This is a genomic window from Bacteroides sp. 2201st1_D9_2201SCRN_220225, from assembly GCF_040928965.1.
Taxonomy (GTDB): Bacteria; Bacteroidota; Bacteroidia; order Bacteroidales; family Bacteroidaceae; genus Bacteroides; species Bacteroides stercoris.
Map to the genome: position 1 here is coordinate 15,511 of NZ_JBCODG010000008.1, position 57,671 is coordinate 73,181.

Below are 57,671 nucleotides of genomic sequence, written 5' to 3' on the forward strand. Positions count from 1 at the left end.
GCTACATCCATTTATGGTGCGCGCGGAGCAAATGGTGTTGTATTGGTAACTACGAAGCAGGGTAAGAGCGGTAAGCCGAAAGTTTCTATTGGTGCAAAGTTTACTTTGCAACAAGTGACAAAGAAGATGGATATGTTGAACTCTGTTCAACTGGCGGAATTAGTAAATGAGGTAGCCGATAACGATGGAGTAGAACGTAATCCTGTTTTTGCCGGTTTGAATAATCTGTCGAAAATCAATACAGATTGGCAAGATGAAATATTCCGTACAGCTCCGATGCAGAATTATGATATTTCAGTTTCGGGCGGTAATGATAAAACGACTTATTTTATTTCTGGTAATTTGTTGTTGCAAGATGGTATTATCATAGGATCGGATTTCGGTAAGGGAAGTTTCCGTGTGAATTTGAACCAACAAATCAATAAATGGTTAAAAGCCGGTATATCAACCAACTTGAGTTATAGTCGTTCGAACGGTGTAGTTACTAATGCAGAAGGAGGCTTTGCTTCTAGCGTAACCTCTTGGGCGCTTGAAATGAATCCGGGACTTCCTGTAAGAGATTCTGAGGGAAATTATACGTATGAAAATAACATGAAATCTCCCAATGTAGGTAATCCGGTCCAAGATGCTTTAGAGGCAAAAAATAGAAATACATCTTTCCGTACATTGGCAAACGCATTCTTGGAATATATGCCGATTAAGGATCTAACATTCAAGACTAGTATCGGTGTAGATTATTTTTATATCAAGGACCAATCTTTTGGAGCCGGAGAACTGAAGCGCGCAGAATCGAATGGTGGCTATGCGAATATAGGAAATCGTGATGGCTACAATTGGGTGTGGGAAAATACGATTAACTATAATCAGACTTTTGGTGATCACACACTAGGCGTATTGGGTGGTATGACGGCCCAAGCATTCGTTTCCGAAAATTCGTCTGTTTCAACAGCTGATTTTGAAGATGGGTTTTTAGGGTTCAATTCTATCCAATCAGGTGCATTGCGCCAAGCGGCAAATTCAGGAATTGCAGAATGGCAAATGCTTTCTTACTTGGCCCGTATCAACTATGGTTATAAAGGACGTTACTTGTTAACTTTGACCGGACGTGTTGACGGTTCTTCCAAATTTGGTAAAGGCAATAAGTATGGCTTTTTCCCCTCCGTTGCTGGCGCATGGAGAATTTCAGAGGAGAACTTTATGAAAGAAATGAAAGCTGTTTCTAATTTAAAATTAAGAGCAAGTTATGGTATTGTAGGTAATGAAGGTATCCCCCCTTATAGCTCGCAAGGTTTGATGTATAATGCAGAGGCTTATTTTGGCAATACTGAAATAGTAAAGGGGCTTACTCCTTTTACATTAAGCAATCAAGATTTGAAATGGGAAACGACTTCTCAAGTTAATGTGGGTATTGATTTGGGGTTATTTAAAAACCGACTGACATTTACTGCAGACTACTATTATAAAAAAACTCGTGATTTGTTGCTGACCATGCCGGTTGCTTTTAATACCGGTTATGATTCTGTAGTGAGCAATGTAGGTAATTTAATGAATCAAGGTTTTGAAGTGACATTGGGTGCAGTTCCGTTTGCTGGTAAGTTCAGTTGGAATATGGATTTTACACTTGGATACAATAAAAATGAAATCACCAATTTAGCGGGAAGTCAGGAAAATCTTAGAGGTAATTCCATTTTGGGTATCACTTATTGGACTGAAATAACCGAAGGCCAACCTATTGGAACTATTTACGGTTATAAAACCGATGGCATTGCTCAATTAGGCGAGGATTTATCCGGAATCCCATTTTTTGCAGGAAAAACATTACGTCATGGTGATCGTAAGTATGTAAATAAAAATGATGACAATGTTATTAATGAGGAAGATTTGTTCATTCTGGGAAATGCCAATCCTGACTTTACTTTTGGCTTTAATAATACATTCAATTTTAAATTGAGAAATAACTCTTCATTAGGATTGACTGTCTATTTGCAAGGAGCTGTGGGGAATGAGATTGTTAACTTCAATAAGTTTTCTTTGGAGAGTTTCGATGGATACAAGAATAACTCTACTGCAGCTTTGAATCGTTGGACCCCTGATAATCCGACAAACTTATATCCTCGTGCAACAACCAAAACTGCGGGGAATATTTTGTCAGATCATTATGTAGAGGATGGTTCCTATCTAAGAATAAAGGATATTACGTTGAGTTATACTTTCCCGGCAAATATCATAAAGAAATTCTATTGTGAGGGATTGACTATTTTTGCAGGACTAAAAAATATACATACATTCACTGACTATTCAGGATATGATCCTGAGGTGAGCCGTTTTGCGAACAATAATCTTTCAATGGGTGCAGACTATGGTTCTTATCCGATGTCTAAATCTTATGAATTTGGTTTAAGAATGAATTTTTAACTGAAATTTTATTATGAAAAAATATATATTAGCAGTTTTATTTTGTGGAACTTTTACATTCTGTTCATGCTCAGGATTTTTGGATGAAGTTCCCAAAGGACAAATTACGACTGAAAGTTATTATCGGACAGAACAGCATGCTATTTCTGCTACCAATGCGATTTATAATTATTTGATTATGGGGTATTCTCCAGGTGGTTTGTGGGACAAAAACTATGGTGGAGTCTTTTATAATGATTATTGGGTTCTTCAGGATTTGTTTTCTGATAATGCAAACAGCCAGCAGGCAAATATTCAATACACGTCTGTTGACAACATGCAGATAGACCAATACAATGAACCGGTTGAGTTGCTTTGGCGAGATTTCTATCAGACCATTAAATGTTGTAATGTGGTGATAGATAAAGTTCCGGCTATTGATATGGACGATATTTTGAAGAAGCATTTGATAGCAGAGGCAAAATTCTTTAGAGGAATGATGTATTTCGATTTGATTCGTATGTTCGGTGATGTTCCTCTACGAGAACATAACTTGGAGAGTGCGGACGAAGGATCGATGGTCCGGGTATCCAAAGACGAGATTTATAAATTGATCTTTGAGGATTTGATAACAGCTGAAACTGATTTGAAGTATTCACCAAGATATGGCGGTGGAAGACCTTATCCGGAGTCTGCGTCGGCATTATTGGCACGAGTCTATTTGACTTATGCAGCTGAGCACAATGATACTGAGTATTATGAACTTGCCGTTAAAAAAGCAGATGCTGTAATACCCAAATTCCCAATGTTGGAAAATTATGCAGATCTGTTCAAGATTAGTAATCGTTTTAATAGTGAAATTATATGGGGAGCAAATTTTAGCGCTTCATTGAGTGATGGTTGGGCTGGAGCTCAATTCTTGGTTCGATTGCTTCCTAATATGGATGGAGTGGATAATGCACAAGGTTGGGAAAGTGCAACGGAAAATTTATATAGCAGCTTTAATGCTAATGATGCACGTTTGCCTGTAGTCTTAAAACGTAGTGTTACTTATCAAGATGGGACCATTAAACAGTTTGCAGAACCTTATGTATTTAAGTACTGGGATCAAGAGGCTGAGCCTAAAGGAAATAGTACAGATGCAATTTTCCCAGCTATCCGTACAGCAGAGATGTATCTGATTAAGGCTGAGGCACTGAATGCGATTAATCAAGGGCCAACGCCGGATGCAGTGAAAGCTATAAAGAAAGTGAGAGACAGGGCTGGATTGGCTTCTGACAATTTACCGACAGATTACGAGGGGTTCAAAAAAATAGTGCTTGAAGAATATCGTCATGAGTTTGTAATGGAAGGACATCGTTGGTTCGACTTGACAAGAATGTGTACACCACAGGAGTTTGTGGATATCATCAAAGCTGCCAAACCGGATGCAACCCCGCAACTTTATCATGTAAAGTTCCCTATTCCGCAGCGTGAGAGAGATTTGTTACAAGGACAAATAACTCAAAATGAGGGATATAATCAATAGTATTAATTAGAATTATAAGTCGGAGATTATTTTCAATCTCCGACTTGTCCAAAAGAAGTACCATGAAAAAGATAATGATTTTTTCTTTGCTGTTTTCATTAGCGGCTTGCCGGGGAAATTTCGAACAGAAAGTTGTGGATCCGGTCGTTGAGTTTGATTCTGCTTTTTGTGAGAGGTTAATGCCCGGATTAGGTGGGGGAATCACAGGAGGGGACGGAAGTATATCAATCGACTTGAAAGACGGGCGTAGTTTGTTTATGTGGGGGGATTCTTTCTTTGGTGATGTTATAAACGACAAGCGGGCAAAAGACACAAAATTTGTAATAGGCAATACATTTACAATTATTGAAAAGAATGGACAACTGAAAACTTTATATAGTGGAACAAAAGAAAATCCATTGGCATTCATTGAGGCAGATCAAGATGGGAAGAGTCCGGTTTGGTACTGGCCCGGTCATGGATTTGTAGAAAACGGAATTCTTCATTTATTTATGTCTAAGTTCCATAAAGTCGGAGAAGGGTCTTTCGGCTTCGAATATCTGTGCTGTGATTATTTCCGTTTGGATGTGGAAACGATGAAGATTATTGATAAGGAAAACTTCAAGGCTGCCAATGAAAACAATGTACATTACGGGCATGCAGTACTTCCATATAGAGGAGAAATATATGTATATGGAACAAGGGCTGATGCTATGGGGATGGCAGAAGTACACGTATCAAAAGCAAAGCTGATAAATGATAAATTGGTGGACTTTTCTTATTGGGACGGAGCCGAATGGCAGACTGATGCCCGAAAATCACAAAGAATAGCAGGGATTACGAAAAGTGTTTCCGAGCAGTTTAATGTTGTAGAACTGGAAGAAAAGATAGCACTGGTATCACAAGACCGTTCGGGGAATGTGAAAGATATCTATTCCTTTATTGCAGACAAGCCGGAAGGACCATTTAGTAATGAAAAACTGCTTTATAAGGTGGAGGAGAGTGGCTTTGAGGTAGACAGTATGATGACCTATAATGCAATGGTACATCCTCAATATAGAAAAGACGGTAAGGTTTTAATGTGTTATAATGTAAATACATATAGCATGACGAAATTGTTTGAGAAGGCTTCTTTGTATCAGCCTCGTTTTATATGGGTGCCGGTTGAGAAAATTGTAAAATAAAAGAGATAATAGGTATGACAAAAATAGCTTTAAGAAAGATAGTGACCTCATTGATAGGGAGCATAATACCCTTGGCAATGTTTGCTGGTCAAGATAATGTAGCTCCTCAGGCAAAAGTTTCAGTTTCGGATATATTGGGAATCGGATTCGAAGCGCGTAATTTGGTGGATGGTAAGGTTATGTATGCTAATGAGGGAGAGTGGGCATGCAAAGGAAGTGTGACCTCATGGGGAGTTATGCACTTACCATGGGCTCAATTGGACTGGGATAATGAAATAGATGTTGACCGGATAGTACTATATGACAGAGTATCGGAGTTGGAGTATCTTGCCGGGGGAACATTGCACTTTAGTGATGGATCAAAAGTTAGTGTTACGGCAATCCCTAATGATGGAAGTCCTAAAGAAGTTTGTTTTCCATCTAAGAAAATAAAATGGGTTCGTTTTGAGGCAACTGATGGCGCAGGAAAAAATATAGGTTTATCCGAAATAGAAGTATTCCGAACTCGTGGCGAGAATACAGAATATGTAGAATGGGTAGATCCTTATATTGAAACGACAAGAGGGCGCTGGTTCTATTGCACTCCGGCAGCTCGTCCTTTTGGAATGGTGGCAGCGCATGCTTTTACCCGCAACAAAAACCAAGGTGGCGGCGGATATAATTATAACTTTAATGAGGTCTTAGGTTTCTCTCAAGTTAATGAGTGGATGGTGTCCGGACCGAATATAATGCCGGTATCCGGTGGAGTAAATCCGACTCAAGGAATGGATGGATGGAAATCGGAATTCAAGCATGAAAGTGAAATTATTCAGCCGGGGTATCATCGTCTGTTTCTTGACAGATATAAGACGTGGGTGGAATATACGGCAACTGATAGGGTGACATTTTATCGTTTGAATTATACATCTGACAAGAATGCCAAACTACTGGTAGATATAGGTAGTGTATTAGGTAATTGTTCTATGGATAAAGGGGCGTTATTGCGTATTAGTGATAAGCGTATTGTAGGTGAATTTATGACGACCGAACGTTTTTGGGGAGGGCCAGACAGCCTTAAACTTTGTTTTGTCCTTGATTGTAGTGTTCCGATAAAGAAAATAGATGGATGGAGTGAGAAAGGAATCAATCCGGATGTAGAGGCTATTTCCGGTAATAATGCAGGTATGGTCCTTGATTTTGGAGAATTGGAAGGAAGTGAGGTGTTGTTCAAAATAGCACTTTCATATACGACTGTGGATAATGCCATTGAGAACTTGAATACAGAATTATCGCATTGGGATTTTGAAAAAATACGCAAAGATACGCGTGATATATGGAATGAAATGTTTGGCCGTATTGCGGTAGAAGGTGGAAGTCAAGCACAGCACATAAAATTCTATACAGATTTGTGGCATGCCCTTTTGGGACGTCATAAAATTACTGATGTTAATGGTTATTATCCTGATTATACGGCAGGTCCGTATGTAAACAAACGTACTGTAGCACCGATGAAAATACGTCGTGTTCCAATGGATAAGACCGGAAGGCCAACGTTCAATATGTACGGCTTTGATGGTCTGTGGCTGACACAATGGAATTTGAATATATTATGGGGATTGGCTTGGCCGGAGGTTCTGGATGATTTGAGTGCTTGCTTGATACAATATGCGGACAATGGAGTCTTGTTGCCTCGTGGAGCCTGTTCAGGGGGATATTCATTCATTATGACAGGATGTCCGGCTACAAACATGCTGGTAAGTACATATATGAAAGACCTGATGAAGAAAACCAAGCCTTCTCATGCATATGAAGCAATTAAACGTAACCATGCTCCGGGAGGAATGATGAGTTATGAAAGCGCAGATGACTTGAAATTTTATGTTAAAAAAGGATATTGTCCCGGCAATGCGGGTAAAACATTGGAATGGGCTTTCCAAGATTGGGGATTAAGCCGTATGGCATTGCGTATGGGAAAGAAATCTGATGCGGCATTATATGAGAAACGTTCTCATGCCTGGACTCCGTTATTTAATAAAAATATAGGATTGATTCTTCCCAAAAAGGAAAATGGAGAATGGTTGCATACCGATCCATTGAACGGGCAAGGATGGGTTGAAGCTAACGCATGGCAGGCCACGTGGTCGGTTTCCCATGATTTACCCAAACTGGTTGAATTAATGGGAGGTGGAGACGCGTTTTGCAAAAAACTAAATTATGCGTTTGAACAAGCGCGTCCGACTGATTTTGTACATGCTTATAGTGGAGGATATGTAAGCTATGCTAACCAACCGGGGTGCTCTAATGCGCATTTGTTTACTTATGGCGGACAGCCATGGTTGACCCAATATTGGGTACGTCAGGTTAAGGAACATGCCTATGGTGGCATCACTCCGGATAAAGGATATGGAGGGCATGATGAAGATGAAGGACAGATGGGAGCTGTAAGTGCATTAATGTCATTGGGGTTGTTTAGTGTTACTGGGACAGAGTACGATATTCCCTATTATGATATAACTTCCCCTATATTTGACAAGATTACGATGAAGCTGAATAAAGATTATTATTCAGGTGATGAGTTTGTAATTAATGTACATAATAATTCTGCCGATAATTGTTATATCCAGAAAGCTGAGTTGAATGGTACGGACTGGATTTATGCACAACTTGACCATGTGGACTTTGCAAAAGGAGGGACTCTGGATTTGTGGTTAGGAAATATGCCCAATAAGTCATGGGGTAAACTTAAATACTTGGGTTTTAAAACTAATAAATGATCAGTTATGAGTAAGAAGTTTTATCTGATTTCTTTGCTTTTCTATTTCTGTGCGCTCTTTATGAGTGCGCAGAACTCGTTAAGGCTGTCTCCGATATTTGCTTCAGGTATGGTATTACAGCAAAATGCAGATGTTATATTTTGGGGGTGGGGCGAACCAAACAAAAAAGTGAAGATTTTTTTCGGTTGGGATAATAAAATGCTTGAAAGTAAGGTGAATGAGAAAGGACGTTGGGAAGTAAAAGTGAAAACCCCGTCAGCCGGTTATACGCCTTATACCGTATCTATCTGCTCTGCCCAAGATTCGGTTTTGCTTTCTGATATTCTTATTGGTGATGTCTGGTTTGTTGGTGGGCAAAGTAATATGCAGATGAATTTCCATGGGAATCCGGACCAGCCGGTGCAAGATGCCCAGAAAATACTGTTGCGCTGTAAGCATAAGGGGATACGCTTGTTTAGAGTTAATAACGGATATGCTATTTCTGCTTCTGATACTTTGACGATTGATGGAAAATGGACTTCTGCAAGTCCAGACAATGTGAAAGAATTTAGTGTAGTAGGTTATATATTTGGGGAAAAATTGCATGAGTTGACTGATATACCTATTGGATTGGTACAATCTGCACATGGAGGATCGTCTGCGGAAGCTTGGCTGGACTACGAGACATTGAAAAGGTTTGGTGGATTTGATTTGAATCTGGAGCGGAAGAAAATAGATCCTATATGGTATGCATTTGAACCGACGGTTCTTTATAATAAGATGTTGGCCCCCATGTTGCCGCTGACGGTGAAAGGAGTGATTTGGTATCAAGGAGAATCGAATGTAGAGCGCCCGGAGCAGTATCGAATGTTATTCCCGGAGTTGGTACGTACATGGCGCAGATATTTTGCAGATGATAATCTACCTTTTTATTATGTTCAAATAGCTCCCTATAATCATCAAAAAGTTAATTCTGCTATATTTAGAGAAGTCCAATTGGATTGTATGAGGATAATTCCCAATGTGGGCATGGTAGTGACTTTGGATGTCGGGGAGGCGGATATTATTCATCCGGCGCGTAAAGAAGTGGTTGGAGAAAGGCTTGCTTATTGGGCATTGAACAAGGTTTATGGTTATTCGGCTTTTGGATGTAGGGGACCGGAGTTTCGTTCGATGGAAATACGCGACGGCCATGCTTTTTTAAAGTTTGATTTTGCTCCGAACGGTCTGTCTTTTATGGGAAAACAACCATTGGGGTTTGAGGTTGCAGGTGAAGATAAAGTTTTTTATCCAGCTAAAGTCAGGATTACTCCGGCTTTTTGGGGAAACGAAGGACTTGAGGTTTGGAGTACTGAAGTTGCCAAGCCGGTGGCAGTACGTTATGGCTTTTCAAATTATGTGGATGGGGCATTATATAATACAGAAGGTTTGCCCGCCTCTTCGTTCCGTACAGATAATTGGTAATAAGGTTTTAATTATATATGGCTTCAAATTCTAAAAAGAAAATAATCCCTGTTTTAGCTGCATTTTTTGTAATGGGCTTTTGTGACATAGTGGGCATATCTTCTGATTATATGCAAACTAGTTTTGGCTGGTCTTCTACGATGACTGGATTTGTACCTTCTATGGTATTTATTTGGTTTCTCTTTTTGGGAATTCCGATTGGAAATAAGATGAACCAGTGGGGACGTAAGAATACGGTGCTGTTGAGTATGGCAGTGACAATAGCCGGAATGTTTCTGCCGCTTGTGATATACAGTAGCGCGACTTGTATCGTTGCTTATATTCTGTTAGGTATAGGAAATGCTATCCTGCAAATATCCTTGAATCCTTTGCTTGGCAATGTTATAACCGATCAACGTATGCTGACAAGTAGCTTGACTGCAGGGCAGGTTATAAAAGCAATTTCTTCGTTGGTCGGCCCTGAAATAGTATTGTTTGCTACATTACATTTTGGTAATGAACATTGGTATTATTGCTTTCCTATGTTGGGTGGAATAACTTTATTCTTTGGATTATGGCTGGCAGCGACGCCCATTCAACGTGAAACATCCTCAGGCGAATCAGTATCATTGGGTAAATCTTTTGCGCTATTGAAAAACAAAACACTTTTGGTATTGTTTTTAGGTATTTTTTTCATGGTAGGGGTGGATGTTGCAACCAATTATATTAGCTCGAAGTTGATGACTTTGCGTTACGAATGGACTCCTGATGAAGTAAAGTTCGCACCGCAAGTTTATTTTCTAAGCAGGACGATCGGTGCATTTTTGGGAGTTTTTCTCTTAACAAAGATTTCGGCTTTACGTTATTTTCGGATGAACATTCTGGCATGTGCTTTAGTTTTGTTATTACTCATGTTTATAGATGGACACGCAATATTGAATTTGATTTGTATTGGAGGTGTCGGACTTTTTTCAGCATCTGTTTTCTCCATAATCTATTCATTGTCTTTTCAAGAGTTTCCTACTAAAATGAATCAGATTTCCGGTTTGATGATAACGGCTGTTGCCGGTGGCGGAGTTGTGACTCCTCTTCTTGGAATGGCGTTGGATTTTGCTGGGGTTACTGCAGGTTTATCGGTAATTCTACTTTGTGTGTTGTATCTGATATATTGTGCTTTTGGTGTAAAAATACAATCTTAATGATGTTATATATTGTATTTCTGCCCAGACTAAATTCTCCCAGTAATATGAGGAAATAGTGAAGGCAGATTTCATTTGAAAGAAAAAATGCTACTCAGTAAATCCTTATATTGGGAATATACCGGGTAGCAATTTTTTATGTTCAGTAGCGACTGTTTACTTCACCTGAATAATATCATAATTCAAATCGCTTACAGCCTCTTGCAGGCTATCGTTTACCAGTCTTAATGTCGTATCGTTTACAACCACGAAATACACGGGGGAGTCACCGTTGTCGGGAGTCAGCTTATAGGCGGTTTTCTTATTATTGTTAACGTCTTTCTGAATAATCTGACGTTTCCCTTTGGAGGTAAAGGAGGTGTTTTTTCCCTGTCCTTCCGCATCCAGATAAGTTGTGACCAATGTATAGCCGCTTTCACCGTTAGGGCCTACACTGTCTACACTCAGCACATACTGGATACCCGGACCGTCGGCAGCTGGAAGTATGCCTTCATAAACGGCTACTGCGGAAGAATCGTTGCCGGCAACAGTCATTACGCCTTCGTCCATGGTGTTGTTGTTTTGATTTCCTTTTGATTGGCAGGATACCAATGCAGCGGCAATCGCTGCAATCATCATTACTTTTTTCATTGCTTTAATGGTTTAAATTAATATAAAGAGACGCCGGTGGCGTTATTCTTCATCATTCCGTTTAATAACGAGCAGTTTGTCTACTCTGCCGCGGTCCATATCCATTATTTCAAACTCCAGGTTTCTGTAGCTGAAAATGTCACCGGCTTTCGGGATGCGTCCTATAAGGAACATGGCGAGTCCGCTTAAAGTGGTAAAGTCCTCTTCCTTCAGGTCATCATAATTCAATATCCCCATTGCTTCCATAAAGTCATCTATATTCATCGAAGCTTCTACCAGCATGGAACCGTCGGCTCTGGTCACTATTTCCTCTTCTTCCGTTTCGTTCTCTTCCAGAATATCACCGAAGATACTTTCCGTCAAATCGTGCAGAGTGATAATGCCTTCTGTATTGCCATACTCGTCTACAACAACTCCGAACTTGTTTTTGTTCTTCTTAAATAGCTCTAAAACCTTTTTAGCATACAAACTTTCGGGAATAAACAAGGGCGGACGTGCAATTGTGCGAAGATTGAACGGTTGCTCACCACCCAGCATCAGGATAATATCTTTTACAGAAACAACACCTATGATTTCGTCCTTGCCGTTTTCCACCAACAGATATTTGCTGAAGTGCTCTTCCTGGATAATCCGAAGCACTTCTTCTTGCGTGTCGGAGGGGTGCAACACGATTACATCGCGGCGGTGCGTCATCAGGTCGTTGGCACGTTTGTCCGAGAAGCGGAAAACATCACGCAGCATTTCAGTCTCTTCTTTGTCGATAACGCCCTGCTCGGAACTTTGATGCAAAATCATTTTCAGTTCTTCCTGTGTCATCTGCCGTTCTTCCCCGTCTTTCATGCCGATAAGCTTGTTTGTCAGTTTGGTTGAAGCACTGAGGAGGCAGACAAACGGATAGGATACTTTTGTCAGGATAATCATAAAAGGACTGAGCAGGGTAGCATAGCGTTCCGGATTGTTCAGCGCCATTGATTTTGGAACCAGCTCTCCGATAATGAGCGACAAATAGGTGATAACGGCTACTGTAGTAACCATTGCCAGGTCTTTGGCATACAATTCCAGGCCGGGAATCATGGCAAATAGCGGAGTTACATCATCGGCTATGGCTACGCCGCCATATGCACCTGATATGATACCAATCAGCGTAATGCCAATTTGAATGGTAGATAGAAATTTTTCGGGCTCTTCCAGTTGTTTCAAAACCCCTTTTGCACTTTTGTTTCCTTTGCTTACAAGAGTCTCTAAGCGTGCTTTACTTGAAGATACTAATGCAATTTCGTACATGGCAAAGATGCCGTTCAGGATAAGTAGAAATAGAATAATGATAAATTCCATGTTTGGGTTACAAATTGTTTGTGTACAAAGATAATGTTTTTCGGATATTTATTATTAATATTGCCGTTCCTTAAGAAGATTAAACAAAATAGCATGAAAAACAAACTTTATCTGTTCGTATTCTTATTGCAAGTGCTGGCTTTAAGTGTACATGCCGCACGTGTAGATACTGTGTTTGTAAAAAGTCCTTCGATGAACAGGGAGGTAAAGGTGGTTTATATTCTTCCGGATAAGGCTGTTGCCGGAAATCCGCAAGCTTGTCCGGTAATCTATCTGTTGCATGGTTATGGAGGCAACGCACGTACGTGGATTGGCGTCAAGCCGGAGCTGCCTCGGATTGCCGATGAAAAAGGCGTAATATTCGCATGTCCCGATGGTAAGAACAGTTGGTATTGGGACAGTCCCCGGAATTCCGCTTATCGTTATGAAACTTTCATCTCTTCGGAACTGGTGAAGTATACGGATGAGCATTATGCTACGATTCCCAAGAAGAGTGCGCGTGCCATCAGCGGTTTGAGTATGGGTGGACACGGTGCGTTGTGGAATGCCATCCGCCACAGCGACATATTCGGTGCGGCGGGAAGTATGAGTGGCGGAGTGGATATCCGTCCGTTTCCTGATAACTGGGAAATGAAGAAGCAGTTGGGCGAGCTTGCCGCCAATGAAGCGGTATGGGATAGTCATACGGTAATCAATCAGGTTGATGAACTGAAGAACGGTGATTTGGCTCTGATTGTCGATTGCGGTGAAAGCGATTTCTTCCTTGATGTGAACAGGAATCTGCACAAAAGGTTGCTGGAGTGCAAGATAGACCACGATTTTATAACACGTCCCGGCGGTCATACCGGTACGTATTGGAATAATTCCATAGATTATCACATTCTGTTTTTCTGCAAATTCTTTAGCAGATGATTATTCAATTACATAGCTTACGGTACGGGTATAATCCGTGCCGTAACTGTTTATGACTTCTTTGCAGGAAGTCATGAGATTGCGTTTGTCAAAAGAGAAGATATAATTGGTGACCTCTTTATTTCCATCGGGGATAATCCGGTCTATTAAAATAGGAAACGGCTCTCCCAGGAATTTCCCGTATAGAGCGGCTGTATGTAGCGAAAGCGGATATAATTCGGCGAGAAACAGGCAGGGAACTCCTGACAGATTATTTATTCCGTCATTTGCCGGAGTGGTAGCCGTATATGCCTGCCCGTAAGCATCTGTCTTTTGCAGGATGCGCAATGCCTGATAGTTGCCGTAGTCTATGTCGATGGATGCGTATACGCCGTCATTGATGCTTTCGGTTATGTTTTTCAGGTAATATTTACCTTCCGGAGCGGTGAAATACGAGAAAGTATAAGTGCGGATCGTACCGTTTTCCTGCCGTGTACATGAGGTGGCGTATCCTTTGTCGTCCAGGGTATAGACTGACACATTGCCGAAATTATCCGTTACTACAGCCTGATGTTCACTATAAGTTACTGATGCTGCGTTTTCAATGCACATCGGTTCGCCTTGAACCGAATAACTTTGTACGATAGTGAATCCGGTCAATTGTCCCTGACTGTATGAGTAGGTTTGAGTGGTGGTTACTGTAGGTACTCCCGCTTCATAGGCACTTTTTTCCGATAATTGAATTTTGGAAAAGGGTACGGCAGAGCGGTTTCCGTTGACGGTAGAGTCATTATTGTCTTCACAAGCTGTCATTACTGTGAGTACAACCGACAATGCAAAGACTATTTTTCTCATTATTTCCGTTGTTTAATTCATTGTTTCTGCTATTTGACAATCAACCCCTTGCGCAGGTTCTTTTGAGTGGTGAAACTCCGGACTATGGCAGTGCCTGTTTTTGGGGTCGGCAACTCGACAATTCCAGCTATGACTTGCAGGGCTGTATGGAGCAAAATTTCGTCAGGCTCGCCTAAGGGCAGATAGTATTGCAGGTAGGATGTTTCGTTGATAGCGATATCCGGCTTAAAGCCTGCGCTATAGTCCGCTTCTCCGTTGGAGTTGAATACTTCGCATACGACCGGACGTACCGCCCAGGGGTATTTGGGATTGATGAAAGTTTCCGTAGCCACGTATTCTCCTTTGGTTGTCTGTCCGATGAGCACTACCTTCATATAGGGTTTCAGGCAGTTAATAAGCATTTCCGCTGCACCGGCAGTGGTTCCGCTTGTGATGATATAAACGGTGGGCAGATTCAGATTGACTCCGCCTTGCAAGAGTTGGGAGTCCAATATCAGGTTACGGTTTTGGGCGCTTTGCTTATCATTATATTGCAAGAAAGCAAAAGGGCTTTCCAATTTATCGGCAGGTACAAGGATATCTGCGAGAAGTTGCACGCATTCCATTTCTCCACCGGAATTATAGCGGAAGTCGAGTACAAGATTATTAATGCCGCGTTGCTTGCATTCTTGGGAGAAAGCACGTAACTCATTGTTGTACTTCTCACTCTGTTCCGCAGTGCCGGCAGTGAAAGAGTTGTATGCCAGATAGGCTATCTTGTAATCAGTGCCTTTCAGTTGTATAAAATTTGTGTCATAGATGGCGCTCTCCGTTACCGGACGGACTGCCGGGAGTGCAACATCTCCTGTTTCCTGTATGATTCCTACCTCTTTATCTTCTTCTTCTTCTTCGTTCTCTCCGTTTTCCGTATCCCCCTCTGTGCCGCCGTTGTTCTCCTTTTTTACTATCACATACTTTCCGATGCGCAATGTTCGTGCACCGCCATCTATAAGCCTTTCTTCCGTCTTTTTGGTGATGGAGTCGCCGTCGACAAGCATTATCCAGTTGCCGCGTTCCAGTCCGGCATCCTCGGCGGGAGAGTTCTTTGCCACGTATGATACGAGGGCAGTATAGGTTGTGTCGCTGGTAGCCACTTTATATAATGTGTAGTCAAAACCATAACTTGGCAACGGAGTATCCATTATTGAATCGACGGTGGAAAAGCCTTTATCGTTTTTTGATAAGATACTTTTTAAGAAAGCGTCCGGAGCCTGAAAATAGTTCAGACTGTTGGCAGCCGGAATATCCTCGTACCATAAGTAGACTTCCCGCATCAGGCTGTCCATCCACAGGTCACGCCCTGTCAGCGGATAGTATTCTTTCCAGCGGTCTTCTCCGCAGGAAAACAGGCTTGTCAGTGCAAGGAGTCCCAGTAAGGGAAAATATAACAGCTTCCTTATCTTCATCAGTCTCTATATCATTTGGTTTTCGTCCGCAAAAATAGCGAATACTTCTTGTATCTACCACAAATATGGTATAAAATTCCCTATTGTATGTCATAGCTTGCTTGGTTTTATCCCTCTATCTTTGCAACATCCGAGTATAAATCGGGGAGGATTGGAAACAGGCTTCTATCCTCTCATAAATACAACTGACAATGGACACAAAGAATTTACATTTTGAGACACTGCAACTTCATGCAGGACAAGAACAGCCCGATCCCGCTACAGATGCGCGTGCCGTACCTATTTATCAGACTACTTCGTATGTATTCCGCAACTCGGCACATGCAGCCGCCCGCTTTGCGTTGCAAGAGCCGGGGAACATCTACGGCAGACTAACGAATCCCACACAAGGAGTATTCGAGCAACGTGTTGCCGCCCTTGAAGGCGGTGTTGCAGGGCTGGCGGTTGCTTCCGGTGCAGCGGCTGTGACCTATGCTTTCGAGAATATTACGCGTGCAGGTGACCACATCGTAGCCGCCAAAACCATTTATGGCGGAACATACAATCTGCTGGCGCATACATTACCGGCTTACGGTGTCACGACCATCTTTGTTGATCCGAGCGACTTATCCAACTTCGAGAAAGCTATTCAGGAGAATACAAAGGCCGTGTTTATCGAGACATTGGGAAATCCTAACTCCAATGTTATTGATATTGGTGCTGTTGCCGAAATCGCTCATCGTCATAAAATCCCTTTGATTATCGACAACACCTTCGGTACTCCTTATCTGATTCGCCCTATCGAACATGGTGCTGATATTGTGATACATTCCGCCACAAAATTTATTGGCGGGCATGGTACTTCTTTAGGCGGTGTTATTGTAGATGGCGGCAAGTTCGATTGGGTGGCTTCCGGTAAATTTCCGCAACTGACCGAACCCGATCCGAGCTATCATGGCGTGCGCTTTACCGATGCGGCAGGTGCGGCTGCATATGCTGTCCGTATCCGTGCCGTTTTGTTGCGCGATACCGGAGCTGCCATCAGTCCTTTCAATGCCTTTGTTCTTTTGCAGGGTTTGGAAACACTCTCTTTGCGTGTGGAACGCCATGTGGAGAATGCGCTGAGAGTGGTGGAGTTTTTGAAGAATCATCCTAAAGTGGCGGCTGTGAACCACCCGTCTTTACCAAATCATCCGGACCATGCGTTATACCGGAAGTATTTCCCGAAAGGAGCAGGTTCCATCTTTACCTTTGAGGTAAGGGGTGGAGAGAAGGAAGCTCAGACATTTATTGACAACTTGCAGATATTCTCATTATTGGCAAATGTGGCAGATGTAAAGTCGCTTGTCATACATCCCGCTACTACCACCCATTCGCAATTGAATGAACAGGAATTGGCAGAGCAGGGCATCAAGCCGGGAACGGTACGCCTTTCAGTAGGGACGGAGCATATAGATGACTTGTTGGATGATTTGTCCCAAGCGTTGGAGAAAATTTAAGTCCGGAACAAAAGAGCATTTCGTCCGATGAAACCATTTGTTCGTCGGATGAAATGTTAGATACATTATTAATATGAATATTGCCGTTTTATTATCCGGGGGTGTTGACAGTTCGGTTGTCGTACATCTCCTTTGTGAGCAAGGTCACCGTCCCTCTCTGTTTTATATAAAGATAGGAAAGGATGATGCCGAGTATATGGACTGTTCGGCAGAGGAAGACCTGGAGATGGCTTCTGCCGTAGCGCGCCGTTACGGCCTTTCGCTGGAAGTTGTTGATTTACATTGGGAGTACTGGGATAATGTAGCCGCTTATGCTATTGAAAAAGTTAGCCGCGGGTTCACTCCGAATCCGGATGTGATGTGCAACAAGCTGATTAAATTCGGTTGCTTTGAACAGCAGGTCGGCAGGCACTTCGACTTTACGGCAACCGGACATTATGCTACTACCGTTCTGCAGAATGGAAAGACCTGGCTGGGAACAGCCCTCGACCCCGTAAAAGACCAGACGGACTTTCTTGCGCAGATAGACTACCTGCAAGTGTCCAAACTGATGTTCCCGTTGGGCGGACTGATGAAACAGGAAGTGCGCGATATTGCTTTGAAAGCTCAGTTGCCCAGTGCCCGAAGACGAGACAGTCAAGGAATCTGTTTCTTGGGACGGATTAATTATAATGACTTTGTCCGTCGTTTCCTCGGAGAAAAGGAAGGCCGGATTGTTGAGTTGGAAACGGGAAAGATACTGGGTACGCATCGCGGTTATTGGTTTCATACTATCGGTCAGCGTAAAGGCTTGGGCTTGAGTGGCGGACCTTGGTTTGTGGTTCGTAAAGATACGGACGAGAATGTAATTTATGTGTCGCACGGATATGATACGGAACTGCAATACGGACATGAGTTTAGTATGCAGGATTTTCATTTTATTACGGAAAATCCGTGGGAAGGCATTAAAGATGAGATTCCGGTTACGTTCAAGATACGCCATGCTCCCGGATTTATCGGCGGCAGGCTGTGGCAGGACGAAACAGGCTATCGTATTGTTTCAGATGAGAAGTTGCAGGGCATAGCTCCCGGCCAGTTTGGCGTTGTATATGATGAGGCTGCCAAGCTTTGTATCGGAAGCGGGGAAATCAGATATAGTACTCCACCAAATCCACAATACCCGCTTTCATAGCATATTTCGTAGCTTCGTGGGCATTGTTCACATTCAGTTTTCTGAAGATGTTTTTCCGGTGGCTGTTCACGGTATGGAAACTGAGGTTTCTTTCGGCTGCTATTTCTTTGGTCGTTTTTCCTAATGCAATCTCTTTCAGAATACTTCTTTCGGCAGGCGTCAGCAGAGCGTTTTGCAGAGTGGGGTGGGGAGCAGCCGACTGGTTATTTCCCGAGAGTAATAAGTTGCTGACGTGATTACATATAAAGCGTTCCTTACGTGAAGCGCATTGCAGTGCTGTGAGTATCTCTTCTTTGGAATTGTCCTTCAGCACTACTCCGAATGCCATGCTGCTGAACAATACTTGTCGCAGAAAGCCGACGCTCAGTTCGTCGGAAAACAGTAACCAGTCCGCTGTTTTGAAGCGTTCGTGCAATACAATCAGTTCATCGGCGCCGGTAAAGTCAAACAGTGTATAGTCCAATATAACCACCGCTTCGGGATGTAACCGTAGCTGTTGTATAAGCTCCGCTTTATTGTCGGCTTCCAGCAGCAAGGCGGTGTCTTTCTGTTTGCTCAACAGAAACATCATGCCTGCTTTGGTTATATCTTGATTGTCCGCGATGATAAATTCTCTCATGATGAATATAATATATAAAACTCCGCTGCAAATGTACACTTTTTAAGCGACTTGCAGCGGAGTTGGGAATATATATATTGTAATAGGCCTACCAGGAACGTCCCTTAAAGATATTCGATTGGTTCAACGGCAGCAGGCTGCCACTTAAAGTCATAGTATTGGAGTTGAAGTTCGGGCTGATGGTAACGGTTGCATTATTACCGCCGTTGGTCAGCGTAAGGAATATCTGTGCGGAGATGCCGATACCCTGGATGCTGAAATTACAGTTGATGTTGCCGCGTTTGTCGGTAGACATTTTCATGTCCGATACCGTCCCGTCCACTGTTACGCCGCCGATACCGTTAGGACCGGGATAAACCGTATTGAAAGCCACCTGTACCGTACCGCGTGCCTGATTTACCAATACGAAGTTTGTGTTGGAAGTGACGAAAGCCGTCTGCCCGTTGCGGAACATTACCTGATTGGCTTCCAATACAAACTTCTGTGCTTTCAGCGCTGCTACGGCATCATCGTAGGAGACCGCGTCGGCTGCCTGCTGTTCCGCTTTCAGGCGTGCGCGCTCTGCGTCTCTTTGGGCTTTGCGGTCTGCACGGCGTTGTGCGTTACTCTCTTGTGCATACACGGTGGTTGTCACCATGCTCATCAATACTAATGCTGCTAATGCAATAAACTTTTTCATACTTAATTTTTGTTTAGGTTTAAATTATATTGTTCGTTATAAGTTTATTGCAAGAACAATGTCCATCCGCGATTGTTCACTCTCTTTTTTAATTTTATGAGATTTAAGGAGTTGGCGGCGGGGCTATGAAGTTATTTCCTTCTCACTATCTTATATCCGATTGCCGCAACGAGTATGCTCATCAGCGGGCTGATGAGGTTGAAGAAACAATAAGGAAGATAGGTCAGTGTGGGTACGCTCAGAATGGTGGCCTGAGTCATTCCGCACGTGTTCCACGGGATGAGGGCCGAGGTTACGGTAACGGCATCTTCCGTGGTGCGGCTCAGTAGGCGGCTTTCGTATCCTTTCTTCTCGTAAATGTTGCTGAACATGTTTCCGGTAAGGATGATGCTGATGTATTGGTCGGCTGTGGCAAGATTGAGAAATATTCCCGAACCGACGGTGGATGCTACCACACTGACCGTATTCTTCATGAACCGGACGAATACGGAAGTGATGCTTCCCAGCATACCGCTTGCCGTCATTGCTCCACCGAAACACATGGCGCAGATAATGAGCCATATCGTGTTCATCATTCCTGCCATGCCCCGTGTGGCAATCAGCTCAGTTAGCATGGCACTGTCACTTTGCAGGCTGGTACTGCCGTACAGGCTCATCATTGTCCCTTCAAACAAATCATTGTTTCCGGAAATCTCGTGCAGCAGTTCGGGCTGAAATATAATAGCGAAAGTTGCAGCCAGAAGCGTGGATAGAAACAGGGTGATGATAGAGGGTACTTTGCGTGCAATCAATATTCCCGTAACCACCGGAACAATCAGCAGCCACGGCGTAATGTGGAATCTGGCATTCAGCGATGCGGTAAACTCGGCTATCTGCTCCGTACCGCTGGTTTCGCAGGCAAATCCCATTACCGTAAAGATAACCAGCGTAATGACGAGCGACGGAATGGTGGTAATCATCATGTAGCGGATATGGCGGAACAGCGGAGTATCCGTGACGGATGCGGCAAGTACCGTTGTATCCGACAGCGGCGATACTTTATCGCCGAAATACGCTCCCGAAATAATGGCACCTGCAATCCAGCCCTCTTCAAACCCTTGCGCCTTGCCTATTCCCAGGAGGGCGATGCCGATAGTGGCGATGGTGGTCCACGAACTTCCCGTCATGATGGACACCAATGCGCAGATAACGCAGGTGGAGGTGAGGAAGAAGTCCGGATGTATAATCTGCATTCCGTAGTATATGAGAGTAGGGACTACTCCGCTAATCATCCATACGCCGCTCAGCGCACCGATAATCAGCAGTATGATAATGGCGGAAGTCACTCCCGCCACATTGTTGGTAATGGCTATTTCGTAATCTCTCCAGGGAATCCGGTAGAAAGCTACGCCTATAAAGACACAAACGGCTGTGGTGGTGAGCAGGGATATCTGGCTTCCGCCGCTCAAAGCGTCACTGCCGAAAGTGCGGATGGTGGCAAACAGCATTCCTATTAAGAGGACGATGGGGAGAAAGGATACAAGAGGAGAAGGAATTTTCTTTGTTGTACTCATGCGATAATCTTACTGTAAATATGACGTGACAAAAATACAACAAAACTGCCTAATACCTTTCTATTTTCCTTTCCTGCCAATAAATATTATCAATTCTTTGCGTTTACTTGGAATTTTGATAGTATATTTGACTTCCCATTGATGCTTTTGAATATATAAGACTTATGAAAAAGAAATCCCTTTCCACCGATAAGAAAGTCGTTACTTTCGGTGAAGTTATGCTACGGCTTACTACGCCCGGTTTCCGCCGCTTTTCGCAGACTAATGAATTTATTGCTACATATGGTGGCAGTGAGGCTAATGTGGCAGTGTCTTTGGCGCACTTCGGCATTCCTACGGAATTTGTTACCCGTCTGCCCGATAATGCCGTGTCGCGTGCATGTATCAATTCGCTTCGTGCCAGCGGGCTGGGGACGGACGGCATTGTGTTTGGCGGTAAACGTTTGGGATTGTATTATCTGGAATGCGGCGCAGCTTTCCGAAACTCCAATGTGGTGTACGACCGCGAGGGTTCTTCTTTCGCCACGCTTCGTCCGGGTATGATCGATTGGGAAACCATTTTTGCCGATGCAGGCTGGTTTCATTGGTCGGGCATTGCTGCCGCCCTTTCGCAAGAGGGAGCCGACGCTTGCCGGGAAGCGCTTGAAATAGCCGACCGTATGGGGCTTACCATCTCGTGTGATTTGAATTTCCGCAAGAAACTTTGGAACTACGGTTGTACTGCTGCCGAAGTGATGCAGCCGTTGGTGCAGTACAGCGATGTCATTTTCGGCGCAGAACCTGAGTATCAGGAGATTCTCGGCATACAGCCCGTAGGATTTAGAGCTGTTGATACCGCCGATGTTTCTTTTGAGTCTGATTTGCCATCTTTCGAGAAGTTCGGACAAGAGGTGGAGCGACTTGTCCCACGTTGTCAAAAAGTGTTTCTGGAATTGCGTAATTCCATAACATCCAATCATAACGTGCTTGCTGCTGTTCTTTATTCCGATGGCACTTTGAAGCATACAGGCATTTATGATATTGAACATGAAACAGACCGTGTAGGCGCTGGTGATGCTTTTGTGGGTGGTATGATATACGGTCTGATCACTTATTCGGATGATGACCGGAAGGCATTGGATTTTGCTCTTGCCGCTTCCGCATTAAAAAATACCGTTTATGGAGACTTCAATCTGGTGACGGTGGATGAGGTGGAAAGCCTGATGAATGGAAATACATCGGGACGGGTATCGAGATAAGAAGAGGAAATATCGACAGACAATATCCCCTTTCGCTGTTCCGTATGAGGGGGTCAAAATACATTTAATGATTTCTTTTAGGTACGGAATTACACGGATTTCACGAAAAAAAGAATAAAGAAAATCTGTGTTTTCCGTGTAATTTGTGTTTCCGTGAATTCTGTGTAATTCCGTGCCTAAAAAATCGTAAGCGAATTTTAGTTTTGACATACCCTCTTAAAAGCGAAAGGGGCTTTTGGGTGTGTTTTTCAATAGCTGTTTATACTTCTGCCGCAGTTTCCGTTGCTTTCGGCTGTGCTTCTGCCGTCAGGTTGCGGTAAATGACAGCGGTACATCCAAGTGCTGCCACAGTGTATACAATGGCGATGATGAAGAGAAGGAGCATTGCAAATCCGCCGCTTGCTATGTTGAAGATAATCATCATAAGGACATAGAAAGCCAGCCCCAACAGGAATGATACGCCGAAGATAGTCCATTTGTAACCGTAAGTGGCTTTGTTGCTTCGAATCATGGCTTCGCCCGGAGCCACGCCTTTATCGAGTAAGATGTAGATTGCGAGCGACCAGCCTATGGATATGATGATCCCCGGTATAATCATGAAAAACAAGGCGGGAATAATGGCAAGGTACATCAAACCTATCAAGGTGAAATATTCCCCCATGTACTTACGGTATTTCCCGTCGAAGATGAATAAGGGGGAAATAACCTTTCCTTTACTCAATTCAATGGGAATGGTGTTCATAGCGATGGTTGTGCCTACATTCAGGTAAGGAATCCAAATAGTGAGCAGCCAGAGAACAGTAGCTCCCAGCATGGATACCGCATTTTTAATGCCTAAGCCGATACCTTCGGAAAGAACCCCTGTCACTGTGATTTTCTTGTGTGTTTCCATAATTAGATGATTTTAGATAAATGTTTATTAATTAAATCTGTATTCGACAAATGTATAATAATTATGGAGAAAATCAAAGCAATTTGAAATTTCTTTTTGCGTTTTCCATGAAAAAATATCAAGGGAATAGGGCATGCTGTTGCTCTTTGTGGCAGATGGTAATCAGAAGAGACAGCAGGGTCAGCACCGTGCCTATGCCTGCTACTCCTACCCAGCCCCAGGTCTGCCAGCAACTGCCGGCGAGGAAGGTCCCCAATGAACCGCCGGTGAAATAGGTTGTCATGAAAATAGTGTTTACCCGGTTGGATGCCGAAGGGCATATATCGAAAATGCTCGTTTGGTTACTGAGCTGGATGCACTGCATGCCGATATCTATCAGTAGCACGCCGGCGATGATGCCGGCATAGGTGTTGCCGCAGAAGTAGAGCGATGCCCATGCCAGCAGAATCAGACCGCAACCGATAAAGTTGAAGTTGCGTATTCCTACTTTTTTCACATATTTCCCTACGAGGGATGCGGTAGATGCACCTGCTATTCCGCACAGTCCCAAAATGCCGATAACATCACTGTCGGCATAGAACGGGGCTTGTCCCATTTTGAATGCGAGGCACGACCACATCGCGAGGAAAGAGCCGAATGCAATGCCTGCGCGTATGGAGTAGATGCGCAAAGACGGATAGTCTTTGATAAGGGAGAACAGGGATTTCATCAAATCGCCGTACTTTCCCTGGAATGTAGGCTGTATGTCCGGCAGTATTTTCAGCACGGCAATGGCGCACAGCATCATCATGCCTGCCGCAATGAAGTACATTTCGCGCCAACCCAGCACTTCGCCGACAAACCCGCTGACGACGCGCGAGGCGAGTATGCCGGTGAGCAGACCGGATATGACGATGCCTACGTTGCGTCCTTTATTCTCCGGACGGGAAAACTGGGAAGCTATCGGCACGAAGATCTGCGGTATCATGGAGCAGATTCCGGTGATGAGCGAAGCTCCCCATATGATGTAGATGTCGGGGGCCGCACCTATGGCGATGAGCGAGAATATCAACAAGGTAAAGTTTGTCAGGATAATCTTTTTCCGCTGGTAGAGGTCGCCCAATGGCACGATGAACAGCAAACCGATAGCATAGCCCACTTGCGTTATCATGGCAATAAGGTTGGTTTTGAACTCGGACACGCCCAGCTCGTGGCGTATTACGTTCAGCAAGGGTTGGTTATAGTACAGATTGGCTACAGAGACACCTGCCACGATAGCAAGCGTCCAGAGTATATGTGCCGGGAGCCCTCCGTTTTCCTTTAATTCCGTTTTCATGCGGCAAAGATAGTGAAAGGCGAGAGCAGAGGCAAGTGAAAACACAGTTTTCAAACTTGACTGTGCTGAGCCGCATTCTATCTTAATATAAAGATAGTGAAAGGAAAATAGATGTTTTGCCAGTTGGGATTTTTTGTTTCCTTTAGCGAAACTAAAAGTTTCATGCTGAGAACTAATAGGTTATACTTCGTTTTATCTGTTATTGTGTATGGCTTTTGTTTTCTTATAACAGGTATATAGGCGTGACAGATACTTGTAAGGATATTAATCTGTCTGAAAAACAGTAATGGTTTTATGCTATTATTTTTATTCAATCTTGAATTCTGCTGCCATATACCACTTCTTATTTGTACCGTTAAATTCCACTTCCTTGTAAACCCGATATTGACCGGAAGTATTGTCATTGAACAATGGATAGAGTTTGGCTTTGAAATGGTAATCACCGTCAGGTTTCAATATAATGCCAATGTCGTGCACCAAACTGTTGTCATGTAATGGTATCCATTGTTCTCCCTGTTTGCGTGCTACAAAATAATATTCGCCAAAGAATAAATTTTGTTGGCTTAAGTTCTTGTTGGTTAGTATTACATTTACACTTTCTGTTCCAATCGGGTAAACAGGTTTCTCGGTTTTCATGCTTATTTGCAGTGTGTCGGTATATGCTCTTTGTGTAAAGGGGGAAGGTTTGCGTACTGCTCCATAGTTAATGGCAGAATAGTTAAGCATCTCCTTTCTGAATAATTTTTGAAAATGAATGGAATTATTAATCAGATTCACAAAGATTGAATCACCGCGCATACCAGAGCCATAAATATTCTGTGATGAAATTGTCTTGCCATTCCAAGAGGCGGCATCCATCTGTTTTCTCAGCCGTTTGGCTCCGGCTTCATCAACTAATTCAAACTCTGCATAAGCAACTTGGGCGTTTCTGTTGAAAGTTTTGTAGATACGATATTTGCCAGCACGATTAGGAACTTTGGAAGTATAAAGCTTGATTGTCTGTTCTCCCGAAGGATATTCAGGGTCTAATATCCAAGCTATATCTTCAATAATCGGGTCGGTTGGCAATGTTTCCCATTGTCGTTTATCATTATTGTAATAGGTAAGGCTGTAATCGTTTCCACACATATACTCTTGTTGGGAATAATTGGTAACGGTTAGTTTCACTTCTGTAGTTGACAGTGGATAATAATCGTATTCTGTCTGCATGGAAAGTGAAGTAGGACTGACGGCTTCTCCCGTAGGAATATCACGCGGAACAGGTTGCAGGACAAAGGATGTTGTTTCCGATGGTTGTTCTTGTTCTTCTTTCGTTGGAATAGGTTTAAATTTAAAAATACTGTCTGGATACAACTCTTCTTGTAACAGGCTGCTGTCTGCTTCATTTTCTTGCCCTTTCTTAGAAGTAGTGGAATGGCAAGAACATAGGGTTATTAGTAATAAAAATAATATCTGTTTCATAGTGCGTATGTAGTTATTCGTTTAACACTAAGATACCAAAGACAAAAATAATAAAAGCACAACTCATTAGCAATCTGAATTGCGCTTTTATTTTATTGCCATCATTCAATCACCGCCTATTATAAGAAGAAATGAGTATCAGAATAGGGAGATAAGTATTGTAATGGATATAAAATAAAAATCCCTATAACCATTACAGTTACAGGGATTTATATATTAGTAATGTATTATATTACTTGTTCAAGGCAGTAGCCACGTCAACCGCACAAGCCACTGTACATCCTACCATCGGGTTGTTACCGATACCCAGGAATCCCATCATTTCCACGTGAGCGGGAACTGATGAAGAACCAGCGAATTGAGCGTCAGAGTGCATACGACCCATAGTGTCCGTCATGCCGTAAGAAGCAGGACCGGCAGCCATGTTATCCGGGTGAAGCGTACGACCCGTACCGCCACCGGATGCTACTGAGAAATAGGGCTTACCTGCAAGAACGCGTTCTTTCTTGTAAGTACCTGCAACAGGGTGCTGGAAACGGGTCGGGTTGGTAGAGTTACCTGTGATGGATACGTCTACGCCTTCTTTCCACATGATAGCCACACCTTCGCGAACGTCGTCAGCACCGTAGCATTTTACTTTGGCACGAGGACCATCGCTGTATGCGATTTCACGAACAACTTTCAGTTCACCTGTGTAGTAGTCGAATTGAGTCTGAACATATGTAAAGCCGTTGATACGGGAGATGATTTGTGCAGCATCCTTGCCCAAACCGTTCAGGATACAACGCAAAGGTTCTTTACGTACTTTGTCAGCTTTAGCTGCGATTTTGATTGCACCTTCTGCAGCAGCAAATGATTCGTGACCTGCCAGGAAAGCAAAACACTTAGTCTCTTCACGGAGCAACATGGCAGCCAGATTACCGTGACCGATACCTACCTTGCGGTCGTCGGCTACAGAACCCGGAATACAAAACGCCTGCAAACCGATACCGATTGCTTCGGCAGCATCTGCAGCATTCTTGCAGCCTTTCTTGATAGCGATGGCACAACCTACAACATAAGCCCATTTTGCGTTCTCAAAGCAGATAGGCTGAGTCTCTTCACACGTCTTATAAGGATCGAGTCCGGCAGCTTCGCAGATGGCGTTAGCTTCCTCTATGTCTTTGATGCCGTTGGCGTTCAAGGCTTCGATGATACCTTTGATACGACGGTCTTGACTTTCAAATTTTACTTCTCTAATCATAGTTTCTTTCCTCCTTATATTATTCGTGACGTGGATCAATGTGTTTAACAGCTCCCTGTTCTGCAGTGAAGCGTCCGTAAGTACCGGTTACTTTCTTCAAAGCTTCGTTGGCATCAGTACCTTTCTTGATTTCATCCATGAATTTACCCATGTGAACGAATTCGTATCCGCAGATTTCATCGTTTTTGTCAAGAGCAATAGTCTTGATATAACCTTCTGCCATTTCCAGGTAACGGGGACCCTTTGCCAAAGTACCGTATAGAGTACCTACCTGGCTGCGCAATCCCTTACCTAAGTCTTCCAGACCGGCACCGATAATCAAACCGCCTTCAGAGAAAGCAGACTGAGTACGACCGTAAACGATTTGCAGGAAGAGTTCGCGCATAGCTGTATTGATAGCGTCGCAAACGAGGTCGGTATTCAATGCTTCGAGGATTGTCTTGCCCGGAAGGATTTCAGCAGCCATAGCAGCCGAGTGAGTCATACCGGAGCAGCCGATTGTTTCAACCAATGCTTCTTGGATGACACCTTCTTTAACGTTCAAAGTCAGTTTACAAGCACCTTGCTGAGGAGCACACCAACCTACACCATGTGTCAGACCTGAAATATCAACTATTTCTTTTGATTTTACCCATTTGCCTTCTTCGGGTATGGGAGCCGGTCCGTGGTTAGGACCTTTCTTTACAACACACATGTGTTCCACTTCGTGTGAATAAGTCATAATTAGCTCTTTTTTTAAGTTATAATTTAAAAAACGTAGTTCTATGTTTTATTAAACGGTCACAAAGGTAGTCGTTTTCTTGCTTTCTGCCAACCGTTCAATTTGACTTTTTTATTAAAAATAGGTAATAATAAGTTGTAACTCTGTGGAATGTAAAGTAGACTTTGCAGTTTTTGTATTAACTTTGCAGCGTTAATTCAATATACATACTATTATGGTAGAAGTTACTGATGCGGCTTTGCAACAAGCTGCGGGCGAAGGAATGGATGCTTTCATCCAAGTATTTACAGATGCATATAAAAGAGTGATAGGCGGCGAACTTACTGCCGATACGATGCCGTTGCTTACCGGAGAACAGCATTCGTTGCTGGCGTATCAGATATTCCGCGACGAACTCATGGAAGGTGGTTTCTGCCAGTTGGTACAAAACGGATATGGTGGCTATATCTTTGCCAATCCGTTTGCCAAAGTAATGCGTTTGTGGGGGGTGGGCGATTTAAGCAAATTGGTGTATGCCGCCAAAAAGATATATGATGTCCATCGTGAAGATTTGGAACGTGAGCGTACTGATGACGAATTTATGGCAATGTACGAGCAGTATGAGGCTTTTGATGAGTTGGAAGATGAGTTTCTGGAGAAAGAAGAGGAGTATACGGCTTTGGTTGCAAGCTATGTAGATGAACATTTAGAGTCGTTTGCGAAAATAATAAAGTAACAGTTGCAGTATTTTTTAAGTTTCTGCATTTACCTTATGTGAATTGAATTTTATATCTTTGCAAACTCTAAAAAATAATGTTTATGAAACAATTGAAATTCTTAATGGTTGCCTTTACCTTATTAATGGGCGTTTCTTTTACTTCGTGTCTTAATGATGATGCCGGCGAAAGCATGTATGATGGAATAGGATATGTACGCACTGTAATGGGGAGTTATTTTATTGATTTATATGGTAATACATATCATCCGACAATGGCTTCCGTTACAGAAATGGAAGCTCAGGGCTTTAAAATGTCGGGTACTGATTTAGCTCAGATTGCTTTTAAATATGTGGAGGATACTCCGGCAACTAAAGCTGAGGGTGGTACTTTTACTCCGCAGGATTATCGTATAAAGTTAGTCAGTGCAATTGCTGTGGATTCTTATTCTACCAGATATGCAAGTTCCGTGGAAGATATGGAGGCTATACCAGAAACTGCTCCTATTGTGACTTTGGAGCCGACAGACAATTACGGACAGACTTATAAGCCTTGGATGTATGGTGCTGAAATGCTCGTGTTGCCTATTTCTTGGAAAATGGAGAATAAGGAGGAAATGTTGAAACAGCATACAATGGAATTGGTGTATATAAATGATGAATCTAATGAAAGCAGTACAGAACTTGTCTTTTATTTGAGACATAACAAAGGAACTGATACCAAGACAGATGTTTTTGCTGTTAGAAACAAAGCTTACGATGTAAAACAAATCATGTCGGATTTTAAAGGAAAGCACGGTAGCTATCCTACAACGATAAGAATTAAAGCAAAAACCGATATGGATGGTGCTAAATTGCCTGAGAAGTATACAGATTATACAATTGAAAATTTTAAATGGAATCCTTCAAATCAATAATAATTAATTGAATTACAAAGAACTGTTCCATATAGCAATGCAACTGATTTCCTCTCCGGCACGTGCCTGGGAGGAAATTAGTTTAGAGGATAGACGAAAAGTCTTTACAGCTTTTGTCTATCCTATGATTGGTTTATGCGGGTTGTCCGTCTTTATAGGCTCTTTGGTGGCTAAGGGATGGGGTGGGCCGCAAAGTTTTCAATATGCCATGACGCAATGTTGTGCGGTAGCGGTATCCTTGTTCGGGGGATATTTTTTGGCTGCCTATCTCATCAATGGGCTACGTGTCCGTATGTTTGCTATGGACAATGATATACCTTTGGTGCAACAGTTTGCCGGCTATGCGTTGGTAGTGTCTTTCATGCTGAAAATCATAATCGGCATATTGCCCGATTTCAGTATAATAGCCCTGTTGCTTCAATTTTATATTGTATATGTGGTGTGGGAAGGAAGTGCTATTCTGATGAAAATAGCGGAAAAAGACCGTTTAAGGTTTACCATTCTTTCTTCCATGTTGTTAATAGCTTGTCCGGCAGTGATAGAATTCGTTTTCAATAAGCTGACGGTAGTGCTGAACTGATTGATTTTATGAAACAAGCTCCTATAAATATTAAGAATAAACGTGCCACATTCGATTACGAATTGGTAGATACCTATACGGCGGGTATTGTGCTTACCGGTACGGAAATTAAATCTATCCGTTTGGGAAAGGCAAGTCTGGTAGATACGTTTTGCTACTTCGCCAATGGCGAGCTATGGGTGAAGAATATGCATATTGCCGAATATTTTTACGGTTCGTACAATAATCATAATGCACGTCGGGAGCGCAAACTGCTGTTGACAAAGAAAGAACTGGACAAGTTGCAACGTGGTTCTAAAGACCCCGGCTTTACCATAATTCCTGTTCGTATGTTCATCAATGAAAAAGGGCTGGCAAAGGTAGTCGTAGCTCTTGTAAAGGGTAAGAAGCAATACGACAAGCGCGAGGCTTTGAAAGAAAAAGATGACAAACGCGATATGGCGCGTGCATTCAAACGATAAGCAGTACGTATAGTAAGTATAAGGTCTGAAGTATAAGCAGGTGTAATATTTATATCTTGATAATTTTATCGGTTGTATTTTAACTTCATACCTCGTATTTAATACTTCATACCTCATACTTTAAAAAGAATACCTCATACTTTATACTTAAATAAAAGTGGCTTCTATTGAAACGTTGGTGCGTGAGCGCATTCTTATTCTGGACGGTGCTATGGGCACTATGATACAACAATACAACTTGACGGAGGATGATTTCCGGGGTAAACGTTTTGCGCAAATTCCCGGACAGTTAAAAGGTAATAATGATATACTTTGTCTGACGCGTCCGGATGTAATACGGGATATTCACCGTAAGTATCTTGCGGCGGGTGCGGACATTATCGAAACCAATACTTTTAATTCTACAAGTGTCAGCATGGCCGATTATCACGTACAGGAGTATGTGCGTGAGATAAATTTTGCCGCTGTAAAACTGGCGCGTGAAGTTGCCGATGAATTTACTGTTTTAACTTCCGATAAACCGCGTTTTGTGGCAGGCTCTATCGGGCCTACCAATAAGACTTGCTCCATGAGTCCGGATGTTAACAATCCGGCTTTTCGTGCATTGACTTATGATGAATTGGCTGCTGCTTATCGCGAGCAGATGGAAGCGATGCTCGAAGCCGGTGTGGATGCGTTGCTGATTGAAACCATATTTGATACGTTGAATGCTAAGGCTGCGATATATGCTGCGGAGCAGGCGATGGAAGCTATAGGTGTCCGGGTTCCGCTGATGCTTTCCGTAACGGTTTCCGATATAGGCGGACGTACTTTGTCAGGACAGACGCTGGAAGCATTTCTTGCTTCTGTGCAACATGCGGATATTTTCTCTGTCGGGCTTAACTGTTCTTTCGGAGCCCGTCAATTGAAACCCTTTCTTGAACAGTTGGCTGCTCGTGCTCCTTATTATATCAGTGCCTATCCCAATGCGGGATTGCCTAACAGTCTGGGTACATACGACCAGACTCCGGCTGAAATGGCAGATGAGATCAGGGAGTACATTCATGAAGGGCTGGTAAATATAATAGGCGGTTGTTGTGGCACTACCGATGAATATATTGCTGCATATTCGTCTTTGATAGTAGGAGCTGTGCCACGTATACCGGCTTCTCTGCCCGATAATCTTTGGCTCTCCGGTTTGGAACTGTTGGAGGTAAAGCCTGAAAACAACTTTATCAATGTGGGCGAACGTTGCAACGTTGCCGGTTCACGTAAGTTTCTGCGTTTAATCAATGAGAAAAAATATGATGAAGCGCTAAGTATCGCCCGGCAGCAAGTAGAAGACGGAGCGCAGATTATCGACATAAATATGGACGACGGTTTGCTGGATGCGGAAAAGGAAATGACCACTTTTCTCAATCTGATAGCATCCGAGCCGGAGATAGCCCGTGTTCCTGTAATGATAGATTCTTCTAAATGGGATGTGATAGTTGCAGGGTTAAAATGTATGCAAGGAAAGTCCATTGTCAACTCCATATCTTTGAAAGAGGGCGAAGAAAAGTTTCTTGAACATGCCCGTACTATAAAGCGATACGGTGCTGCCGCAGTCGTAATGGCTTTTGATGAACAGGGACAGGCGGATACGTACGAACGCAGAATTGAGGTGTGCGAACGCGCTTATCGTCTGTTGGTAGACAGGGTCGGTTTCAATCCGCAAGATATAATTTTTGACCCGAATGTACTTGCAGTGGCTACGGGTATGGACGAGCATAATAACTATGCAGTCGATTTTATCCGTGCTACCGGTTGGATACGGAAGAACCTGCCCGGCGCTCATGTCAGCGGTGGAGTCAGTAATCTTTCATTTTCCTTTCGGGGTAATAATTATATTCGTGAAGCAATGCATGCGGTCTTTCTTTATCATGCCATTCGCGAGGGGATGGATATGGGTATCGTAAACCCTGCCACTTCCGTACTTTACACCGATATACCCGCCGATATTCTGGAACGTATCGAAGATGTTGTTCTCAATCGTCGTTCGGATGCTGCCGAGCGGTTGATTGAGACTGCCGAACGGTTGAAAGCCGAGGCGGAAGCGGCCAAGAATTCTCTCTCTAACGGTAACTCCCAGCTTTCAAGCCTCAGTTCTCAGCTTGCCTGGCGTGAAGATACCGTAGAGGAACGTTTGAAGTATGCTTTGACAAAAGGCATCGGAGATTATCTGGAAGAAGACCTCGCTGAAGCTTTGAAAGTTTATCCCAAAGCTGTAGATATCATTGAAGGTCCGCTGATGGCCGGAATGAACCATGTTGGCGATTTGTTCGGTGCGGGTAAGATGTTCCTTCCGCAAGTGGTGAAAACGGCACGTACTATGAAGAAAGCGGTGGCTGTTCTTCAGCCTGTCATTGAATCAGAAAAGCAGGAAGGGGCTGCCTCTGCCGGCAAGGTGTTGCTTGCTACGGTGAAAGGTGATGTGCACGACATTGGGAAAAATATTGTTTCCGTAGTAATGGCTTGCAACGGATATGAGATAATTGACTTGGGAGTAATGGTTCCCGCTGAAACGATTGTGCAGCGGGCCATAGAGGAAAAGGTAAACATGATTGGGTTGAGTGGCCTTATCACTCCTTCGCTGGATGAAATGGTACATGTTGCCATTGAATTGGAAAAGGCGGGACTCGATGTACCACTGTTGATAGGTGGCGCTACCACTTCTCCTTTGCACACGGCATTAAAGATTGCTCCGGTTTATCATGCTCCGGTTATTCACCTGAAAGACGCCTCGCAGAATGCAACGGTGGCAGCTCGTTTGATGAATCCTAACCAAAAGGAAGAGTTCGTGAAGAAGCTTTCTAACAAGTATCAGCAGTTGCGCGAGAAAAATCAGGAGAAACAAGTTGAAACGGTATCTCTTGAAGAGGCAAAGGCTAATCGGCTGAATTTGTTTTGAGGTTTTCACTGTCGTATTGCAGATATAAGAACAAGAGAACAGAAAAATATGCAGCAAAAAGTTATACATTGCAACCTACTCTATTCTCTTGTCCTTATGTCTGAAAACGCTGTAATTTTTATGTCCTATCCCGTGAATCAGCTTTTTATCTTTTTCTTATACTGTTCAAACCTTGCCGTTATATCCCTCACGAAGTTATAAGTTTCTATCCCACGGAAATATCCGTTCTTGCAAACCGGATCGGTAAAGTACTCTTCATTGCTCTTCAAGAGGATGAAGTTTTCCACGTTATCCCGCCACACATATTTGTTTTTGCCGTATTTTTCAGCCAATGCCATAGCATCGAATACATGTCCTATACCGGAGTTATATGATGCCAGAATAAAATTAATCCGTTCTTCTTGGGGAATTTTCGAGAAGCTTTTGGCTGTGGCGGCAATATATTTCGTGGCAGCTTTAATGCTTTCTTCGGGGTTTTGTTCTTTTCCCGGAGGAACTCCCATGGCACGAGCTGTGGCAGGCATTAGTTGCATCAGTCCTTTTGCACCTGCCCATGAAACGGCGGTAGTATCAAAGTTGGATTCAGTATAAGCTAAAGATGCCAATAAACGCCAGTCCCAATTAATGTCTGGTGCATATTTCTTGAATAGATGGTCGAAGTGTGATATTTTCCCTTCTCGCAGAGATAGAATGGGAGAGTGTGGGATAGCTTTGCCAATTTCAAAATACCGTTTCATACTCGCGGTATAAGCCGGAGAAGTCATGTTTTTCTCATGCCATTTATTGGCAGCTTCTGCAAGCTGCGGACAATCTTTACGTACAGCCCACGAAGCCCGTTGGTCGAAACTGATAGAAAGCCCGATGTTGAGGTTCGGGTAGTACGTGGTATTGAGGCGGGCTACATCATTGTCCGCTACGGTATACGGTATTTTGCCTTGTGAAACTTGCATAATAAGGTCTTCAATCGTGATGCTGTCATTGCTGACCTTATGGATATGGATGCCGCCACCCAGCTCCTTGTCCAGATTGACAAGCCGTTCATAATACTTTCCGGGTTTTACGTACACATCCTTTCCGATAAGTTCCGTTACATCTTTCAACGGTTTGACGCGGCTGCCTGTACGTTGTACGATGACCTGATGGGTAATCACCTCCTCACCGCAGTATGTCAGACTGTCTTTCCATTCTTTGGTGATGGGCAGGTTGTAGGCAATAAGATCGCCTTCGCCTGCAAGAAGTCTTTCAATCAGGTCGTGTATGTTTTTGGCAACTTTTATTTTTAACTTGACGCCGAGGCTTTTGGCAAACTGTTCACCCAATTCATATTGAAATCCCATGTCCTGGCCGCGGTAAATAAAATAGGATGTAGAACTGTATAAAGTCAGCACTACCAGTTCACCGTTATCTTTTATCTGTTGTAAATCAACGGCTTCTTCTTGTTCGGCTGCTGCATTATGATTGCCGCGACACCCCATAACACTGCAAAGCAAGACTAATGCAATCAGTAATTGACAGTGGAAAGCTGGCAAATTGCGCCCGGTTGGGGAAGTACGCTCGGCCATATGTACTGTTCGAATTATTTATAAATGTTTTTTGATATACATTGTGAGAATATCGATTGCTACCTGATTGTTTCCGCCTTCCGGTACGATAAGATCGGCATATCGCTTGCAAGGCTCTATAAATTGCAGATGCATAGGCTTCAGAATACGCGTGTAGCGTTCCATTACAGCTTCGGCCGTGCGGCCACGCTCTACGACATCGCGCTGGATGACGCGGATAAGGCGTTCGTCCGGGTCTGCGTCAACAAAGATTCTGAGGTCCATCATGTTGCGCAGCTTCTTGTCACATAGGGCAAGGATGCCTTCAATGATAATGACTTCCCGAGGCTCGATGTGGATTGTTTCGGGCTGTCGCGTGCAGGTCAGGTAGGAATAGGTAGGTTGTTCGATGCTTTTGCCTTCGCGAAGCATGGATACGTGTTTGGACAAAAGTCCCCAGTCGAAAGCATCCGGGTGGTCGAAATTAATATTCTGCCGTTCTTCTACTGGCACATGGCTACTGTCTTTGTAATAAGAGTCCTGAGGTAATAAAACTACTTCACCAGCCGGCAGGCTTTCAACAATTTTACGTACGACGGTGGTCTTTCCCGACCCGGTTCCGCCTGCAATTCCTATTATTAACATCCGTTTAAGTATATATTTGAAAAAAACGAGTATTTTTGTGTCTTAAAAATGTTATTGTTTCGATTGACAAATATAGATTAAATCATTTAAATAACAAAGTTATGGTAAAGCATATTGTATTATTTAAGCTGAAAGACGAAGCTTCTGCTGACGAAAAGTTAGCGGCGATGAATGATTTTAAGAAAGCTATTGAAGCGCTGTCTGCTAAAATACCAGTTATACGTAAGATTGAAGTGGGATTGAACATTAATCCGGCTGAGACTTGGAGTATAGCTCTTTACAGTGAGTTCGATACTTTGGACGATGTGAAATTCTATGCTGCACATCCCGATCATGTAGCTGCCGGTAAGCTTATAGCCGAGGTTAAGGAAAGCCGTGCTTGTGTAGACTATGAAGTATAAATAAAATATGGGATAATAACATGAAGAAAAGTATATTCTCCATACTTCTGTTGCTGTTTGCCGTAGTGGTACAAGCACAGATACAAGAGCCGGTTAAGTTTAAGTCGGAATTAAAGACTTCGCAGGCTGGTGAAGCGGAAGTTGTCTTTACCGGAACTATTGATAAGGGCTGGCATGTGTACTCGACCGATTTGGGCGATGGCGGACCTATATCGGCCACATTCAATGTCGAGTCCATTTCAGGTGCGGAACTTGTCGGAAAATTAAAACCGGTAGGGAAAGAGGTGGCCGCATTCGATAAGTTGTTTGAAATGAAAGTGCGCTATTTTGAAAATACCGCTCAGTTCGTACAGAAGTTGAAACTGACCGGTGGCGAATATAAGGTAGAAGGTTTTTTGGAATATGGCGCATGTAATGATGAGAATTGTTTACCGCCTACACAAGTGCCGTTTAAGTTTTCGGGCAAGGCGGAAGGTACAACCGTTAATGGACCGGCAGCCGATAAGGCTGCGGATGCCGGAAATGTAGAATTGGAAAAATCTTCTGATACCGCTCAAACCGCAGCTATGGCCGTTATTGGCGGTGCGGAAAGCAATACCGGAATAAATGTTGCCGGTGATGGAACCACCGATCTTTGGAAGCCGGTTATCGATGAACTGCAAGCATTAGGCGAAACCGTTTCACAGGAAGATATGTCTTGGATTTATATTTTTATCACAGGATTTGTAGGTGGACTGCTGGCTTTGTTTACGCCTTGCGTATGGCCAATTATCCCTATGACTGTCAGCTTCTTCCTGAAACGCAGTAAAGATAAGAAGAAAGGTATCCGCGATGCCTGGACATACGGTGCGTCTATTGTAGTGATATATGTTGGTTTAGGGCTGTTGGTTACCGGGATATTTGGCGCCAATGCTTTGAACTCATTGTCGACGAATGCTGTTTTTAACATCTTCTTCTTTTTGATGCTGGTCGTTTTCGCAGCTTCTTTCTTTGGGGCTTTTGAAATTACGCTTCCTTCCAAATGGAGTAATGCCGTGGATTCAAAAGCAGAAAAAACAGGCGGTTTGCTGAGCATATTCTTAATGGCATTTACATTGTCATTGGTGTCATTCTCATGTACAGGTCCTATTATCGGTTTCTTGTTGGTACAAGTGTCCACTACCGGTAACATGATAGCTCCGGCTATTGGCATGTTGGGCTTTGCCATTGCCTTGGCACTGCCGTTCACTTTGTTTGCATTGTTCCCGTCCTGGCTGAAGTCAATGCCCAAATCAGGCGGTTGGATGAATGTAATCAAGGTAACGCTTGGATTCCTGGAATTGGCGTTTGCGTTGAAATTCCTTTCCGTTGCTGACTTGGCTTACGGTTGGCGCATACTCGACCGTGAGACATTCCTGGCTTTATGGATTGTGCTGTTTGCCCTGCTTGGATTCTATCTGTTGGGCAAAGTCAAGTTCCCGCACGATGATGATGACACAAAAGTCAGTGTACCCCGTTTCTTCATGGCATTGGCCTCATTGGCGTTTGCCGTATATATGCTTCCCGGTTTGTGGGGAGCGCCGTTGAAAGCTGTCAGCGCTTTTGCGCCGCCCATGCAGACTCAGGATTTCAATCTTTACAATAATGAGGTGCATGCCAAGTTCGATGATTACGACCTCGGTATGGAGTATGCCCGCCAGCATGGCAAGCCGGTGATGCTTGACTTTACCGGTTACGGTTGTGTGAACTGCCGTAAGATGGAACTTGCCGTATGGACCGACCCTAAAGTTAGCGATATTATTAATAATGACTATGTACTCATTACACTTTATGTAGATAACAAAACTCCGCTTTCTTCACCGGTGAAGATTGTGGAGAATGGTACGGAACGTACTTTGCGTACGGTGGGCGATAAGTGGAGTTATTTGCAGCGTGTAAAGTTCGGTGCAAATGCGCAGCCTTTCTATGTGTTGATTGACAATGAAGGCAAACCACTCAATAAGTCATATTCGTATGATGAGAGTATTCCGAAGTACATTGAGTTCTTGCAGACCGGATTGGAGAACTACAAAAAAGAGAAATGATAAATTAAATTGGAAAAAGGATGCTGTATAAGCGTCCTTTTTTCATAATCCGTTTTTTATTTATGAAACACATTATCGACATTGACACTTGGGAACGTCGTGACAATTACGGCTTTTTCCGAACGTTTTTAAATTCATGGTATTCGGTGACTACCGAGATAGACTGTACGGAGGCCAGTGCTGCTGCAAAACAGTCCGGACACTCTTTTTTTCTTTATTACCTGTATGCGGTTCTCCGTTCAGCCAACGAGGTGGACGAACTCCGTTACCGTACAGACAAGAACGGACAGGTCATTTTTCATGATCGGGTGGACATTATTTCTCCGATAGCTGTTCCGGGAAAGACTTTTTATACGGTTCGTATTCCTTATCATGAAGACTTCAAACATTTTTATGCCGAGGCCCATGCACTGATTACAAACATCCCTGAGGACGGAGACCCTTATAACGCTGAAAGAGTATTGATGCAACAAGGTGATTACGATGTGGTGCATTTGAGTGCAGTGCCCAAGATGTATTTCACTTCAACTACTTATACCGTTGCCGAAGCCGGTAACGGTTGCAGCCATCCGTTGATGACTGCCGGTAAAGTAGTGTCCCGCGGAGAGCGTCTGGTCTTTCCGCTTTCCATATATGTGAACCATGCTTTTGTAGACGGGTCGCATCTGGCTTCTTTCTTTGAAAAGATAGAGAAGCATTTGAAAGAAATTTCGCACGGACAAGTCGTTTTTTAGCCATAATTCCGCTATCCTGAAAAAACAACTTGGATTTTTTGCCGTAACAATCGGTTTTGTGTAAAGAAATCTGATATTACAGTTTTGTTACAGAATTAATCTTTAGCTTTGCACACGTGAAATCAATGTTAAATGATATATTCAGGAACTGTTATGGTAAAAAAGGATTCTTATACGTGGAAAATCTATGGTTGGGTAGTAGCAGTATTATGTATTGTACCTGCTTTTCTGCATGCACAGGAGAAAGACTTTACTACATGGGCAAGTGCTGGTTTTAAATATAAAGTAAAGCCGGCATTTACCTTGTCCGGAAAATTGGAATGGCGTACAAAGGATGATTTGGGTAAGACAGACCGCTGGGGATTGGATGTGGGTGGAGCCTATTCTGTGCTTCCTTTTCTGAAAGTAGCGGCCGGTTACGAAATCCATTACCGCAATCGTGGAGAAGCCGGTTGGAAATTCCGTCACCGTTATCATTTTGACGGAACGCTTTCCACGCGTGTACAAAGACTGAAGGTTTCACTTCGTGAGCGTTTTCAACATACTTTCGACAGCAGTGGCGATGAGTTTCGTTGGCGTTCGCGTGTTAAATTGGCGTATGATATTCCGAAATGCAAGATAGAGCCTTACGCTTCTGTTGAAATGTATAACGGATTGAACCGTGGAGAACGGTTTGATGTACAGCGTATGCGTTATCGTGGCGGAGTGGTGCTTCCGTTGTTTTCTGATTGTTGGGAAGCGGACGTCTTTTATTGCCGTCAGTGGGAGAGTAAGGCGCGAAAAAATATAGTAGGAGTGGCTTGTACTTATTCTTTCTGATGAGAACGGGCTGTCATTGTTTTTTCTTGCGGTGTTCCTTTTTCAAGCAGAAGTTAAAGCCTGCATACACTTGCAGTGTCCCGAAGCCGTTGTTCAATGAGAAATTGTTCCGGTAATAATCGTATGTTCTGCCTACGAATGAAGTACCTGCAAAATATTTGCTGTTGTTGTACACGATACCTACACGCAGGATGAAGTCGATATTGAAGTTTTTGTACCATTCGTCTGTTTCTTCTTCCGCTTTTCTGATGCGTGAGGTTTTGTAGGCTACTGCCGGATTAAGTGACAAGCAGGCAAGGCAGTTGCGTGCAAATACCCAGTTATAGGCATAGCCGAAGTTAAGGCTGATATTGGTGTATTTTATATGATTTACTTTCATGCCCGGATTCATCGTTTCCTGAATGATAGGGGGCAATTGGGTGTAATCAAAATCCAGATTATGCGCAGATACGGAAAATCCGGTAATAAAAGAGCCGGCACTGCGCCGCTGGTTGGTGGACTGGCTGAAAGCGGCAGGATAAGAAAAGCGTCTGTTATTGAATATATAATATAGATTCAACCCTTTCATCTTTACTTTCAGCCCGTTGAAATCTTCAGAATAATCGGTTGGAATACGGTCAGAGAACCCTGTTATTTTGTGTATTTTGTAAGAGTTTCCGGTACGTTTATAAAAAATATCCACACCTAGTTTAGAACTGTAAAGACTGAAGTCGAACTCTCTGCCTCTTTTTTTCCCATTTTTCTTTCCGTAAAGTCCGTCTGCATCAACAGCCCATCCTAGAAAAAGCCAGCGCCAGCCAAAGTAAACGCCTATTTTATTATGTGGTTTTGGTGAGAAACGCAAACGTTGCGGTTCGGGGGTACCGCTTCCTACGGAATAGTATTCGTAATTAGTGAAATGATCGAGCATTAAGGCGTAGTTATATCGATTGGGGCTGATATATGCTGTATCGAAATCGCTGAAATCGAGGAATTTTTTTATTGCTCTTTTGATAATTTCCGAACGTTTATGGACAGTACGGTCAGGTGCAATAAAATTGCTTTCTTTATTTTGGGCAAACAAAGAAAGCATCACCGACATACATATGCAAAAGCAGATTCCTCTTAGCATTCTATTATTGCTTTATTGATACGAAGATAGTGAATTTCCGTTTAATAAAGAGTAGAATACGTCCTTTTCCTTTTTTATTTCCTGAATTTTACATAGGTTTGTAACATCATAACGATACCTTTGTCGCAAAATCTAAAAATACAGTATGTACGCAACCAAAATTCCTAGTGATGAACGTTCTTTGGTACTTCGTTTGATTGAAGGAGAAGAAGATGCTTTTTGTGAGCTTTATGCTGCCTATAAGAATCGTTTGATATACTTTGCTATGCGCTTTTTGAAATCGCGTGAATATGCGGAAGATATTTTTCAGGATGCTTTTACAATAGTGTGGCAGGGACGCCGTTTCATCAATCCGGATGCTTCATTTTCCGCTTATCTGTATACAATCGTGCGAAACCGTATACTGAATCAGCTACGCGATTTGTCTTATCAAGATAAATTAAGGGAACAGATACTTTCACAAGCTGTGAATTATACCAACGAAACAAGAGATGAAATTATAGCAAACGACTTGCGGCAATTTATTTCCTGTGCATTGCAACAGTTGACCCCTCGCCAACGTGAAATATTCGAGATGAGTCGGGAGCAACAAATGTCTCATCGTGAAATAGCTGAAGTATTAGGTATTTCTGTTAATACGGTACAAGAATCCATTTCCATATCATTGAAAACACTGCGTGCTTATTTGGAAAAGAATTCGATAGTAGGTTCTGATTTGATTTTGATTCTTATTTGTTTGAATTTATAAAATGATAAATTCAGGTATTTATTCGACAAAAAATATTGATTTGAACTTGCTTATTTATGTAGAATCACTGACTTTATCTTGTGCTTTTTTGTGTTTTAAGTTGTTGATAATCATGATTTTATTATTAATAAAGGCTTTTGGTTAACAGTGTATATTAAAAAATATTAATCACACCCCAGTCATTCTTTTCTTATGTGTATATCTTAATGTCAAAGGGTTATTTTTAATAATCTTGCTTCATTTAGAATTATATTTTATGAAAAATAGTGAAAATAATAAATCACTGCTGCGTCGTTATTTGGACGATCTGTATACAATGGATGATGCCCGTAAGTTGTTGGATGAGTTACAGACTTCGGAGTATGATACAGATATGCTTCAGGATCTGGCTGCTGAAGTATGGGAAGAAACTTCCCTGCAATCACCGCAGACAGACCTTGAACGCGAACAATATAAAAAAGAGGCGCGACTGTTATTAAAGCGCATAGAGCATAAGAAACGTATGTGGATTCGTCGGGCTGCATTGGCTGTGTCAAGTGTGGCTGCGATGGTTTGTCTTGTATTTGGCAGTATTAGTTACATTCGTTATATAGATAGAACACAGGTATCTTATTTAGAGGCTTCTACTTCTTTTGGCGAACGCAAGGAAGTACAGCTTCCCGATGGTACGACATTGATATTAAACTCTTGTTCGCGTGTTCACTATCCAGATCGTTTTACCGGTAAGGAACGTAGAATAGAACTGGAAGGTGAAGGGTATTTTCGCGTATATCATAATGAGAAGCAGCCTTTCGTAGTGGATACCCGCCACTTCGATGTGCGTGTCTTGGGTACTTGTTTTAATATCAAATCTTATTCTTCGGACGAGGTAGTATCAGTAGATGTGGAAAGTGGTAAAGTCCAGGTTGATTTGCCGGAAGCGATGATGCGTCTACGTGCTAAAGAGCAGGTGCTTATCAATACTGTTTCAGGAGAATATAATAAGAGGCGCGAAGAACGCACTATGGCGGTTTGGCGAAAAGGTAATTTACGTTTCAATAGTACTCCGATACATGATGTGGCTAAAGAATTGGAGCGTATGTATAATTGTCGCATTACTTTTGCTGAGGGACAGAATTTTGACAATCTCATTTCTGGTGAACATGATAATAAGAGTTTGGACGCTGTATTACAGGCTGTGGAGTATACAAGCGGTATTCATTACAAGAGAATGGGGAATATGATTCAGCTCTATAAATAGTGAAAAAATATAAAATACACCCCTGTCTTTGAGAACTACAGTGTATTATATTTGTATTGTTAAACATTAGTCTATATCGGATATGAAACCACCATCTTAATCTGCCAAAAAATAGGAGCTATCTCTCAGAGCAGCCCCTATACTAGTAATCCGGACAGATATTCATTCGTTTCGACCCGTGTGAATAGCGTCTCGTGTATTACAAACCTTTGTTTTAAATAATTTATTACAATTACTAAAACGCACAAATTTATGAATAATCTTCCTAATACAAAAAGGAAATCTGAAAATGTACATTCATTTTTAGCTTTTTTACTTTTCATATGCTTTTCATTTACAAGTTATTATATACAGGCGCAAGAAGTGAAGGGCATAACATTAAATGTTCAGAACGAAACGGCAGAAAATGTCTTTAATCAATTGAGTATACAAACAGGACTGAAGTTTTTCTATGATCAAGAAATTGTTAATTCAGCTCCCCGCATTACCCTCAAAGTATCAAGTGCCTCTCTACAGGATGTTTTGGAGCGTATTACTTTACAGACAAAATTGTATTTCAATAGGGATAATCATACAATATCTGTTGGTAAACAGAAAACCGGACAAGGCACTTCGAAAGGTATAAAACTGAGAAATATCAAGGGAAGAGTTGTCGATCAAGATGGTGAACCTATCATTGGTGCCAGTGTATTGGTAAAAGGCACTACTAATGGTGTAATTACTGATATGGATGGAAATTATAATTTGATAGATGTGCCGGAAAATGCATTACTTGCCTTTTCATATATCGGTTATCAGACAGTAGAGTTGAAAGCCAATGGCAAAGGACTTGATAAAATAATGATGAAAGAGGATAATGAATTGCTGGATGAAGTTGTAGTAGTAGGATATGGTGTACAGAAGAAGCGCGATGTGACAACTGCTATTGCCAGTATACGTGCCAGTGATTTGAAAGGACAGCCTGTAACTTCTATGGCTGAAGCAATGGTTGGCAAAATGCCGGGTGTACAAGTTTCACAATCTACAGGTGCACCGGGTTCTTCTTTACAAATTAAGGTGCGCGGTACAGGTACTATTACTGCTGGAACATCACCGTTGTATGTAGTAGATGGAGTACCTCTTGCCAAAGAGCAACTGAATACTTTCAACATGAATGATGTGGAGTCTATTGAGGTTCTGAAAGATGCTTCCTCTTCTGCTATTTATGGGTCGCGAGGCTCTAATGGCGTAGTGCTGATTACTACCAAGAAAGGACAGGAAGGACGAGCTACGGTTTCTTATAATGGATATTATGGTTGGCAGACTGTATCTAAAAAAATAGATATGCTGAACGCTTACGAATATGCCGATTTGGTAAACGACGCTCGAAATAATACCTATGTAGATAAAATGGAAGCGGTAAACCGTAAACGTATCGCTCAAAATAAACAGCCTTTGGCCTTTAGTATTACTGATAGTAATGCCATACGTTTACAAAATACCGGTAATGATTATAATACGATTGTTCCGGTTGAAATCTTACCTTATCTAAGGGGTGAAAAGGGATTGGTTGATACAGATTGGCAAGACGAGATTTTTCGTACGGCAGGTATGCAGAATCATTCTGTTTCGGTATCTGGTGGAAGTCAGAAGATAAAATATTATGCTTCTGTAGATTACTTGTCACAAGACGGTGTAATTATTAACAGTGATTTTACGAGATATAGTTCTCGTTTTAATCTGGATGTTACTGAAGGTATTTTTAAGTTTGGGCTCTCTTTAAATCCGTCTGTAACGATAGAGAATGCAGTGAACTCTGATGGTGCTTATAATAAGGATGGTGGTGGCATTATTGCTTCAGCTTTGCATAGTGCTCCTATATTTCCTGTTTACAATGCTGATGGTTCTTTTTGTTTTGCACAGAATGCTTGGAGTCCGAATACCCAGACGATACTAGAGGATGGTTCTGTTAAAAAAGGAAATAGCCAAACTCAAGTGTGGAATCCGGTAGCATTGGCTTTGTTGCAAAAGGATGAAACAAAAGCTTCCCGTATATTTGGTAATGTTTATGGAGAAGTAGCTTTTATGCCCGAATTAAAATATCGTGCAAATTTTGGTATAGATATTTACAACAGCTCACAAGATACATTTCGTCCATCTACTATTCCTGTTGCCAATACGGAAGGTAATCCGGAATCTGAGCCTGAAGCAACAGCCAAAACGGCTAAGATGTATAATTGGTTGTTTGAGCAAACTGTAACCTATAATAAGGATATTAAAGGGCATTCTATTTCTGCGTTGGCAGGGTGGACTATGCAATATCAGCGCGATGAGAGTACATACGCTTTTGCTAATGGATTTATAACAAATAATGTGCCTACTCTGAATGCCGGTACTGTAACGCGCGGAGACTCTCATGCTTCTGAGTGGGCTTTGCTTTCAGGACTTGCTAGAGTCCAATATAATTATAAGGGTAAATATATGGTTACTGGAGCACTTCGTGCAGATGGTGCCTCTCGTTTTGGTAAGGATAATCGTTGGGGGTGGTTCCCTTCGGTATCGGCGGGATGGCGTTTAACGGAAGAGCCTTTTATGAAATCATTGACCTTTATTGATGATTTGAAACTTCGTGCCAGTTATGGTTTGACGGGTAATTTCCGTATTCCCAATTATGGGGCTCAGGGAGAAGTTGCTTATTACAGCTATGTATTAGGTGGGAATAGTGCAGATGTTGTTAAGGGAGCTGCCCCCAAGAGTATGCCTAATCCTGAACTACATTGGGAGAAGACAGCTCAAGTTAATATTGGTTTTGATGCATCATTATTTAAAAACCGTCTGACTTTGGGTTTGGACTTATACAATAGTAATACTTATGATTTATTATTGGATGTTCCGGTTCCGATGACAACAGGGTATAAAACTCGTCTGGAAAATATTGGTAAAGTCAATAACAAAGGTGTGGAATTTAATATTGCTACCAACCAGAAGATGGGTGATTTTAATTGGAGTGTATATTTTAATATTTCGAAAAACATCAATGAAGTAAAGGAGCTCGGGCCTGGTAATGCAGATATAATTTCTTCCGGTTCAGTGAGTAATGCTTATTTTATAACCCGTGTAGGTGAGCCTATTGGAAGTTATTATTTACCTGTAGTAGAGGGAGTTTTCAAGAATCAGGAAGAAGTGGATGCAACCTTGCACTATATGGATTCTCCAACAAACTACGGTTTGGCAGACACGAAACCCGGAGACTTCAAGTTTAAAGATGTGAATGGTGATAAAGTGCTTGATATCTCAGATACAGACCGTGCTATTGTAGGTAATTATATGCCGGACTTTACTTACGGCTTTGGTGCAACGTTAGCTTGGAAAGGTATTGACTTTGGCATCGTATTTCAGGGTGTTCAAGGAAATGAAATCTTGAATCTTTCTCGGCGCTATTTTTATAATCATGAAGGGAATATGAATAATTATAAGGGTGCTTTAAACCGTTGGAAGTCGGAAGATGAGCCGGGAAGTGGAATGAACGTGCGTGCCAATCGTGTTAGCAAAGGACAGAATGGTACTACATCTACTTGGCATGTAGAGGATGGTTCGTATTTACGTATCAAGAATATTTCATTAGGATATACATTACCTGAAAATTGGATAAAGAAGGTTTATTTAAAATCTGCTCGTATCTATTGCTCACTCCAAAATCCATTTACATTCACTCACTATGAAGGTTATAATCCAGAAGTTTCCAATCGTAGTGCAGTGACTACCAATGGTGAGGATTATGGGGTTTATCCGTTGGCAAGAACCACCTCTATAGGTGTTAACCTTACGTTTTAATCTTAAAAATACTATAATATGAAAAAAATAATAATATCTATTTTTACAGCGATTGCTCTTTCTGGTTGTAATGATTTTATAGATTTGAAACCTGTTGATTTTCCTACAGAGGAAACTTTTTATACGGATGTCAAGGGATTAGAAGGGGCTATTATTGGTATTTATGATGAGTTGCAATCGAGTGATCAATATGGTTCTAAGTTCATGACTTTAATGGAAGTTCGGGGGGATAATGTTAAGAATGACAATTCTGGTGCCAGTGGTGGTATTACCTATCAAATAGAGGTATTTACCGAAACTCCGGCTAATTCCAATTTGTCGGGTGCATGGCTTTCTTTATATAAGACTATTTATCGTTGTAATCTTGTACTCCAAAATATGGAGAAAGTACAAATGACTGAAGAACAACGAACGCAAATAGCAGGACAGGCTTCTTTTGTACGTGCATTGTGTTACTTTAATCTAGTGCGTTTATGGGGAGAGGTTCCTATTATTACAAAAACGCAGACTGTAGCTGAAGCACGTAACAACAAGCGTTCTCCTGTTAGTGAGGTTTATGACTTGATTATCAAAGACCTGATTGTAGCTAAAGGTTTGCCGGAAGTGTGGGATGAATCAGAGCGAGGGCGTGCTACATCTTATGCAGCACGTGCTTTGTTGGCAAAAGTATATTTATACATGAAAAACTATCAAGAAGTGATTAATGAATTGACTTCTGTAGTTGCTGATATCAATGCTAAGCGGAATTTATCTTTGGTACCTATGCCTCAAACTTTTCCTAATAATTTAAAGACTAGTAAAGATATAATTTTTGCAGTCCAGTATCTGAAAGGTGGTGTAGGAGAATCCGTTCATCAGAATAATCGATATAGAAATAATGATAACGGTAATATAATATCTTTGGAACAGGCTGAATTTGAAAATAATGACGATAATCGGAAAGCGTTAGTAGCTCCAACGGGAAGCGGTCAGCGGCCGGGTAAATTCGATGCTCCCGCAACAAATAATGAAACAAGTGCGGATTTCCCTGTTATGCGTTGTGCCGAAGTGATGTTGATGTACGCAGAAGCTGCCAATGAACTTTCTGCCATTCCTACACAGGAAGCTTTGGATGCTTTAAATGCAGTTCGTATTAATGCTAATCTCATGGGAAAGACATTAGAAGAGCTATCTACAAAAGAAATTTTTCGTCAGGCTGTATATAAAGAACGGCGTTTGGAATTGGCTTTGGAATGTGACCGTTGGTTTGATATCGTACGTACCGGACAAATGACTACTGTATTTCCGGGAATAGCTGCTTATCGTCAGTTATATCCGATTCCTCAGACAGAAATAGAGAATGTCAGTGATAAGGGCGGCTGGCAGAATGAAGGGTATACGGTTGAGTAATTAATAAACTATCCTGGAGAGATAACTCTCCAGGCTTTTAAAAATAATAGAAATGAAAAAAATATATATATTATTGTATGCTGTCTTTGTTGCATTGCAACTTTCAGCACAAGATCATGTTGCGCAGATTCGTGAAAAGCTGATGAGTCGCGATTCGACTTCTGTAATTGTAGTGGCTCATCGTGGAGATTGGCGTAATTTTCCTGAAAATTCGTTGGAAGCAATAGATAACGCTATTAAAATGGGAGTAGACATTGTTGAGTTGGATGTTAAGAAAACGAAAGACGGCGAACTGATTCTTATGCACGACCGCACATTGGATCGTACTACTACCGGAAAAGGATTGGTTTCTGAAAACACATTGAGTGATATTCGTAAGTTGAATTTGAGAAATGGTTGTAATATCCGTACTATTCACAAAGTGCCGACTTTGGAAGAGGCATTGTTGCATGCTAAAGGAAAAATCATGATAAATTTGGATCAGGCAGACCTTTACTTTGATCAGATTTATGAGCTTATGAAGAAAACCGGAACTACCAAACAAATTATAATGAAAGGGAGAAGACCGGTTGCCGAAGTGAAGAAACAATTTGGTGATTATTTGGAAGATGTAATTTATATGCCGATTGTTGACCTTGATGCTTCTGGAGCCGAGAAACACATAGAGGCTTTTATTAAAGATATGTCTCCAGTTGCTTTTGAGTTACTATTTGTAAAAGATACAAACTTGCTTCCTAAAAAACTTGCAACTACCCTGAATGGACGTTCTCTAATTTGGTATAATACTTTATGGGATACAATGGCTGGCGGGCATGATGATGATATGTCTTTGCAGAATCCGGATTCAGGTTATGGCTACTTAATTGATACATTAGGATGCCGTATCATTCAAACTGACAGGCCTGCTTACTTGCTGGACTATTTACGGAAAAGAAAACTGCATGATTGAGATGTAAGGGTTACTTAAAAGTATGTTGAAGAATATAATAAACTTTTACAGGGTTTCACAACCGAAACCCTGTAATGAAGAATCTTTGTCCGAACAGAAACAGCGTTTGAAACGTTTTCAGTGGTCTACTTTTCTTGCTGCTACACTTGGTTATGGCATGTATTATGTTTGTCGTTTGAGCCTGAATGTCGTAAAGAAACCGATTGTAGATGAGGGCGTTTTCTCGGAAACAGAATTGGGCATTATCGGTGCTGTGCTGTTCTTTACCTATGCTGTAGGTAAGTTTATGAACGGTTTTCTTGCTGACCGTAGCAATATCAATCGTTTTATGTCGACCGGTTTGCTGGTGACTGCTTTGGTGAACCTCTGTTTGGGATTTGTACATTCTTTTATTCTGTTTGCCGTTCTTTGGGGTATCAGCGGATGGTTTCAGTCTATGGGTGCTGCTTCTTGTGTGGTCGGCTTGTCCCGTTGGTTCACGGACAAGAAACGTGGTTCTTTTTACGGCTTTTGGAGTGCGAGTCACAACATCGGTGAGGCAATGACTTTCATTATCGTAGCCTCTATTGTAAGTGCACTGGGATGGCGTTACGGTTTTCTGGGTGCTGGCCTTGTCGGTCTGATTGGCGCTTTGGTAGTCTGGCGTTTTTTCCATGATACTCCTCAGAGCAAGGGACTTCCTGCTGTCAATGCTCCTGAAAAGAAAAAGGAGATGGATGCTTTAGAGACGGAGGAGTTCAATCGTGCTCAAAAAGCGGTATTGAGAAACCCGGCTATTTGGATACTTGCACTTAGTAGTGCTTTCATGTACATCAGCCGCTATGCGGTAAATAGCTGGGGTGTTTTCTATCTGCAGGCTGAGAAGGGCTATTCTACGTTGGATGCCAGTTTCATTATTTCTATAAGTTCGGTATTCGGCATTGTAGGAACAATGTTTTCTGGCGTTATCTCAGATAGGTTTTTTGGCGGTCGTCGCAATATTCCTGCCTTGATTTTCGGTTTGATGAATGTGTTTGCTCTATGTCTTTTCCTGCTTGTTCCGGGTGTACATTTTTGGATGGATGCTTTAGCGATGATTCTCTTTGGCCTGGGTATCGGTGTGCTAATTTGCTTTCTGGGTGGATTAATGGCTGTGGATATTGCTCCTCGCAATGCTTCGGGTGCAGCTTTGGGAGTGGTAGGTATTGCCAGTTATATCGGAGCAGGTTTGCAGGATGTGATGAGCGGTGTATTGATTGAGGGTAATAAACGCCTCGTTGATGGTGTAGAAGTTTATGATTTTACGTATATCAATTGGTTTTGGATAGGTGCGGCATTGTTGTCTGTTCTGTTGGCGTTGTTAGTATGGAATGCAAGAAGTAAAGAGTAATATATTCTGTAATATTGGTAACAGTGTGAAATCGGAAAAACTTAACCGCTTATTCCGATTTTACACTGTTTTTTGTATTCTTACTAATATTCCATTTTAAAGATTTCGTATCTTTGTGAAAAGTATTGTGAATGAAAAACAGATGTAAAGGTATTATGGATTTTCATAGGATATATCTGTTAATAACAGTTGTACTATCTGGTTTAGTTGCCGCTCGTGCACAAGTCGCCTTAATAAGGTAATGTATATGTATAACGATTTACAAGGCTATACAGAAAGATATGATGTGGCAGAAGAGTTGTGAAAGAAATATATAATAAAGATATCGTATGAAGAAGATTATCAACCCATGGAAAAACATGGAAGGTTATAATTGTTTTGGCTGTTCTCCCGATAATGAGGCAGGTGTAAGAATGGAATTCTATGAAGACGGCGATGAGATAGTAAGTATCTGGAAACCCCGTCCGGAGTATCAGGGGTGGTTGAATACGTTGCATGGGGGTATCCAGTCCGTATTGCTGGATGAAATTTGCGGTTGGGTGGTGTTCCGTAAGTTGCAGACCGGAGGAGTGACCTCCAAAATGGAGACTCGTTTTCGTAAATCCATATCTACCAATGATACACACTTGGTGTTACGGGCATCGTTGCGTGAGCAGAAACGTAATATTGCCGTTATAGAAGCAAGATTGTATAACAGCATGGGCGAACTCTGTACGGAGGCTACATGTACCTATTTTACTTTCCCGCAGGAAAAGGCGGAAAAGGAAATGTGTTTTCATCATTGTGATGTAGAACCGGATGAAATCTTACCTCTTGTTTGATGAAAATGAAAGAAAAATCAAACTTTTTGTGATAATTCCTTGTTTGTTTAAAACAAATCGTTTACATTTGTCGCATTAGAAATAGAAAAAGTATGAAAAATATCGTTGCACATCATCACCATTATTATCCTGAGGAATAATCCGGTGGGCGTATGAGGATATGTGCATAACGAAGAACATATAATGAACGAGGCTTACCGAACATTGGTAAACCTCGTTTTTTTATTTGCAAACCATAAATATAAATAATATCATGTTAAGAATTGCAGTACAGGCCAAAGGCCGTCTTTTTGACGAAACAATGTCGTTCCTTGAAGAATCGGATATTAAACTAAGCGCAACGAAACGCACGTTACTGGTACAGTCTTCCAACTTTCCTTTGGAAGTATTGTTTTTGCGCGATGATGATATTCCGCAAACAGTAGCTACGGGAGTTGCCGATTTGGGCATTGTCGGTGAAAACGAGTTCATGGAAAAGGCGGAAGATGCTGAGATTGTAAAGCGTTTGGGATTCAGCAAATGCCGTCTGTCATTGGCCTTGCCTAAGGATATTGAATATACGGGGCCGCAGTGGTTTGAGGGTAGGAAGATTGCCACTTCGTATCCCGGCATTCTTTCCCGATACCTTAAAGAACAGGGGGTGAGAGCGGAAATACACGTGATTACCGGTTCGGTAGAGGTCTCTCCGGGGATTGGCCTGGCTGATGCGATTTTTGATATTGTAAGTTCCGGCTCTACTTTGGTGAGCAACCGCCTGAAAGAAGTAGAAGTAGTGATGAAATCCGAGGCTCTGTTGATTGGCAACAAGAATATGAGTGAGGAGAAGAAGGAGATTCTGGATGAATTGTTGTTCCGTATGAATGCGGTAAAGACAGCGGAAGACAAGAAATACGTGCTGATGAACGCGCCGAAAGATAGACTGGATGAAATTATTGCCGTACTTCCGGGTATGAAGAGCCCTACGGTGATGCCGTTGGCGCAAGAGGGCTGGTGCTCCGTACATACAGTGCTGGATGAAAAATGTTTCTGGGAGATTATCGGTAAATTGAAGGCATTGGGAGCGGAAGGTATTCTGGTTTTGCCGATTGAAAAAATGATACTTTAAATGTTAATGGTATGAATTTAATTACTAATCCTGATAAATCTCAGTGGGCGGAATTGCTGAAACGTCCGGTGATGAATACGGAAAACCTTTTTGATACGGTACGGGCTATTATAGACCGTGTAAAAACGGAAGGCGACCGTGCCGTATTGGAATACGAAGAAAAATTTGATAAAGTGGCTCTGACCGCATTGGCTGTGACGGAAGCGGAGCAGGCGGAAGCGGAAGCGTTGGTAGGCGAGGAATTGAAAAAAGCCATTCGTCTGGCCAAACGGAATATAGAGACGTTTCATGCGGCACAACGCTTCGAAAGTAAACGGGTAGAGACTCAGCCGGGAGTTACTTGTTGGCAGAAGGCAGTTGCCATAGAGAAAGTCGGGTTGTATATCCCCGGTGGAACAGCACCGCTCTTTTCCACCGTGCTGATGCTGGCAGTTCCAGCCAGGATTGCAGGATGTAAGGAGATAGTGCTTTGCACGCCTCCGGGCAAAGATGGAAAAGTACACCCCGCCGTTTTGTTTGCAGCTAAGGTGGCGGGAATAAACCGTATTTTCAAAGCCGGTGGTGTGCAAGCTATTGCAGCAATGGCTTATGGAACGGAAAGCGTGCCGAAAGTATATAAGATATTTGGCCCGGGCAATCAATACGTAACGGCTGCCAAACAGTTGGTGAGCTTGCGTGATGTAGCTATTGATATGCCCGCCGGTCCTTCGGAAGTAGAGGTACTGGCGGATGAAACAGCCAATCCGTCTTTTGTAGCTGCCGACTTGCTGAGCCAGGCAGAGCATGGGGCAGACAGTCAGGCGATACTGATTACCACTTCCCCGGCATTACAGCAGGCTGTGAAAGAAGAAGTGGAGCGTCAATTGGCTTTGTTGCCCCGTAAAGAGATTGCGGAAAAGTCTCTTGCCAATAGTAAACTGATTGTTGTGCGCAATATGGACGAAGCTATCGAACTGACCAATTCCTATGCACCGGAGCATCTCATTATCGAAACAGCGGATTATATGTCCGTTGCGGAGCGGGTGGTTAATGCCGGTTCGGTATTTTTGGGCTCTCTGACTCCGGAAAGTGCAGGAGATTATGCTTCGGGCACTAACCATACGCTGCCCACCAATGGCTATGCCAAAGCTTATAGCGGTGTCAGCCTTGATAGCTTTATACGTAAGATTACTTTCCAGGAAATTAAGCCGGAAGGAATACGCATTATTGGCCCTGCTATAGAGGAAATGGCAGCCAGCGAGCATTTGGATGCGCATAAGAATGCGGTAACTGTCAGACTTGATAAATTGAGAGTTGAAAATTAAAAATCATACTTTATCATTGATAATTCATAATCCGTAAATTAACTCTTTCTGTCCATGAGAACCTTAGAAGAACTTACCCGACCGAATATCCGGCGTTTGAAACCTTACTCTTCGGCACGCGATGAATATAATGGCGCTGCCGCATCCGTTTTTCTCGATGCAAATGAAAATCCGTACAATATGCCGCACAACCGCTATCCGGACCCGATGCAGCGGGAGCTAAAGAAAGAACTGTCGAAGGTAAAGAAAATCTCCCCCGAACGCATATTTCTGGGAAATGGCAGTGATGAGGCAATAGACCTTGTATTTCGCGCTTTTTGCGAACCGCGTATAGACAATGTCGTTGCTATAGACCCTACGTACGGCATGTATCAGGTATGTGCCGAAATAAATGATGTGGAGTACCGCAAGGTACTGTTAGACGAGGATTTTCAATTTTCGGCAGATAAGTTGCTGGCGGCTGCAGATGAACATACGAAACTGATTTTTCTTTGTTCTCCCAATAATCCCACAGGAAACGATTTGCCTCGGAGTGAGATTGAGAAAATCATCCGCGAATTCGACGGGCTGGTGATATTGGATGAGGCTTATAACGATTTTTCAGAGGCGCCTTCTTTTTTGGATGAACTGGACAAATATCCTAATCTGATTGTATTGCAAACTTTCTCCAAAGCATGGGGGTGTGCTGCCATACGCTTGGGCATGGCTTTTGCTTCGCAGGAAATCATTTCGATTTTCAGCAAGATAAAGTATCCTTATAATGTAAACCAGCTGACTCAGAAACAAGCGATGGAGATGTTGTACCGTTATTATGAAATAGAGCGTTGGGTAAAAACATTGAAAGAAGAACGTGAGAATCTGGAAAACGAATTTGTGAAACTGCCTTGTACGGTGAAAATATTTCCTTCGGATGCAAACTTTTTTCTGGTCCGTGTGACGGATGCGGTGAAGATTTATAATTATCTGGTGGCTGAAGGCATCATTGTGCGTAACCGTAACTCCGTATCGCTTTGCGGAAACTGTCTGCGGGTAACGGTAGGTACGAGAAACGAGAATGAAAGGCTGGTTGAGGCGTTGGAGAAATATAAAGTATAAAGTAGTAGGGTATGAAGAAAGTACTTTTCATAGATCGTGACGGGACGTTGGTTATAGAGCCGCCCGTAGATTATCAATTGGATTCGTTGGAGAAACTGGAGTTTTATCCGAAAGTAATGCGTAATCTTGGTTTTGTCCGTAGCAGGCTGGATTTTGAGTTCGTTATGGTTACCAATCAGGACGGGTTGGGTACGGCATCTTTTCCGGAAGAAACTTTTTGGCCGGCGCATAACCTGATGATGAAGACGTTGGAAGGTGAGGGAATTGCCTTCGATGATATTTGCATAGACCGTAGCATGCCCGAAGACAATGCGCCAACCCGCAAGCCGCGTACCGGTATGCTGACGAAATATCTCGACAATCCTGAATACGATTTGGCAAATAGTTTTGTGATAGGCGACCGTGCTACGGATGTGGAGTTGGCTAAGAATCTGGGATGCCGTGCTATCCTCTTACAGGAAGATACGAATATGCTGAAACCGAAATCGGCCGGTGGTGAAGCTGCGTGTGAGGGCTTGGAGGACGTCTGTGTTTTGGCAACAAAGGATTGGGATAAGGTCGCCGAATTTCTTTTTGCCGGTGAGCGGAAAGCGGAAGTGCGCCGTACCACGAAAGAAACGGATATTTACGTGGCTGTAAATTTAGACGGTAACGGTCATTGTGATATTCATACCGGACTTGGTTTCTTCGATCATATGCTGGAACAGATAGGCAAGCATGGCGGCATGGATTTGACCATTCACGTAAAAGGTGATTTGGAAGTAGACGAGCATCATACAATAGAGGATACCGCCCTCTCTTTGGGTGAGTGCCTGTATCAGGCATTGGGCAGTAAGCGCGGCATAGAACGTTACGGCTATGCACTGCCTATGGACGATTGTCTGTGTCAGGTATGTCTGGATTTTGGAGGACGTCCCTGGCTGGTATGGGATGCCGCGTTCAAGCGCGAGAAAATAGGAGAGATGCCTACGGAAATGTTCCTGCATTTCTTTAAGTCATTAAGCGATGCAGCCAAGATGAACCTTAACATCAAGGCGGAAGGGCAGAATGAGCATCATAAGATAGAGGGAATCTTCAAAGCACTGGCAAGAGCCTTGAAGATGGCGGTGAAACGCGATATTTATCACTATGAATTGCCAAGCTCAAAAGGGGTACTTTAGTGTTTGACTCGGGACTGAGTCATTATTAACCGTCCGCAAACGAACAGGGGGAGTGTCCGATTTCGGACACTCCCCCTTGCGTAATACTTTCCTGCCTGCTTGGCACACTCTTTGCTTTTCTGTCAACGACAATTTTAAAGACCGAACATGAAAAAGAATATTTTACTTGCCGCTTGTTTTGGGATATCACTGTTTGCCTCGGCACAGAATGATACTTTGACGCACGAACGTGAAATCACTTTAGCGGAAGCCATTGCACTGGCGCGTACCCAATCTGTAGATGCTGCCGTGGCGCTCAACGAATTGAAGACAGCCTATTGGGAATACCGTACTTTCCGTGCAGACCTGTTGCCCGAAATAAATTTTACGGGAACATTGCCCAATTATAATAAGTCGTACAGCACCTATCAGAACTCGGACGGTTCCTATAGCTTTGTCCGTAACAATACATTGGGGTTGTCCGGTGCACTTTCCATTGACCAGAACATTTGGTTCACAGGCGGTAAGTTGTCGCTGGCTTCTTCTCTCGATTACATCAAGCAGTTGGGCTCCGGCGGCGACAAACAGTTTATGTCCGTGCCCGTAAGCCTTGAATTGACGCAACCTATATTCGGCGTGAACAGTTTGAAGTGGAACCGCCGTATCGAACCTGTCCGGTATGCAGAGGCAAAGGCTGCCTTTATTTCGGCAACGGAGCAGGTAACGATGAAGACCATTACTTATTTTTTCGAGTTATTGCTGGCAAAGGAAGCGCTTGCCACGGCGCAGCAAAACAAAGCAAACTCAGACCGGCTTTACGAAGTGGCCATTGCCAAACGGAAAATGGGACAGATTTCGGAAAACGACTTGCTGCAACTCAAGCTGAACTCTCTGCAAGGCAAAGCCGATGTAACCGAAGCCGAAAGCACTTTGAACGCCAAGATGTTTCAGCTACGTTCGTTTCTCGGCGTGTCGGAGAGCGAGGGGCTGAATCCTGTTATACCTGCTTCCGTTCCTGGTATTAAAATGGACTACGACCGTGTTCTGAACAAAGCTTTGGAACGCAACTCGTTTGCCCAGAATATACGTCGCCGCCAGTTAGAAGCCGATTATGAAGTGGCTACGGCACGTGGAAATTTAAGGAGTATAGACTTGTTTGCCAGCGTTGGCTATACCGGACAAAACTATGAGTTCTCATCTGCCTATCAGGATCTGCTGGACAACCAGATTGTCAAGGTCGGTGTAAAAATACCTATCCTCGATTGGGGAAAACGTCGCGGCAAGGTGAGGGTAGCCAAGAGCAACCGCGAAGTGGTACTTTCCAAAATCCGCCAGGAACAAATGGACTTCAATCAGGACATTTTCCTGCTGGTGGCAAACTTCAACAACCAAGCCCAGCAGTTGGAAATAGCCGAAGAGGCGGACCAGATAGCCGAAAAACGTTACAAGACCAGTGTAGAGACTTTTATGATTGGTAAAATAAGTACCCTTGACCTCAACGATGCGCAGAACTCCAAAGACGAAGCCCGGCAAAAGCACATCTCCGAACTTTATTATTATTGGTATTACTTCTATCAACTCCGTAGCCTGACCCTTTGGGATTTTGAACGGAACATGGAGTTGGAAGCCGACTTTGAAGATATAATCAAAGGCTGATGCCGGTAGAAATTATGCCGATTTGTACGATTATAAAGGAAATAACAAAAAAATGGTGCAAATCTGTATGACCTGTGGCTAAAAAACTTACTTTTGCAAGTAACAAACTACAAAATACTATGATACTGATAGTCGATGATGATAGTGCCGTACGTTCTTCACT

The 57,671-nt window shown here is 42.6% G+C and carries 47 protein-coding genes (1 of these 47 running past the window's edge); 32 read left to right on the top strand and 15 right to left on the bottom strand.

The genetic code is table 11. The features are described 5' to 3' along the window. From AB5903_RS03930 to AB5903_RS03955, 6 genes are all read left to right on the top strand, one after another. Window positions 1-2,415: SusC/RagA family TonB-linked outer membrane protein (locus tag AB5903_RS03930; protein ID WP_368117657.1), on the top strand; the 2,415-nt coding region annotated here is incomplete at its 5' end. 13 nt (window positions 2,416-2,428) lie between these two features. Beyond that, window positions 2,429-3,922: a RagB/SusD family nutrient uptake outer membrane protein gene (locus AB5903_RS03935; RefSeq protein WP_217733122.1), complete on the top strand. Its 1,494-nt coding sequence runs from the start codon at window positions 2,429-2,431 to the stop codon at window positions 3,920-3,922. A 62-nt stretch (window positions 3,923-3,984) separates the two neighbouring features. Next, window positions 3,985-5,085, top strand: coding sequence for a DUF4185 domain-containing protein (locus AB5903_RS03940; protein WP_217733123.1), 1,101 nt, complete (start codon window positions 3,985-3,987; stop codon window positions 5,083-5,085). 14 nt (window positions 5,086-5,099) lie between these two features. Continuing rightward, on the top strand, window positions 5,100-7,838 hold the full coding sequence (locus AB5903_RS03945; protein WP_368117658.1) for a GH92 family glycosyl hydrolase: 2,739 nt from the start codon (window positions 5,100-5,102) through the stop codon (window positions 7,836-7,838). A 6-nt stretch (window positions 7,839-7,844) separates the two neighbouring features. Next, on the top strand, window positions 7,845-9,281 hold the full coding sequence (locus tag AB5903_RS03950) for a sialate O-acetylesterase (protein ID WP_217733125.1): 1,437 nt from the start codon (window positions 7,845-7,847) through the stop codon (window positions 9,279-9,281). 17 nt (window positions 9,282-9,298) lie between these two features. Further along, window positions 9,299-10,459 (top strand): sugar MFS transporter, encoded by a 1,161-nt coding sequence (locus AB5903_RS03955; protein ID WP_004292548.1) that lies wholly within the window; start codon window positions 9,299-9,301, stop codon window positions 10,457-10,459. Between the two features lie 156 nt (window positions 10,460-10,615). Here the strand turns inward: AB5903_RS03955 and AB5903_RS03960 are convergent, their stop codons facing one another. After that, window positions 10,616-11,089 (bottom strand): copper resistance protein NlpE N-terminal domain-containing protein, encoded by a 474-nt coding sequence (locus AB5903_RS03960; protein WP_368117659.1) that lies wholly within the window; start codon window positions 11,087-11,089, stop codon window positions 10,616-10,618. Window positions 11,090-11,131: 42 nt separating this feature from the next. Then, window positions 11,132-12,424 (bottom strand): hemolysin family protein, encoded by a 1,293-nt coding sequence (locus AB5903_RS03965; protein ID WP_022103755.1) that lies wholly within the window; start codon window positions 12,422-12,424, stop codon window positions 11,132-11,134. 93 nt (window positions 12,425-12,517) lie between these two features. Between AB5903_RS03965 and AB5903_RS03970 the strand changes: the two genes are divergently transcribed. Then, a complete protein-coding gene (locus tag AB5903_RS03970; protein ID WP_195658128.1) occupies window positions 12,518-13,336 on the top strand; it encodes an alpha/beta hydrolase family protein in 819 nt (272 codons plus the stop codon). Here the strand turns inward: AB5903_RS03970 and AB5903_RS03975 are convergent, their stop codons facing one another. Together AB5903_RS03975 and AB5903_RS03980 are read right to left on the bottom strand one after the other, a co-directional pair. Beyond that, window positions 13,337-14,170 (bottom strand): DUF4595 domain-containing protein, encoded by an 834-nt coding sequence (locus tag AB5903_RS03975; RefSeq protein WP_117986154.1) that lies wholly within the window; start codon window positions 14,168-14,170, stop codon window positions 13,337-13,339. It lies immediately after the preceding gene. A gap of 29 nt (window positions 14,171-14,199) precedes the next feature. Further along, the gene (locus tag AB5903_RS03980; protein ID WP_368117660.1) at window positions 14,200-15,615 is read right to left on the bottom strand and encodes a S41 family peptidase; all 1,416 of its coding nucleotides are present in this window, start codon (window positions 15,613-15,615) and stop codon (window positions 14,200-14,202) included. Between the two features lie 191 nt (window positions 15,616-15,806). Here AB5903_RS03980 and AB5903_RS03985 point away from each other — a divergent pair, with 191 nt between their 5' ends. Together AB5903_RS03985 and mnmA are read left to right on the top strand one after the other, a co-directional pair. Further along, on the top strand, window positions 15,807-17,093 hold the full coding sequence (locus AB5903_RS03985) for an O-acetylhomoserine aminocarboxypropyltransferase/cysteine synthase family protein (protein WP_368117661.1): 1,287 nt from the start codon (window positions 15,807-15,809) through the stop codon (window positions 17,091-17,093). Between the two features lie 73 nt (window positions 17,094-17,166). Then, on the top strand, window positions 17,167-18,264 hold the full coding sequence (gene mnmA / locus AB5903_RS03990) for a tRNA 2-thiouridine(34) synthase MnmA (RefSeq protein WP_272710772.1): 1,098 nt from the start codon (window positions 17,167-17,169) through the stop codon (window positions 18,262-18,264). Here mnmA and AB5903_RS03995 read toward each other — a convergent pair. The 3 genes from AB5903_RS03995 to nhaC form a co-directional block, all read right to left on the bottom strand. Then, on the bottom strand, window positions 18,221-18,883 hold the full coding sequence (locus AB5903_RS03995) for a response regulator transcription factor (RefSeq protein ID WP_034535922.1): 663 nt from the start codon (window positions 18,881-18,883) through the stop codon (window positions 18,221-18,223). The two genes, mnmA and AB5903_RS03995, sit on opposite strands and share 44 nt — an antisense overlap. A gap of 88 nt (window positions 18,884-18,971) precedes the next feature. Further along, entirely contained in the window at window positions 18,972-19,562 is a 591-nt protein-coding gene (locus tag AB5903_RS04000; protein ID WP_005654728.1) for a DUF4251 domain-containing protein, read from the bottom strand. A 131-nt stretch (window positions 19,563-19,693) separates the two neighbouring features. After that, a complete protein-coding gene (gene nhaC, locus AB5903_RS04005) occupies window positions 19,694-21,115 on the bottom strand; it encodes a Na+/H+ antiporter NhaC (protein WP_117906318.1) in 1,422 nt (473 codons plus the stop codon). A 164-nt stretch (window positions 21,116-21,279) separates the two neighbouring features. Between nhaC and AB5903_RS04010 the strand changes: the two genes are divergently transcribed. Continuing rightward, on the top strand, window positions 21,280-22,353 hold the full coding sequence (locus AB5903_RS04010) for a sugar kinase (RefSeq protein ID WP_195658125.1): 1,074 nt from the start codon (window positions 21,280-21,282) through the stop codon (window positions 22,351-22,353). A 259-nt stretch (window positions 22,354-22,612) separates the two neighbouring features. Here AB5903_RS04010 and AB5903_RS04015 read toward each other — a convergent pair whose 3' ends face one another. The 5 genes from AB5903_RS04015 to AB5903_RS04035 all read right to left on the bottom strand — a co-directional run bounded on the left by AB5903_RS04015 (window position 22,613) and on the right by AB5903_RS04035 (window position 27,985). Further along, a complete protein-coding gene (locus tag AB5903_RS04015; protein WP_195639358.1) occupies window positions 22,613-23,245 on the bottom strand; it encodes a hypothetical protein in 633 nt (210 codons plus the stop codon). Between the two features lie 118 nt (window positions 23,246-23,363). Next, window positions 23,364-24,560, bottom strand: a complete 1,197-nt coding sequence (locus tag AB5903_RS04020; protein ID WP_005654740.1) for an MFS transporter — start codon at window positions 24,558-24,560, stop codon at window positions 23,364-23,366. Window positions 24,561-24,866: 306 nt separating this feature from the next. After that, window positions 24,867-26,021, bottom strand: a complete 1,155-nt coding sequence (locus AB5903_RS04025) for an immunoglobulin-like domain-containing protein (RefSeq protein ID WP_005654744.1) — start codon at window positions 26,019-26,021, stop codon at window positions 24,867-24,869. A gap of 232 nt (window positions 26,022-26,253) precedes the next feature. Further along, complete coding sequence (locus AB5903_RS04030) at window positions 26,254-27,264, bottom strand: GGGtGRT protein (protein ID WP_005654746.1); 1,011 nt, start codon at window positions 27,262-27,264, stop codon at window positions 26,254-26,256. Window positions 27,265-27,283: 19 nt separating this feature from the next. Beyond that, window positions 27,284-27,985 carry an iron-sulfur cluster assembly scaffold protein gene (locus AB5903_RS04035; protein ID WP_005654748.1) on the bottom strand — a complete coding sequence of 234 codons (702 nt, stop codon included), beginning with the start codon at window positions 27,983-27,985 and terminating at the stop codon, window positions 27,284-27,286. A 214-nt stretch (window positions 27,986-28,199) separates the two neighbouring features. On the opposite strand from AB5903_RS04035, the gene AB5903_RS04040 reads away from it, so the two are divergent. The 5 genes from AB5903_RS04040 to metH all read left to right on the top strand — a co-directional run bounded on the left by AB5903_RS04040 (window position 28,200) and on the right by metH (window position 33,566). Continuing rightward, window positions 28,200-28,700, top strand: coding sequence for a DMP19 family protein (locus AB5903_RS04040; protein WP_005654749.1), 501 nt, complete (start codon window positions 28,200-28,202; stop codon window positions 28,698-28,700). An 83-nt stretch (window positions 28,701-28,783) separates the two neighbouring features. Beyond that, entirely contained in the window at window positions 28,784-29,596 is an 813-nt protein-coding gene (locus AB5903_RS04045; RefSeq protein WP_229127153.1) for a hypothetical protein, read from the top strand. A 7-nt stretch (window positions 29,597-29,603) separates the two neighbouring features. Beyond that, the gene (locus tag AB5903_RS04050) at window positions 29,604-30,176 is read left to right on the top strand and encodes a Yip1 family protein (RefSeq protein WP_016661380.1); all 573 of its coding nucleotides are present in this window, start codon (window positions 29,604-29,606) and stop codon (window positions 30,174-30,176) included. Window positions 30,177-30,184: 8 nt separating this feature from the next. Further along, window positions 30,185-30,637: an SsrA-binding protein gene (gene smpB / locus AB5903_RS04055; RefSeq protein ID WP_016661379.1), complete on the top strand. Its 453-nt coding sequence runs from the start codon at window positions 30,185-30,187 to the stop codon at window positions 30,635-30,637. 157 nt (window positions 30,638-30,794) lie between these two features. After that, complete coding sequence (metH, locus tag AB5903_RS04060; RefSeq protein WP_016661378.1) at window positions 30,795-33,566, top strand: methionine synthase; 2,772 nt, start codon at window positions 30,795-30,797, stop codon at window positions 33,564-33,566. Between the two features lie 137 nt (window positions 33,567-33,703). Here the strand turns inward: metH and AB5903_RS04065 are convergent, their stop codons facing one another. Both AB5903_RS04065 and udk read right to left on the bottom strand, forming a co-directional pair. Then, on the bottom strand, window positions 33,704-35,041 hold the full coding sequence (locus AB5903_RS04065; protein ID WP_005654759.1) for a transporter substrate-binding domain-containing protein: 1,338 nt from the start codon (window positions 35,039-35,041) through the stop codon (window positions 33,704-33,706). 105 nt (window positions 35,042-35,146) lie between these two features. Further along, window positions 35,147-35,752, bottom strand: a complete 606-nt coding sequence (gene udk / locus AB5903_RS04070) for a uridine kinase (protein ID WP_005654761.1) — start codon at window positions 35,750-35,752, stop codon at window positions 35,147-35,149. A 101-nt stretch (window positions 35,753-35,853) separates the two neighbouring features. Between udk and AB5903_RS04075 the strand changes: the two genes are divergently transcribed. The 4 genes from AB5903_RS04075 (at window position 35,854) to AB5903_RS04090 (ending at window position 39,769) form a co-directional block, all read left to right on the top strand. Continuing rightward, entirely contained in the window at window positions 35,854-36,153 is a 300-nt protein-coding gene (locus AB5903_RS04075; protein ID WP_016661375.1) for a Dabb family protein, read from the top strand. Window positions 36,154-36,173: 20 nt separating this feature from the next. Beyond that, window positions 36,174-38,216: a cytochrome c biogenesis protein CcdA gene (locus tag AB5903_RS04080; RefSeq protein WP_272710773.1), complete on the top strand. Its 2,043-nt coding sequence runs from the start codon at window positions 36,174-36,176 to the stop codon at window positions 38,214-38,216. A gap of 62 nt (window positions 38,217-38,278) precedes the next feature. Further along, entirely contained in the window at window positions 38,279-38,950 is a 672-nt protein-coding gene (locus AB5903_RS04085; protein WP_117902639.1) for a CatA-like O-acetyltransferase, read from the top strand. Between the two features lie 153 nt (window positions 38,951-39,103). Beyond that, window positions 39,104-39,769, top strand: a complete 666-nt coding sequence (locus AB5903_RS04090) for a DUF2490 domain-containing protein (RefSeq protein WP_368117662.1) — start codon at window positions 39,104-39,106, stop codon at window positions 39,767-39,769. 13 nt (window positions 39,770-39,782) lie between these two features. Here the strand turns inward: AB5903_RS04090 and AB5903_RS04095 are convergent, their stop codons facing one another. Beyond that, window positions 39,783-40,880, bottom strand: coding sequence for a DUF4421 domain-containing protein (locus tag AB5903_RS04095; protein WP_195658119.1), 1,098 nt, complete (start codon window positions 40,878-40,880; stop codon window positions 39,783-39,785). 145 nt (window positions 40,881-41,025) lie between these two features. On the opposite strand from AB5903_RS04095, the gene AB5903_RS04100 reads away from it, so the two are divergent. From AB5903_RS04100 to AB5903_RS04160, 13 genes are all read left to right on the top strand, one after another. Next, window positions 41,026-41,628 carry an RNA polymerase sigma-70 factor gene (locus tag AB5903_RS04100; RefSeq protein ID WP_005654773.1) on the top strand — a complete coding sequence of 201 codons (603 nt, stop codon included), beginning with the start codon at window positions 41,026-41,028 and terminating at the stop codon, window positions 41,626-41,628. 256 nt (window positions 41,629-41,884) lie between these two features. Further along, entirely contained in the window at window positions 41,885-42,868 is a 984-nt protein-coding gene (locus tag AB5903_RS04105; RefSeq protein ID WP_005654779.1) for a FecR family protein, read from the top strand. Window positions 42,869-43,120: 252 nt separating this feature from the next. Then, the gene (locus tag AB5903_RS04110) at window positions 43,121-46,681 is read left to right on the top strand and encodes a TonB-dependent receptor (protein ID WP_368117663.1); all 3,561 of its coding nucleotides are present in this window, start codon (window positions 43,121-43,123) and stop codon (window positions 46,679-46,681) included. A gap of 18 nt (window positions 46,682-46,699) precedes the next feature. Further along, a complete protein-coding gene (locus AB5903_RS04115; RefSeq protein ID WP_016661368.1) occupies window positions 46,700-48,070 on the top strand; it encodes a RagB/SusD family nutrient uptake outer membrane protein in 1,371 nt (456 codons plus the stop codon). A 52-nt stretch (window positions 48,071-48,122) separates the two neighbouring features. Continuing rightward, complete coding sequence (locus AB5903_RS04120) at window positions 48,123-49,019, top strand: glycerophosphodiester phosphodiesterase family protein (protein ID WP_005654785.1); 897 nt, start codon at window positions 48,123-48,125, stop codon at window positions 49,017-49,019. Window positions 49,020-49,041: 22 nt separating this feature from the next. After that, a complete protein-coding gene (locus tag AB5903_RS04125) occupies window positions 49,042-50,388 on the top strand; it encodes an MFS transporter (RefSeq protein ID WP_016661367.1) in 1,347 nt (448 codons plus the stop codon). Window positions 50,389-50,717: 329 nt separating this feature from the next. Next, window positions 50,718-51,209, top strand: a complete 492-nt coding sequence (locus AB5903_RS04130; RefSeq protein ID WP_005654789.1) for a PaaI family thioesterase — start codon at window positions 50,718-50,720, stop codon at window positions 51,207-51,209. 253 nt (window positions 51,210-51,462) lie between these two features. Further along, window positions 51,463-52,314, top strand: a complete 852-nt coding sequence (gene hisG, locus AB5903_RS04135; RefSeq protein WP_117902699.1) for an ATP phosphoribosyltransferase — start codon at window positions 51,463-51,465, stop codon at window positions 52,312-52,314. An 11-nt stretch (window positions 52,315-52,325) separates the two neighbouring features. Then, on the top strand, window positions 52,326-53,618 hold the full coding sequence (gene hisD / locus AB5903_RS04140) for a histidinol dehydrogenase (protein WP_117666803.1): 1,293 nt from the start codon (window positions 52,326-52,328) through the stop codon (window positions 53,616-53,618). 54 nt (window positions 53,619-53,672) lie between these two features. Continuing rightward, window positions 53,673-54,713 (top strand): histidinol-phosphate transaminase, encoded by a 1,041-nt coding sequence (hisC, locus tag AB5903_RS04145; protein WP_117902697.1) that lies wholly within the window; start codon window positions 53,673-53,675, stop codon window positions 54,711-54,713. 11 nt (window positions 54,714-54,724) lie between these two features. After that, the gene (gene hisB, locus AB5903_RS04150; RefSeq protein ID WP_005654797.1) at window positions 54,725-55,873 is read left to right on the top strand and encodes a bifunctional histidinol-phosphatase/imidazoleglycerol-phosphate dehydratase HisB; all 1,149 of its coding nucleotides are present in this window, start codon (window positions 54,725-54,727) and stop codon (window positions 55,871-55,873) included. A gap of 147 nt (window positions 55,874-56,020) precedes the next feature. Further along, a complete protein-coding gene (locus AB5903_RS04155) occupies window positions 56,021-57,508 on the top strand; it encodes a TolC family protein (protein ID WP_005654798.1) in 1,488 nt (495 codons plus the stop codon). 119 nt (window positions 57,509-57,627) lie between these two features. Continuing rightward, on the top strand, window positions 57,628-57,671 hold the 5' end (the start) of the coding sequence (locus AB5903_RS04160) for a sigma-54 dependent transcriptional regulator (protein ID WP_272710777.1). Its footprint extends 1,315 nt past the window's final position; the window shows 44 of its 1,359 coding nt (coding positions 1-44); it begins with the start codon at window positions 57,628-57,630; its stop codon lies beyond the right edge, outside the window.

Bases quoted from the DNA above. Each gene is read 5' to 3' on its own strand.
- AB5903_RS04015 (WP_195639358.1), bottom strand. From the start codon at position 23,245: ATGGAAACACACAAGAAAATCACAGTGACAGGGGTTCTTTCCGAAGGT.
- AB5903_RS04115 (WP_016661368.1), top strand. From the start codon at position 46,700: ATGAAAAAAATAATAATATCTATTTTTACAGCGATTGCTCTTTCTGGT.
- AB5903_RS04035 (WP_005654748.1), bottom strand. From the start codon at position 27,985: ATGACTTATTCACACGAAGTGGAACACATGTGTGTTGTAAAGAAAGGT.
- AB5903_RS04130 (WP_005654789.1), top strand. From the start codon at position 50,718: ATGAAGAAGATTATCAACCCATGGAAAAACATGGAAGGTTATAATTGT.
- AB5903_RS04090 (WP_368117662.1), top strand. From the start codon at position 39,104: ATGGTAAAAAAGGATTCTTATACGTGGAAAATCTATGGTTGGGTAGTA.
- AB5903_RS04110 (WP_368117663.1), top strand. From the start codon at position 43,121: ATGAATAATCTTCCTAATACAAAAAGGAAATCTGAAAATGTACATTCA.
- AB5903_RS04095 (WP_195658119.1), bottom strand. From the start codon at position 40,880: ATGCTAAGAGGAATCTGCTTTTGCATATGTATGTCGGTGATGCTTTCT.
- hisG (WP_117902699.1), top strand. From the start codon at position 51,463: ATGTTAAGAATTGCAGTACAGGCCAAAGGCCGTCTTTTTGACGAAACA.
- AB5903_RS03940 (WP_217733123.1), top strand. From the start codon at position 3,985: ATGAAAAAGATAATGATTTTTTCTTTGCTGTTTTCATTAGCGGCTTGC.
- AB5903_RS04100 (WP_005654773.1), top strand. From the start codon at position 41,026: ATGTACGCAACCAAAATTCCTAGTGATGAACGTTCTTTGGTACTTCGT.
- AB5903_RS03955 (WP_004292548.1), top strand. From the start codon at position 9,299: ATGGCTTCAAATTCTAAAAAGAAAATAATCCCTGTTTTAGCTGCATTT.
- AB5903_RS03965 (WP_022103755.1), bottom strand. From the start codon at position 12,424: ATGGAATTTATCATTATTCTATTTCTACTTATCCTGAACGGCATCTTT.
- AB5903_RS04155 (WP_005654798.1), top strand. From the start codon at position 56,021: ATGAAAAAGAATATTTTACTTGCCGCTTGTTTTGGGATATCACTGTTT.
- AB5903_RS04075 (WP_016661375.1), top strand. From the start codon at position 35,854: ATGGTAAAGCATATTGTATTATTTAAGCTGAAAGACGAAGCTTCTGCT.
- AB5903_RS04045 (WP_229127153.1), top strand. From the start codon at position 28,784: ATGAAACAATTGAAATTCTTAATGGTTGCCTTTACCTTATTAATGGGC.
- AB5903_RS04020 (WP_005654740.1), bottom strand. From the start codon at position 24,560: ATGAAAACGGAATTAAAGGAAAACGGAGGGCTCCCGGCACATATACTC.
- mnmA (WP_272710772.1), top strand. From the start codon at position 17,167: ATGAATATTGCCGTTTTATTATCCGGGGGTGTTGACAGTTCGGTTGTC.
- AB5903_RS03970 (WP_195658128.1), top strand. From the start codon at position 12,518: ATGAAAAACAAACTTTATCTGTTCGTATTCTTATTGCAAGTGCTGGCT.
- AB5903_RS03980 (WP_368117660.1), bottom strand. From the start codon at position 15,615: ATGAAGATAAGGAAGCTGTTATATTTTCCCTTACTGGGACTCCTTGCA.
- AB5903_RS04030 (WP_005654746.1), bottom strand. From the start codon at position 27,264: ATGATTAGAGAAGTAAAATTTGAAAGTCAAGACCGTCGTATCAAAGGT.
- AB5903_RS03975 (WP_117986154.1), bottom strand. From the start codon at position 14,170: ATGAGAAAAATAGTCTTTGCATTGTCGGTTGTACTCACAGTAATGACA.
- AB5903_RS03995 (WP_034535922.1), bottom strand. From the start codon at position 18,883: ATGAGAGAATTTATCATCGCGGACAATCAAGATATAACCAAAGCAGGC.
- hisB (WP_005654797.1), top strand. From the start codon at position 54,725: ATGAAGAAAGTACTTTTCATAGATCGTGACGGGACGTTGGTTATAGAG.
- AB5903_RS03960 (WP_368117659.1), bottom strand. From the start codon at position 11,089: ATGAAAAAAGTAATGATGATTGCAGCGATTGCCGCTGCATTGGTATCC.
- AB5903_RS04125 (WP_016661367.1), top strand. From the start codon at position 49,042: ATGTTGAAGAATATAATAAACTTTTACAGGGTTTCACAACCGAAACCC.
- AB5903_RS04080 (WP_272710773.1), top strand. From the start codon at position 36,174: ATGAAGAAAAGTATATTCTCCATACTTCTGTTGCTGTTTGCCGTAGTG.
- AB5903_RS04000 (WP_005654728.1), bottom strand. From the start codon at position 19,562: ATGAAAAAGTTTATTGCATTAGCAGCATTAGTATTGATGAGCATGGTG.
- AB5903_RS04065 (WP_005654759.1), bottom strand. From the start codon at position 35,041: ATGGGGTGTCGCGGCAATCATAATGCAGCAGCCGAACAAGAAGAAGCC.
- AB5903_RS03935 (WP_217733122.1), top strand. From the start codon at position 2,429: ATGAAAAAATATATATTAGCAGTTTTATTTTGTGGAACTTTTACATTC.
- AB5903_RS04025 (WP_005654744.1), bottom strand. From the start codon at position 26,021: ATGAAACAGATATTATTTTTATTACTAATAACCCTATGTTCTTGCCAT.
- udk (WP_005654761.1), bottom strand. From the start codon at position 35,752: ATGTTAATAATAGGAATTGCAGGCGGAACCGGGTCGGGAAAGACCACC.
- AB5903_RS04085 (WP_117902639.1), top strand. From the start codon at position 38,279: ATGAAACACATTATCGACATTGACACTTGGGAACGTCGTGACAATTAC.
- smpB (WP_016661379.1), top strand. From the start codon at position 30,185: ATGAAACAAGCTCCTATAAATATTAAGAATAAACGTGCCACATTCGAT.
- AB5903_RS04010 (WP_195658125.1), top strand. From the start codon at position 21,280: ATGAAAAAGAAATCCCTTTCCACCGATAAGAAAGTCGTTACTTTCGGT.
- AB5903_RS03950 (WP_217733125.1), top strand. From the start codon at position 7,845: ATGAGTAAGAAGTTTTATCTGATTTCTTTGCTTTTCTATTTCTGTGCG.
- AB5903_RS04105 (WP_005654779.1), top strand. From the start codon at position 41,885: ATGAAAAATAGTGAAAATAATAAATCACTGCTGCGTCGTTATTTGGAC.
- AB5903_RS03985 (WP_368117661.1), top strand. From the start codon at position 15,807: ATGGACACAAAGAATTTACATTTTGAGACACTGCAACTTCATGCAGGA.
- nhaC (WP_117906318.1), bottom strand. From the start codon at position 21,115: ATGAGTACAACAAAGAAAATTCCTTCTCCTCTTGTATCCTTTCTCCCC.
- hisD (WP_117666803.1), top strand. From the start codon at position 52,326: ATGAATTTAATTACTAATCCTGATAAATCTCAGTGGGCGGAATTGCTG.
- AB5903_RS04040 (WP_005654749.1), top strand. From the start codon at position 28,200: ATGGTAGAAGTTACTGATGCGGCTTTGCAACAAGCTGCGGGCGAAGGA.
- AB5903_RS03945 (WP_368117658.1), top strand. From the start codon at position 5,100: ATGACAAAAATAGCTTTAAGAAAGATAGTGACCTCATTGATAGGGAGC.
- AB5903_RS04120 (WP_005654785.1), top strand. From the start codon at position 48,123: ATGAAAAAAATATATATATTATTGTATGCTGTCTTTGTTGCATTGCAA.
- hisC (WP_117902697.1), top strand. From the start codon at position 53,673: ATGAGAACCTTAGAAGAACTTACCCGACCGAATATCCGGCGTTTGAAA.